This is a genomic window from Pseudoalteromonas denitrificans DSM 6059 (assembly GCF_900112265.1).
GTDB lineage: Bacteria > Pseudomonadota > Gammaproteobacteria > Enterobacterales > Alteromonadaceae > Pseudoalteromonas > Pseudoalteromonas denitrificans.
In genome coordinates this window covers 1-47,316 of record NZ_FOLO01000045.1, presented here as the reverse complement: position 1 = coordinate 47,316, position 47,316 = coordinate 1, and the positions used below count along the sequence as shown (strand labels likewise).

At 35.0% G+C, this 47,316-nt stretch carries 35 protein-coding genes and 1 pseudogene; 19 read left to right on the top strand and 17 right to left on the bottom strand.

Translation table 11 applies throughout. The annotated features are described in order from the left end of the window. Both BM088_RS20180 and BM088_RS20175 read left to right on the top strand, forming a co-directional pair. Positions 1–286: IS66 family transposase (locus BM088_RS20180; RefSeq protein ID WP_143085123.1), on the top strand; the 286-nt coding region annotated here is incomplete at its 5' end. Positions 287–310: 24 nt separating this feature from the next. Next, positions 311–544 (top strand): annotated as a pseudogene (locus BM088_RS20175) (choice-of-anchor I domain-containing protein); the annotation flags it as partial. Positions 545–741: 197 nt separating this feature from the next. On the opposite strand, the gene BM088_RS20170 reads toward BM088_RS20175, so the two are convergent. After that, positions 742–3,789 (bottom strand): CHASE domain-containing protein, encoded by a 3,048-nt coding sequence (locus tag BM088_RS20170; RefSeq protein WP_091988993.1) that lies wholly within the window; start codon positions 3,787–3,789, stop codon positions 742–744. A 464-nt stretch (positions 3,790–4,253) separates the two neighbouring features. Here BM088_RS20170 and BM088_RS27335 point away from each other — a divergent pair, with 464 nt between their 5' ends. The 3 genes from BM088_RS27335 to BM088_RS20160 all read left to right on the top strand — a co-directional run bounded on the left by BM088_RS27335 (position 4,254) and on the right by BM088_RS20160 (position 5,993). Next, positions 4,254–4,424: a hypothetical protein gene (locus BM088_RS27335; RefSeq protein ID WP_177208115.1), complete on the top strand. Its 171-nt coding sequence runs from the start codon at positions 4,254–4,256 to the stop codon at positions 4,422–4,424. A 352-nt stretch (positions 4,425–4,776) separates the two neighbouring features. Beyond that, the gene (locus tag BM088_RS20165) at positions 4,777–5,307 is read left to right on the top strand and encodes a P-loop nucleotide/nucleoside kinase family protein (protein ID WP_177208114.1); all 531 of its coding nucleotides are present in this window, start codon (positions 4,777–4,779) and stop codon (positions 5,305–5,307) included. A 68-nt stretch (positions 5,308–5,375) separates the two neighbouring features. Next, complete coding sequence (locus BM088_RS20160) at positions 5,376–5,993, top strand: hypothetical protein (RefSeq protein ID WP_091988987.1); 618 nt, start codon at positions 5,376–5,378, stop codon at positions 5,991–5,993. A gap of 103 nt (positions 5,994–6,096) precedes the next feature. On the opposite strand, the gene BM088_RS20155 is transcribed toward BM088_RS20160, so the two are convergent. Next, the gene (locus BM088_RS20155) at positions 6,097–7,056 is read right to left on the bottom strand and encodes a threonine dehydratase (RefSeq protein ID WP_091988984.1); all 960 of its coding nucleotides are present in this window, start codon (positions 7,054–7,056) and stop codon (positions 6,097–6,099) included. 87 nt (positions 7,057–7,143) lie between these two features. Between BM088_RS20155 and BM088_RS20150 the strand changes: the two genes are divergently transcribed. Then, positions 7,144–8,514 (top strand): aminotransferase-like domain-containing protein, encoded by a 1,371-nt coding sequence (locus BM088_RS20150; RefSeq protein ID WP_091988981.1) that lies wholly within the window; start codon positions 7,144–7,146, stop codon positions 8,512–8,514. Positions 8,515–8,961: 447 nt separating this feature from the next. Here the strand turns inward: BM088_RS20150 and BM088_RS20145 are convergent, their stop codons facing one another. Next, on the bottom strand, positions 8,962–10,455 hold the full coding sequence (locus tag BM088_RS20145) for a sigma 54-interacting transcriptional regulator (RefSeq protein WP_245763874.1): 1,494 nt from the start codon (positions 10,453–10,455) through the stop codon (positions 8,962–8,964). Between the two features lie 350 nt (positions 10,456–10,805). Between BM088_RS20145 and megL the strand changes: the two genes are divergently transcribed. Continuing rightward, positions 10,806–12,023: a methionine gamma-lyase gene (megL, locus tag BM088_RS20140; protein ID WP_091988975.1), complete on the top strand. Its 1,218-nt coding sequence runs from the start codon at positions 10,806–10,808 to the stop codon at positions 12,021–12,023. Between the two features lie 121 nt (positions 12,024–12,144). Here the strand turns inward: megL and BM088_RS20135 are convergent, their stop codons facing one another. After that, positions 12,145–13,017 carry a LysR family transcriptional regulator gene (locus BM088_RS20135; RefSeq protein WP_091988972.1) on the bottom strand — a complete coding sequence of 291 codons (873 nt, stop codon included), beginning with the start codon at positions 13,015–13,017 and terminating at the stop codon, positions 12,145–12,147. Positions 13,018–13,141: 124 nt separating this feature from the next. Here BM088_RS20135 and BM088_RS20130 point away from each other — a divergent pair, with 124 nt between their 5' ends. After that, positions 13,142–13,834, top strand: a complete 693-nt coding sequence (locus tag BM088_RS20130; protein WP_091988969.1) for a hypothetical protein — start codon at positions 13,142–13,144, stop codon at positions 13,832–13,834. Positions 13,835–13,856: 22 nt separating this feature from the next. On the opposite strand, the gene BM088_RS20125 is transcribed toward BM088_RS20130, so the two are convergent. Beyond that, the gene (locus BM088_RS20125) at positions 13,857–14,750 is read right to left on the bottom strand and encodes a LysR family transcriptional regulator (RefSeq protein WP_091988966.1); all 894 of its coding nucleotides are present in this window, start codon (positions 14,748–14,750) and stop codon (positions 13,857–13,859) included. A 107-nt stretch (positions 14,751–14,857) separates the two neighbouring features. Here BM088_RS20125 and BM088_RS20120 point away from each other — a divergent pair, with 107 nt between their 5' ends. Together BM088_RS20120 and BM088_RS20115 are read left to right on the top strand one after the other, a co-directional pair. Next, on the top strand, positions 14,858–15,721 hold the full coding sequence (locus tag BM088_RS20120) for a DMT family transporter (RefSeq protein WP_091988963.1): 864 nt from the start codon (positions 14,858–14,860) through the stop codon (positions 15,719–15,721). A gap of 203 nt (positions 15,722–15,924) precedes the next feature. Continuing rightward, positions 15,925–16,137: a hypothetical protein gene (locus BM088_RS20115; protein ID WP_091988960.1), complete on the top strand. Its 213-nt coding sequence runs from the start codon at positions 15,925–15,927 to the stop codon at positions 16,135–16,137. A gap of 80 nt (positions 16,138–16,217) precedes the next feature. On the opposite strand, the gene BM088_RS20110 is transcribed toward BM088_RS20115, so the two are convergent. Next, entirely contained in the window at positions 16,218–16,637 is a 420-nt protein-coding gene (locus BM088_RS20110; RefSeq protein ID WP_245763873.1) for a nucleotide triphosphate diphosphatase NUDT15, read from the bottom strand. A 128-nt stretch (positions 16,638–16,765) separates the two neighbouring features. Next, positions 16,766–17,098, bottom strand: coding sequence for an EF-hand domain-containing protein (locus tag BM088_RS20105; protein WP_091988954.1), 333 nt, complete (start codon positions 17,096–17,098; stop codon positions 16,766–16,768). Between the two features lie 322 nt (positions 17,099–17,420). Between BM088_RS20105 and BM088_RS20100 the strand changes: the two genes are divergently transcribed. The 9 genes from BM088_RS20100 to BM088_RS20065 all read left to right on the top strand — a co-directional run bounded on the left by BM088_RS20100 (position 17,421) and on the right by BM088_RS20065 (position 26,586). After that, on the top strand, positions 17,421–18,878 hold the full coding sequence (locus BM088_RS20100; RefSeq protein WP_177208113.1) for a YHYH protein: 1,458 nt from the start codon (positions 17,421–17,423) through the stop codon (positions 18,876–18,878). A gap of 124 nt (positions 18,879–19,002) precedes the next feature. Next, positions 19,003–20,544 carry an ATP-binding protein gene (locus tag BM088_RS20095; RefSeq protein WP_091988950.1) on the top strand — a complete coding sequence of 514 codons (1,542 nt, stop codon included), beginning with the start codon at positions 19,003–19,005 and terminating at the stop codon, positions 20,542–20,544. A gap of 7 nt (positions 20,545–20,551) precedes the next feature. Continuing rightward, positions 20,552–21,229 (top strand): response regulator, encoded by a 678-nt coding sequence (locus BM088_RS20090; protein ID WP_091988947.1) that lies wholly within the window; start codon positions 20,552–20,554, stop codon positions 21,227–21,229. A gap of 242 nt (positions 21,230–21,471) precedes the next feature. Further along, positions 21,472–22,101: a hypothetical protein gene (locus tag BM088_RS20085; RefSeq protein ID WP_091988944.1), complete on the top strand. Its 630-nt coding sequence runs from the start codon at positions 21,472–21,474 to the stop codon at positions 22,099–22,101. 10 nt (positions 22,102–22,111) lie between these two features. Continuing rightward, positions 22,112–22,735 (top strand): YbhB/YbcL family Raf kinase inhibitor-like protein, encoded by a 624-nt coding sequence (locus BM088_RS27780; RefSeq protein ID WP_091988941.1) that lies wholly within the window; start codon positions 22,112–22,114, stop codon positions 22,733–22,735. Then, complete coding sequence (locus BM088_RS20075) at positions 22,720–24,597, top strand: YHYH protein (protein ID WP_091988938.1); 1,878 nt, start codon at positions 22,720–22,722, stop codon at positions 24,595–24,597. Before BM088_RS27780 ends, BM088_RS20075 begins: the two co-directional genes overlap by 16 nt. Before the next feature lie 261 nt (positions 24,598–24,858). Next, a complete protein-coding gene (locus tag BM088_RS20070) occupies positions 24,859–25,038 on the top strand; it encodes a hypothetical protein (RefSeq protein ID WP_091988936.1) in 180 nt (59 codons plus the stop codon). A gap of 247 nt (positions 25,039–25,285) precedes the next feature. Beyond that, positions 25,286–25,462 (top strand): hypothetical protein, encoded by a 177-nt coding sequence (locus BM088_RS27330; protein WP_177208112.1) that lies wholly within the window; start codon positions 25,286–25,288, stop codon positions 25,460–25,462. Positions 25,463–25,728: 266 nt separating this feature from the next. Next, positions 25,729–26,586: a TIGR02285 family protein gene (locus tag BM088_RS20065; RefSeq protein WP_091988934.1), complete on the top strand. Its 858-nt coding sequence runs from the start codon at positions 25,729–25,731 to the stop codon at positions 26,584–26,586. A 149-nt stretch (positions 26,587–26,735) separates the two neighbouring features. Here the strand turns inward: BM088_RS20065 and BM088_RS20060 are convergent, their stop codons facing one another. The 10 genes from BM088_RS20060 to BM088_RS20015 all read right to left on the bottom strand — a co-directional run bounded on the left by BM088_RS20060 (position 26,736) and on the right by BM088_RS20015 (position 47,299). Beyond that, positions 26,736–27,629: a phosphatidylserine decarboxylase gene (locus BM088_RS20060; RefSeq protein WP_091988931.1), complete on the bottom strand. Its 894-nt coding sequence runs from the start codon at positions 27,627–27,629 to the stop codon at positions 26,736–26,738. 22 nt (positions 27,630–27,651) lie between these two features. Continuing rightward, positions 27,652–28,266, bottom strand: a complete 615-nt coding sequence (locus BM088_RS20055; RefSeq protein ID WP_177208111.1) for a CDP-alcohol phosphatidyltransferase family protein — start codon at positions 28,264–28,266, stop codon at positions 27,652–27,654. 17 nt (positions 28,267–28,283) lie between these two features. Further along, a complete protein-coding gene (locus BM088_RS20050) occupies positions 28,284–28,904 on the bottom strand; it encodes a CDP-archaeol synthase (RefSeq protein ID WP_091988926.1) in 621 nt (206 codons plus the stop codon). 26 nt (positions 28,905–28,930) lie between these two features. Then, positions 28,931–29,740, bottom strand: coding sequence for a UbiA family prenyltransferase (locus BM088_RS20045; RefSeq protein ID WP_091988923.1), 810 nt, complete (start codon positions 29,738–29,740; stop codon positions 28,931–28,933). Further along, positions 29,741–32,317, bottom strand: coding sequence for a PEP/pyruvate-binding domain-containing protein (locus BM088_RS20040; RefSeq protein ID WP_091988920.1), 2,577 nt, complete (start codon positions 32,315–32,317; stop codon positions 29,741–29,743). 2 nt (positions 32,318–32,319) lie between these two features. Continuing rightward, a complete protein-coding gene (locus tag BM088_RS20035; protein ID WP_177208110.1) occupies positions 32,320–35,067 on the bottom strand; it encodes a hypothetical protein in 2,748 nt (915 codons plus the stop codon). Between the two features lie 408 nt (positions 35,068–35,475). Beyond that, positions 35,476–36,348 carry a cupin-like domain-containing protein gene (locus BM088_RS20030; RefSeq protein WP_091988915.1) on the bottom strand — a complete coding sequence of 291 codons (873 nt, stop codon included), beginning with the start codon at positions 36,346–36,348 and terminating at the stop codon, positions 35,476–35,478. A 585-nt stretch (positions 36,349–36,933) separates the two neighbouring features. After that, complete coding sequence (locus tag BM088_RS20025; RefSeq protein WP_091988912.1) at positions 36,934–37,620, bottom strand: hypothetical protein; 687 nt, start codon at positions 37,618–37,620, stop codon at positions 36,934–36,936. Between the two features lie 105 nt (positions 37,621–37,725). Next, positions 37,726–39,792 (bottom strand): TonB-dependent receptor plug domain-containing protein, encoded by a 2,067-nt coding sequence (locus tag BM088_RS20020; RefSeq protein ID WP_091988907.1) that lies wholly within the window; start codon positions 39,790–39,792, stop codon positions 37,726–37,728. 253 nt (positions 39,793–40,045) lie between these two features. After that, positions 40,046–47,299: a non-ribosomal peptide synthetase gene (locus BM088_RS20015; protein WP_245763875.1), complete on the bottom strand. Its 7,254-nt coding sequence runs from the start codon at positions 47,297–47,299 to the stop codon at positions 40,046–40,048. Positions 47,300–47,316: the final 17 nt, after the last annotated feature.

Sequence of the window (47,316 nt, the reverse complement as noted above, 5' to 3'; positions counted from 1 at the left end):
GAATCAATGGGAAAAACTGATCCGCTATGTTGAAAACGGTCACCTGGATATTGATAACAATCGTGCCGAACGTGCGGTTAAACCATTTGTTATCGGGAGAAAGAATTGGATGTTCAGTAATACACGCAATGGTGCACAAGCCAGTGCGGTACTTTACAGCATAGTCCAAACAGCCAAAGCAAACGGATTGGTGCCATATGACTACATCAGTCATTGCCTTGAGCATCTTATCCATGCTCCTGAAAACTTGGATGCCATTCTGCCCTGGAATGTAAAACTGGGCTAGGTGTATTTGCCCAGTCGTTTACGCTTAGAACGCATGAGCGCAATCATGGTTTATAACGTCACAAACCCACACACAGTAACATTCATGAATTACTTTTATAATCGCGGTTTAGTTGAAGGTGAAAATATAACAGGCGATTTAGCTCCTGAAGGAATGAAATTTATCGCAGCACAAGACAGCCCAACAGATAAGGCTTTATTGCTTGTTGGTAATGAAATTTCAGGCTCAGTATCAGTTTGGCAAATTGAAGAAGATTAACTACTTGAACTTTAAATAAGAAACGTTAATAAAGAATAATCACCTTACTTTGATCAGATAGTTTCCTCTGCTTAAAGTAAGGTCTTAAAATATAATATTAAGTAACTTTCCTACCTATCACTGATAAATATTACAACTCTAAAACCCGGTATTCACTCTATATTTAATGGAGTTCCGAGTATCTCTTTGGGCTGACATTAATCTTCCAAAAACGCCTTCATCGTTGTTTTGAGTAATGTAAAGCTACATTCTAAAGGCTCTAATAATTGGCGAAGTGTTTTCAAGTCTTCAACCTGTGCCGCTTTTTCCATTTTAAAAGCCAGTGTACTGAGCGCCAAACCACCAACGTTAGCCGAAGCGCCTTTTATTTGATGTGACTGGGATTCTGCCGTTGAAAAGTCTTCATTCATCACTGAAGTTTTTAATCGTTCGATGTAGCTCAACATATTAACCAAAAATATCTCGGCGACATTATGAATTAGTTTTTTGTCATTCATCAAACGATTGCTCAAAGCAACAGAATCAAATATGAGTTCTTGAGAGTCTGGTATATTATCTCTTTGGAGCACCTTCTCTTCAATTTCATGTTTTGGCAACCAATCTTCTAGTAGCTTAAACAGTTTATCTGGGTCTATCGGCTTAGTGATAAAGTCATTCATTCCTGACTCGATGCACTTTTCACGATCCCCTTGCATAGCATTCGCAGTAAGAGCAATGATAATGATAGATCTATTTAATACCTTTGATTTGGGGTCACGAATGCGTCGACTCGCCTCATAACCATTCATCACAGGCATTTGACAATCCATGAATATTAAATCGTAATCTATATTTTCGGCTGCTTTCAACGCTTCTTCACCATTAACAGCAAGTTCAACTTGTATACCAAATTTACTTAACATGCCCTCAATCACCATCTGATTGATAATATTATCTTCGACCACTAAGACACGTGCTTTAAATTGAGGTAAGTTATCTTTTTCGTAATCAGTAATGAGTGGTTGTGTGTTTTTTTCACTCTCTGTTAATTGCTGTAATGTATTGTAAAGAACAGATTGATCGACTGGCTTGTTAAGATAACCATCAAATTCCACCTGCTTGAGTGGCTCTTTATTTCCTTGTTGATTTTGAGAAGTTAGCATTACCAGCTGTATCCCACTTAAGTTATTATCGTTTTTAATAATATTACCCAGCTGAAAGCCATTCATTTCAGGCATATCCGCGTCAATTATCACGATACTGTAGGGGTGGTTATTTTCAGCTGCTTCGCACAAGTATTTAAGCGCTGCTTTACCATCTTCAGCCAAACAGTGTTCCACTTGCCAGTTATTTAACAACTTACCAATAAAGTTACGATTGGTTAGATTGTCATCCACAACTAGAACTTTATGCTCAAGCAAGTCACACTCAAACTGTTTTTCATTCTCAGTCTTCGCATTAGAAAGTTCAAGTGTGAACCAAAATGTTGAGCCTTTACCAATGTCACTTATAACACCAATCTCACCTCCCATTAATTCTACTAACTGTTTGCTAATCGCCAATCCAAGGCCTGTTCCACCAAACTTTCGAGTACTTGAGTTATCGGCCTGACTAAAACGTTCAAAAAGGGTTGTTTGCTGTTTTTCACTCAGCCCTATTCCCGTATCGACAACCTCAATACGCATCTGAGTGTATGACTCGGTTTGTTTCTGAACAAAGTAGTGTACAGCGACTTCCCCTTGCTCAGTAAATTTTATTGCATTGCCCACTAAATTATTAAGAATTTGACGTATACGTATTGCATCCGCATGAAACCTTAATTGCCGCATAGGCTCAGCTGGGCAGATCAGCTCAAGCCCTTTTTCTTGAGTACGAAAAGCCATTTCAAAAGCAAGCTCTTGCATTATTATGCCCATATCAAACTCAGTGGGCTCTAATTCCAACATTCCGGCTTCTACTTTGGAAAAATCGAGTATGTCATTGATGATAGCAAGCAATGACTCGGCACTCTTTTTAACCGTCTTTGTATAACTATACTGAGTTGGGTTTAAAGAGGAGTTTAATAATAGGTTAGTCATGCCAATGACCCCATTCATTGGAGTACGAATTTCATGGCTCATATTGGCAAGAAACTCCCCTTTAATTTGGCTGGCCTGTTCTGCTGCATCTTTTGCAATAACTAACTCTTTAGTGCTTAATTTCAGATCTTTTGTAATTATTTCTGCATAAGATAAAGCTTTTCTATTCGCTTTTGTTAAGAAAACAAAAAGAATCACTAGCAACGAATCAATGATAATACCGCCAATGAGAAGTAAATATGGTTGATTATTTGAAGTCGCTTTTCTAAAGTCTAAGTTTGAAACTATCTCAAATTTCCAGTGTCGACCGTAAAAATCAATGTTCACTTCTTTACTAAAAAGCGGATTAACATCACGGTTATTTTCAGTTATATCATACAGCGGCTCCCCTTCATCTGTTATTTTGATGCCCACATGCCTATTTTGACTTGCGAGTGTTCCCTGCATTAGTTTTTCCATAATAAAAGGCGCATAGGTCACTCCAATAATATTGTTTCTACGTGCCTCAATCGTTTTTGGTTTTATGCCTTTTTTATAAAAAGGGGTATAAAAAAGGAACCCAGGGGTTTGTTTTGAATCTTGTACCAATACAATTGGCCCAGTTAATTGAGCGGAGGCAGAATCACGCGACTTTTTAATGCCAGTATATCGATTTGTTTCAAAAGCCATATCAAGTCCAACGGCTTTTTTATTGGGTTTAAAAGGCTCTATATACGTAATGGGCCAATATTCAGCCTCGTTATGTTGTGGATGTAATTGGTAGTCAGGACGTTGCTCTTTTTCTTTAGCAAGATAGCTTTTTAGTTGGCTCGGTTTAATATTATAAATCACACCAATACCATTAATCCCAGGGTAAACCGTATCAAGATTTAAACTATTCGCATATGACAACCACTGCTTATAAGATGTATACCCACCATTAGCATCTATAAATGCTGCACCGGCCCAAAGGGCATTTTCGTATAACTCCATCCTCTCTTTAACCAATTCGATTACTTGGTCTGCTTCTCGTGAAAATTGGTCTTCAATTTTTTGATTGAGTTGTTCCGTGCTAAAATACCAAGCTGCAACAGTCAGTAGTATAGAGAGCACAATCACTAACCAATGTACTGAATTAAATCGACTAGCTTTAATAAGTTCTTTTCTTTCTTTGGAACCAGGATCTGATGTTTTGCTTATTTGCTGCATTCTCTCTCCCTTTTTAACATACAAAAGATCCTTTGAATTAACCTAATCTTTAATGATTATCAGAGATTGTTATAAAAGTCAGTGTAGTCTAAATTAGATTAAATCTAAAAAAGTCTATGCTATTTTTCGAAGTAAGATCTCATGTGTGATTGAAACGCCTCATTAATTTTTATAAGACATGAGCCTTGCGCTCAGGCAGAACATGCGTATTTCCGTTGTAAATAAAAACCAAGTAGTTGGTAAAGGAGTTATTTTACAGGCTTGACTTAATAACTCAGATATATGGCTCTTCTCTGTTATCCATAAATACTTTTAATGTCTGAAATTCACTTAAAGTTTAAATAAGCTATTTTTCTATACAACTTTATAGTGAACCTAAAACAGGTAAAAAACGTGTTTGTCTTTTACCTTAATTGTGTAAATATCAAGTTTCCATTAAAACAACAAACTCAAAGGAAAGAAGAATGAAATTAAAACTAAATAAAAAGAAACTTAAAAACTTATCAGATGACAATAAGTCTCTACCTGTAAAAATGACACCACAAATTGGGGGAGCTGCACCTCCTCCATCACACTTCTGTAATACAAAAGATACATGTGATACCTATACTTTTGTCACTTTCTATTGTTATTAAAAGTTATTGCTTCACCTGTTATTTTTTAAATTATAACAGGTGATTAAAGCGTTTAATCTACTGGTAAAACAAGCTTGCAAACTGACCATTTTTTAACTGAATATAAAGTCTGTTTCCCCCCAACTTTTCAAACGCCTTCCTCTTGCCTTTAGCGCATCATTAGCGTTTAATAACACCTCTTTATTGCGCTATTTATTATGACTTATTGAACACTTCTCTTTATTTATAAGCTTTTCATAAATAAAAAATATCAATGCAAGATAGTGAATAAACATGGGTTCTTGGCAAGGGTGCATTGCTCGTAAATTCAAGCCAAGCTTTATCAAAAAATTTATGCAGTATGAGTTATATTATGAAATTGATAATTCTACACGGCCCACCAGGGTGCGGAAAACTAACCATAGCAAAGGCACTTTCTCAAGAACTGGGTTATAGCGTAATGCACAATCATTTAAGTGTTGATTTAGCACTGTCTGTTTATCCTGAATTTGGTCATGGTGATTTTTTTGACTTTGTTGATAGTTTGCGACTTATGAGTATTAAAAAAGCATGCGAAAATGCTCAAAAAGGCCTCATAGTGACTCAGTGCTTTGACGTAGAACTTGATATAGCGCCATTTAACCAATGGCTAAACGTTTTATCTGAATTTGGTGGAGACGTTGCGCCAATTTATCTTGATGTTTCAGTGCCTGAGCTAAAAAAGCGTGTTACAAATGAGTCTCGGCTAGGAACTAATAAAGTACAGTGTCCCCTAATGTTAGATGAAGTAATCAATAAATATAAATTTGGTCCGATACCTCACCCTGATACTTTTATTATTAAATCCGAAAATTTAACAGTCAGTGAAACAACGCAACAAATAAAGCATGCGATTTGCTGGTAATAAACTTAATTAACCCTATCAATGTTTATATTTCTAAAAAAATAACAACATAAAACAGGTCTTTATCTATGATGTATTTATTAATCACCTTAAGTCTGACATTTTTAGGCTTACTTACTTTTTTGCCGAAGTTTCAAGGTGTATTGCACCGCTTTAACTCAGGCATCAACTTTTTCCTGACATTAATTGCCACTTTAGTTGGCGTACTTTTAGCGATTATGATCACTGACTATGAAGCTGAACAAAAAGAAAAGCAGGATCTAGTAAAGCTATTGCGCTCTGCTACAGCCGTAGTGGAAACGAGTTATGAGTATAGTGAAGAACTTGTCGAATACTACGATACATTAGAAGATAAAGACCCGATTAAAGAGACTTTTTATGCTAAAAATTCCCCGCCATATCCTGATTATCTAGACAGTTTATTAACTCAAAACTTAGCCAGTAAGAATTTATCTCAAGCTGTGCTAACAGACTTAAATGAGCAAGTGATCAATCTAAAAAAAACCAGACACTATCGTGCCCCCTTATATCTTATTGTTTTAAATCAAACACGCGACATATTAAAGCTTGAAATTCAGTATCAACAAGGTGAAATTGACTCCGTAAAATTGCAGTCAGAATTAGACAAAATTAAAAATCAACTTGATATAACAACCGCAAATAATCAAATTAAAAAAGGCCTCTGATCTCAATTAACTGAGTAGAAATTTGCACTCAATAAACGCATAGCATATAGCCTAAACGCAATGTTATTTTTTATATCAAGTTTAGGGTATATGCAAACAAGGCTTACACAACGTCAGCGACATGCTGGACAAAGCGAGCGAAATCTATATTGCCGCCAGTTAAAATCAAGCCTACTTTTTTTCCTTTCATCTGTTCCTTTTCTTTATTTAGTCCAGCTAATGGTACAGCCCCTGCCCCCTCAGCTAAATTGTGAGTATCACAAAAATACTGATACATAGCAGCTGCAATTTCTTGATCTGATACGGTAATAATGCGATCTGCACCTTGCTTAATCATCTCAAATGCTTCCTCTATCGGTGAGCTAGTTGCAACGCCATCTGCAATTGTATTTGCATCATCTGTTGCAATGACTTTACCCGCATTGAATGAGAGGTAAAAAGTTGGTGCACCTTCAGATACTACACCCACAATTTTTGTTTTTAATCCCAATAAGTCCCGTGTTTTTATTAAAGCACAAATGCCACTCCCCATACCAACAGGCACATACACAGTATCTAAGTCTTTTACAGCTGAAAAAAATTCAAAAGCATAAGTGGCAACACCCAGTACTAAGTTTTTTTCAAAAGGCGCTACCGCATCAAAGCCATATTTTTTCTGTAGGACTAAACTATGGGCTCTGGCAGCTTCAAAATCTTTACCATGAATCACCAACTGAGCGCCAAAACCTTTAATCGCCTTATTTTGATCTTCACTATTACATTCTGGCACAACGATAGTCACAGGGAGTCCAGCCCGACTAGCTGAAAATGATAAACTTTGACCGTGATTACCACGCGTGGCAGAAATAAGACCTTCAGGGCGTGAAGACTGCTGCATCATTTGGTGTAATAAATATATACCGCCTCGTACTTTAAATGCGGTAGTAGGTGTGTGGTTTTCATGTTTTACCCATACATCACAACCGGTATTTTTACATAATAAAGGCCAATTATGCTGTGCAGTTGGTTGGATAACACTATGCAAAATATCTGTCGCTTTGCTTAAATCATTCAGTGAAAACATTTTTATCTCCCAATTCATAACTTGACTTTTATACTATCTTTGATGATTGTATGGTTCAATTAATACATTGTATGGCAGACAATAAAAATGTGGTCACCAGATTTAACGCTTGGCGAAGGCCCTTTATATATCAGACTTGTTGAAGCTATGACAACAGCCATTAAAACCGGCGAGCTTAAGGTAGGAGACAAATTACCAGCACAGCGCCAGCTTGCTTGGCACCTTGAAATTAATTTAAGCACAGTGACCAAAGCTTTTACAGAGGCGACTAAACGCCACCTGATTTGTGGTGAAGTGGGTAGAGGAACTTACATTCTGGCACAAAGTACTGAAGCAGCGCTGTTTAATTTAAAGCAAAATACACAAAACCAAATTATTGATTTAAGTACTCACGTTCCTGCAACCAGACCAGACGATACGCATTTATCAGATACACTGTCGACTTTACTAAGTGAAGAACACGCTTTAGAGCACTATCTAAATTACCTAAGCCCACAACTCATACAAAGAATGCGCGTTGCATCTGCACTTTGGTTAAATAGCTTAGGCTTTTCAGTTACTCCTCAAAATTGCATCAATACTTCTTGTGCCCAAAGTGCTCTGCAGCTTGTATTGCTAGAATGCTGTAACAGTGATGATACGATATTAGTTGATGAACTTACTTTTCCGGGCATAAAGGCGGCTGCAAAACAGTTAAACTTGAAGCTCCATGGAGTAAAAATGGATGAACAAGGGATCACACCAGATGCCCTAGATTTGGCTATCAGATCAACCAATGCAAAAGTATTGGTCAGTGATCCAAATTTACAAAATCCAACTGGGCGCACATTAAGTAAGCAAAGGCAAAAAGATCTCATTACAATCATTAAGCAGCACAAAATATTATTTATTGAAGAATATGTTATTGGTGCACTATCCGAGCAACCACCTATTTCTAATGAAATAAAGTCCCAGTCAATATTGATCACAAGCTTTGCAAAAGCAGTTGCACCAGGAGTACGTTTTGCAATTGTGGCAAGCGAACATTCACTTATTAATAAACTTGCAAATGAGCCTCATGCCACGACTTGGCAATTAAGTCCATTAATAGCTGAAATTGCCTGTCGCTGGATTTTTGATGGTACCGTTAAAAAACGTACTCTGTGGCAACAGGCAGAAATTCATCGCAGGTTTAGATTATTTAAAACACTATTTGCTAACAATTTATATGCACAAAATATTAAAGTTTGCTCTCATGTGTGGCTCGCTGTGAATAAAAACGCCGACCTAGTTGCCAAAGAATTAAGTGACTTAGGGGTTGAGGTGGTACCCGCTTCATTATTTGCTGTTGGTCGTTTTTGCCCTAATAATATCAGAATAAGCTTAACCGCAGCAGCATCACTGCAAACATTAAAAATAGGATTAGAGATTATTCTACATTCAGGTTTTATGACTGAATGTAGTCCTAGTAATGAATAAAAAACAAATACCGAAAGATTAATTTAAATGCATTTAATGTCAGGTATTATTAATGACTCTTTTGCTTTTGCATCAAAAAAACATGCTTTTGAATAATATTGACTGAGTACATCTAATATATTGTTAACAATATTTTCATTTGTATATAAAAACGATTCAAAAATTTTGTCCTGCCTTAACTAAATGCATTTGGCCATCACAGTGACAATCGCATCTGTAATTGTTAAATGAAACTTGTCTTTCGCACCTAAACTGATTGCATAAGCTTTAATACCTGAGCATATTAAAGCCTTAACTTCTTCAAAAGGTGTTCTATTTAAGTACAGCCATGCTATGCGCAAGTGACCAATATGATTAAAATAAATTGGGTCGAGTGTTTGGCGCTCAAATTGTGTGGTATAAAGCGGTAGTCAGGTCAATACGCTCAAGCATTTAATACTCAATATATTAGTCTGGGCTAAGTTTGATACCATATTTATTTAACTTTCTGGAAATAGTTGCATTAGAAACATTTAAACGTTGTGCCAGTTTTCGCGTTGAAGGAAAGTTTATATATAATGCTTGTAATAACTTTTTTTCGTAACTTTCTAATGCTGACTCTAAGCAAGTGATCTCAGTTGATTTATAAACAGAATTTTCCTTTTCCTCTTTTATTGACGTAAAAGATATATCATTATGATCAATAATACTTTTATCTACCAAAGCTAACGTTCTAAAAATGACATTTTGTAATTCTCTAATATTGCCAGGCCAGCTTGATTTTTGTAACAAGGCAATAGCAGAGCTTGAAAATTCTGGACAATTAATATTAATTTGCTCAGATGCATTTAAAGTGAAACGCTTGATCAAGGCTGGAATATCTTCAACTCTTTCTCTGAGCGCAGGTAAATGTAAACTTAATACATTTAAGCGATAAAATAAATCATCCCTAAAATTACCTTCAACCATCATTTTATCTAAATCTTTATGTGTTGCACACACTATACGAATGTTTACTTTTATTTCTTGAGTCCCCCCTATTCGCCTGAAAGTAAACTCTTGTAAAAACCGTAATAGCTTAGCTTGTAAATAAACTGACATTTCTGCAATTTCATCTAAAAATACAGTACCGTTTTCTGCAAGTTCAAATAGGCCAGGTTTACCGCCTTGTTTTGCACCAGTAAATGCCCCTGGCGCATAACCAAATAATTCACTTTCGAGTAAGTTTTCTGCCAAAGTAGCACAATTTATTGCTAAGAAAGGCGCTTTTGCACGGGGCCCTGATTCATGTAAAGCTCTGGCTAGCAACTCCTTACCAGTCCCTGTCTCACCAACAACCAATACAGGTAAATCTAGTTTTGCAAAACGACGGGTTTGTTGTTGGATCAACTTCATTTTATGGCATTGACCTACCATAGATTCTATATTTTCACCTTTTTTTGGATCAATTGATGAAATTTGTTGCCCTAACCTTTGTGGACTTCGTAAAACAATCACAGCACCTGTGGTTTTATTTTGTGAATAAACAGGTGTGATATCCATTAAATATTGTTTGTTAGCACACGATACTTCAAATGACGTTTCTTCAGAAGGCAATATTTTGTTGATAGAAACCCCAATTAACTCTGCAATTTCACGACCAATCAGAGTCGATTTCTCGATACCAAATGCAATCTCCGCAGCCGTGTTAGCAACTAAAATTCTCCCCTCAAAATCAATATCGACCAATGGGTCGGGTAATTTAGAAAGTAAAGCATCCAAATGTTTACGCTTTTGTTCAGATGGCAATAAATCAACTTCTATAACATCTGTAACGCCACTAATTTTTTTTAATGCCGTATTTATATTTTCAAAGCTACTCCTACCTTGTTCAAAGTGAACAAATATTTTTTCACTGCTCATTTCCATGGCTGTTAAATTCCAACCGTTTTGAACAATCGTACTGAGAATTTCCTGTGTCATACCTAATCGATCTTCACATAATATTTTTAGCTTCAACTTAAAATAATCTCAAATATGTAACGCGTTACATAAAAGTAACACACTGATAAAGCTATGCAAATAAAGACTTCTACCCCAAGTGAGCAAATCCAGTACTCACAGCGTTACATTAATGTAACAAAAATGAAATTTAAATCACATAAAAACACACTAAACCGTTGATATTTAACAAATTATATTTTTGGCTTAAATCATGCTGCTAAAATTATCATTGAAAACAAAAAATATTAACAAGAATAACAATAGATATTTCTTGAAAATTTACATTAATTTTAGGTCTGCAATTATTTAAGGCCCAAAAGGACAACAAAATGACTTACAAGATTGAAACTAAAGCGGTACACGCAGGTAGAATTAATGACGAACAATTTGGGTCTTTAGCAACACCCCTTTACCAAACATCTACATTTGTATTTGACAATGCCAAACAAGGCGGCGCACGTTTTGCTGGTGAAGAAGAAGGTTATATTTATACGCGTCTAGGTAATCCAACAACACGTCAATTTGAAATGAAACTAGCAGCACTTGAAGGTATGGAAGATGCAGCTGCAACAGCAACTGGCATGGCGGCAGTATCAGCTTCTGTCATGGCGAATGTTCAAGCAGGGGATCATATTATTGCTTCAAAAGCACTTTATGGTTGTAGCTTTGCATTATTTAGTCATATGCTGACTAAGTTTGCCGTTGAGGTCACATTTGTTGATATGACACAACCAGAAGAGTTAGAAGCTGCACTGCAAGAAAATACTAAAATTGTATTCATCGAAACCCCCATCAATCCCAATATGGTTGTGATCGATTTAGCTATGGTAGGTAATTTTGCTAAAAAACATAACCTTATTTCTATTTGTGATAATACTTTTTTGACACCTATTTTACAGCGCCCTGTTGAGTTTGGTTTTGATATTGTTATTCATAGCGCCACTAAATACTTAAATGGCCACGGCGATGTTGTTGCTGGGATCATTTGTGGCACTAACGAGATGATCGAACATATTAAATTAACCGCCTTAAAAGACATTGGCGGTACAATTAGCCCACATGATGCATGGTTAATTTTACGCGGTTTAAAAACACTTCATATTAGAATGAAAGCACATTGTGAAAATGCACAAAAAGTAGCTGAGTTTTTAGAACAACATAAAATGATAGGCAATGTTTATTATCCGGGTCTTAAAAGTCATCAAGGTAATAAATATATCGGCAATCAAATGAAAGCTGCCGGTGGCGTAATTGCATTTGAAATCATTGGTGACATTGAAGACGGTGAAAGATTCATTGATTCTACGAGTTTATTTAGTATTGCCGTGAGCTTAGGTGATGCAGAATCTTTAATTCAGCACCCAGCTTCTATGACACATAGCCCCTATTCCCCTGAAGAGCGTGCAGCAGCAGGCATAAGTGATGGTTTAATTCGAATTTCAGTTGGTTTAGAAAATTCAGATGATTTAATTGAAGATTTAAATATGGCATTACTACAGGTAATGAGTCATAAAAAAACGACCAACGAATCAGTAACGGAAGCTTAATTTTAACGCGATTAAATAGATTACACTGTTTTATTTCATTGTCGGTGTAATCGTCTAAAATGAGGCCCCCCTCTAACAGTCCTCATTTTTTCATAAGATTAAGCAACCCTAAAACATTGCTTTAAGGCTTAAATAAATCAATTAAGTCAGATTGATAACTCACCAATAACAGTTTCTCTTGATATACATAATCAAAATTTTTAATCTGAAGTTGTATCAGTTCCAGCTCTCTTACCCAATAATCAGGTAAATAAGCGAGCGCTTGTCCGCTTCTGACTAACTGCCCTAATACGCTGTAATCATTCACCTCTATTTTTAATTGTCGTGGAAATAAATCATTACGCCAGCCATCACAGCCTATGCCTCTTGCTTGACCACAATATGGAGAAATACTGGGACTGACAAATGGATGCACTAATAATTGTTCTGCAGATACTTCAACAAAACCTGATGCTCCCCCATTAACTAAAGGGTGGTTTTTACCCGCTGCTACTTGCATGTTGAGTACACCTAGGGCAACACTGTGCATGTCTTCAGGAATTTGGTTCGCAAGGTTTGATGTGATAACAGCTATATCTGCTAAACCATGAATTAACTGCTCCAAAGCTTGGCCTTCAAAGTGCGTATTAAAAATGACTTTAGAGTGTGCATTATGGTTTTGTAAAGATTTAGATAATACACTGGCCCAACGAAACAATAAAATTGAAGGCGCTGCAATTGTATAATCATGTGCTCCTCCTATACCTGAACATTCCGCAAAGGTTTGTTTTGCTTGTGCCACTATTTTTGCTGCATTAATGCGCAACTTTAAACCTGCAGCATTTAACTTAATACTTTTACCAATACGGTCAAACAGTTTCACTTCTAAAGACACTTCCAGTCGTTTAAGTGATTTAGAGAGCATACTAGGAGTTTTATTACAAATTATAGATGCCTGCTGCATGTTTTCTGTAGAGGCCAGTACTAAAAATATTTCTAAGTCTTTAATATTCAAAACTTATCTCTTTTAATTAAATAGATTAATTCCATTATGGAAATAGAAATATCAACTTTGGGTTTGATTTAGAATTAATGCTAATAGACAATTTAGAGAATGTCACTAAAAAGAAATCAAGAATATGTATAAACTAATCGCACTATTTTTATTAACGTACAGCATAATTTTAAGTGCAAACCAACATGTATCACAATCACATAAATTGCATCAAGAAAAATCAGCATGGGGTACTCATGGTATGACAGTATTTATGGTTCAAGACAAAGTGTATGCTTCACATATGCCATTAGCCAATTCAATGCACGCCCATCAAGTTATTATTTCTATTTCACTTAGCTCAGAAAATACAGAAAATTTAAAAGCACTCACTAAGCAATATGATTTACTAACTTTAGAGCCTGAACCATTTGATTTATCACAATTAATGAAAGGTACACTCACACATTTTGCAGCCAACATTTACGCAAATCATTTTGAGCGAGGTGGTAGCATTAAGCTAAAAGATATTACGATAAACATAGAAGATATTTTATTATCACAACCATTAACACATGATCAAAATGGTGATTATTATTTACTCCCTGTTTCAAATAGCACAGGTTTACTCGTTCACAAAATCGCAAAACAACCCAGTTTTGATCAAATTCTAAGTATTGATTTTGTGAAGAATAAAAACGTTAATTTTATGCCAAATATGCATTCAATGGTTAAAACTTCGTTAGAAACCCCCCTTATTATTGATACCTATAAAAATCGGGAAACGCGCTTTGTGATCACTCGTCAAATATATTTGGAACAAGCAGACTTTCGTTGATATTGTCTGTAATAAATGAGTCTTACTCAAGGCATTGTTGTTTTAACCAACGCCCTAGTTTTACAATATCAGTTTGTTTAGCCCGTGATTTTTTATAAACAAAATAAAAATTATCCCCCGTTAATACCTCGTGCATAGGGATGCGAACAAAATTATGCTGCCTGTCTTGATCTGACATTAAATAATGATTTATCAAAGTAATGCCTTGATCATATCGTGCAGCTTCTGCCGCCAATAACATATGGCTAAAATGATTTATTTTTGTATTTGCAGGTAATTCAAACCCACCTTGCTCAGACCATTGACGCCAATCTTCACCAGGTTTGTCACCTGGAAAGAGGTTTTGCACCGAAAGTAAAGGCTGTTTCCATAATGCCTCAGGGAGTAGTTTGTCCTTAATTTGTTGCCATAACTTATGACCACACACAGGATAAAGCCGCTCTGCATATAAAAACTCAACAACAAAATTTGTTTTAGGCGGCTCGACTGTAATGAAACAATCAGCGACCTGATCGCTACATTTTGGCTCATCGGCCATCATATTCAGAGATAACTCTATTTCTGGGTATTGTTGTCTTAAGTCTTCTAAACGGGGAATAAGCCATTTTACAGCGACAGAACTATATAAAGCTAAACGAATTTTCCCCGATTGCCCTTCTCTAATTAACTGACTAGCATTAGATAAATCACTCAAAGAATGACTTACTTCTTCAAAATAACGCTCTCCTACTTCAGTTAAAGCGAATGAACGGCCATATCGGCTAAACATAGCCTCACCCAGATACTCTTCCAATAGCTTCACTTGGTGACTCACAGCACTTTGTGTGACATTAAGTTGATCGGCCGCCTTTGAAAAACTATTAAGCCTAGCGACAGCTTCGAAACATTGTAATGCACGTAAAGGAGGTAATTTCATTATTAGTTAAGCTCATACAAAAAGTATTTTAATCATTATACATAATCCATGCTTTTGCAATAAGCTTCTCTTATTCGCTTATTACTCATAATTAAAAGGAGGATTTCATGCCAAAAATGTCAGTCGGTCTCGCCATGACTTTACTTGTGATAGGTAACTTAATTGCTGTGTTTTCCGATGCCTTAATCAAAACGCTTTCACCAGACAGCGCAGTTTATCAATTTGTATTATTTCGCCAAATCACAGCTGCGCTTATTTTATTACCTTTATGTTTTTTGGGACATAAAACATCGTTTTCATTAGGTCTTAAATGGCATATTTTACGAGGCCATATTTGGTTAATTGGTGCTATTTTCATGGTCATTGCTATTAGCTCTATGCCATTGGCAACTGCAAATGCGATTTTTTATGCGGCCCCTTTATTAATGCTTCCTCTAGCGATGATGTTTTTTAAAGAAAAACTATCAAGTAAAGCTGTTGCCGTTGCTATTTTAGGTTTTATAGGGGTACTTATTGTGATTAGACCCACTCAGATAGATTGGGCTGCAATAGCAGCTTTAATTGTAGCATTAACTATGGCTATCAATAATTTACTTATTCGCAAGCTACCAAAGAAGCAAAATGTATTTCAAACACTTTTTCTAACAAATTTGGTAGGCATACCTGTCGCATTGTCATTGGCATTATGGGAAGGTAAACCTTGGGATTTTGCACCTATGCTCACAGCTGCGGGTTCAAGTAGTTTTATTTTAATTTACGCTGGAATTTGCATCGTAGCTTACCGAAGTGGTGAAGCAAGCAAGATTGCCAGCGCAGAATATAGTGGCCTTTTATGCGCCGTGGCTGTAGGACTCGTATGGTTTGATGAAGTGCCTGATTTAGCCATGGCCATAGGCACTGTATTTATAATTGCTCCCTTACTTTGGTTAGCAAAAGTAGAAGCTAAAAATACAAAAAAAATGACCTCTTAAATTAAACCAGCATTTCTTGCTGGTTCTAGGTACACATTTTTAACATAATGCAGTAAAAGTGTTTAAGATCTAACCTAGGATTGGCACTTTCTTTTTTATAATGATATTTCACATTAGAAACAATGCACCTTAGGACCTAATTAAGGTAGAGGAAATAATTTAAATATGTCAATGTTAAGTTTCATTTAAAAAGGATAAAAATAATGAAACTTAAATTGAATAAAAAGAAAATTAAAAACCTATCTCGTGATATGAAAACTTTGCCAGAAAACCTAACACCTCAGATAGGTGGCGCTATGGAAAACCCTTCAGATCAATGCTCCATTAACTGCTCAATAAATAATTGTTGGACAGATACTTGCTGGACTAATACATGCCAAATAACACAATATTGCAATAAAACTGATTTATGTTGATATAAAAATAATTTAATTTGTCTTACTATAATAAGCTGTATTAAAAACAGCTTATTCCCTATCAGTAAATCACTTAACTTTTAAAAAACGCCATTAAACTCTGGATTTTCTTTCAATAGATTAATTAAAGGCAAAAATAATGGTTGAGGTAACGCATTAAAATTAAACCACTGCCATTGTTTGCATTTATTTGGTTCTCGTACCTGTGCCTCTCCTTCTTGACTTGAAGAAATGACAAAAAGAGTGACATAATGCTTATCTTCCGCTTCAAATATGTCATTGGTAAATCCAAGTTTTTTAACTGAATCTAAACTTAAACCTGTTTCCTCTAAAACCTCACGTTTTGCACACGCTTCTATGCATTCGCCCATTTCTAAATGTCCACCTGGAGTTGCCCAGGTATTTGCACCATGTGAGCCGATTCTCTCACCTAATAAGATTTGATTATTTCTCACAATAATCACCCCGACACCAACCCGTACATCTTTATTGTTTTTCAACACAACTTCCTTAATAAGGCTCATACTCTCGGGAGTGAGTATAAACGCATACCAAGTAACATAGTTACGGTTATATTTAATAACTTATTAAATGCATTAATAAAGTTTCTATCTGGCAAAAATTAAGGCTAATTTGTTCCTGCTCTTTTTTGTCTTCTGGGTGGATGTGATTTTCTGTCATTAAATTCATGCTCTGATATTTTGCCATCATTATCAGTGTCAAAATGAGAAAAAACAGTTTCATGATTGCCACGAGGAATTTTATGCTTAGAGAACTCATCGAATGTAATTGCACCATCCCCATTAATATCTAACTTAGTAAATGGAGGCGGACCTCGCCTACCATCACAGTCGCCTTTTTTATCTATATTATCATCAGCAAAAACATTCACTGAACATAAAATAAATGCTGAAGACATACCTGTTTTAAAAACTTGATTTATTAATTTATTTCTCATCATTATTCACCTATTCATACTCAACCTGTTTAAGCCAATTAACTATAAATTTGCAGCCATTGCCTTGATTTAATCAAAGTCTAGCTGCTAAATGTGTAAAAAATATGCAAACAATGAGAAATAAAATATGCTTTGTATCAAACAACATGTTTAATTAAAAAGGCAATACACATTTTGCACACAATTAAAGGTAAAAGCTAAAAAAACAAATTAAATACATTAAATATCAACAAATTAAAAACATTTAACATCTTCATTTTCACACCATTTTACCGTTTTATACTTTCTATCATAAAAATTTAATTTTAAGATAGGAAAGATTACGATGAAAGATCACAAAAAATTTATTTTCTATGTAAGTACATTAATATCAATAATTGCGTGTGGTTCTGACAATGCGTCTACACAAGATATAATTGGCTCTGAAACAGATGCTGAAACGAACAATTTAGTATTGAGCAGTAATATCATGGTAAATAATGGCTCTCTTCCAAGTACTTATACCTGTGATGGTGAAGGTATTTCACCAAACCTATCTTGGTCAAATCCCCCCACAGATACTAAAAGTTTTGCTGTAATGATGCATCATGATGTAGCACCTGGTGACAGTCACTGGTATTGGGTCATGTATGATATTCCTTCATCTACAACTGCTATCAATGACAACGAAACGATAGGTCAAATGGGGAGTAACAGTGTGAATGACTTAAATGAATATGCCCCGCCTTGTTCACAGGGTTCAGGAGATAAATTGTATACATTTAGTCTTTATGCTTTATCAGACTCACCTGATTTGACCAATGTAAATAATGTTGGCAGAAATGAGCTATTGAGTGCCATTTCAAATATTACCTTAGATACTGTCACTTTATCTGTGAGTTACCAGCGTAATAACAGTACAAGCTCAACTGCCTGTGAAAAAGTTCAGTTATCGGTCAGCCAAGCAGGATTTAATGATGTAAATGTGACGTGTGATACTGAATTTGCGTATATTACTTCCGATACTTATCCGTCACATGACTTAATGAATGGGATCACTGGCACAAACGAACAAATACCTGTTCCCGCAGTTAATTATTCTGCTCCTATAAAATTATCACCTGTAATTGCTTCATCAAAAACAACAATAGATGCAGCATTAGGTGTCGCAATTAATGGCGTGCCAATTTATGATTATTCATCTCAAGGAGAGTTAGATATTTATAATTATGATGCAAATAGTGATACGGTAAAGTTAGGCCAGTTAGATAACTGTGGTGGTCATGCAGGACGAGGTGATGATTATCATTATCATGCATCTCCTGATTGTATGTTAGATGCTATGACAAACAAAAGCGCTGACGCCATAATAGGCTGGGCTTATGATGGATATCCTTTGTATGGCCATACGAACCCTGACGGTAGTCAAATAAACCTGGGTGACCTTGATGTATGTAATGGTCAAAATGACAATGACTTCGGCTATAGATATCATACATCTGAGCAAGCGCCTTATATATTTCAATGTTTGGTAGGGGAAGTTGATACAAATATATTACCCAGAGTTTCACCTTTATCAGGTAATAACTCAAATGTAAGGGCTGATTTGACGCCACCTCAGGATGGCGTTGAAAATTTAAAACACGTCATTAGTGATAGTGGAACAAGGACCATGACATATACTTATCAAGGCCAAGAGTATTACGTTTCTTATCAAGTAAGTAATCAAACAAACTGTTATGATTTTGAGCAAAAGACAGTAAGTCATGGCGGCATTATCGAAACGGGAACTTTTTGTCGATAAATTATATACCAAAAAGAATTTAATTTTATGGGGTCAGTTCCCCCATATTGTCTAGTTCATAACATAGTTAAAATACGATAATAAAAAGCACATTATTGGATCGTGCGTTATATAGGGGCATTTTTTGAAGTTATTTCACAAATTTTTTCTTGCATTTTTTGTGACAAATCTTGCAATAGTCATATTATTACTGGTCTCTATTGGAGTCAGTTTATCCTCTGACTTTAATGACTTTATTAATGAAGCCGAAGATCAGCATGTTAAAAACTCTATTGCGCAATTAACCAAAACTTATCAGATAAATAATAGCTGGCAGCCTATCATTAACGATGTACAAATATGGCGAGATATTGTGGATCCTAGAAAAGATCCCCCGCCTCCCAGACAAGAGCAAAACAAACATCCACCGAGAAAGAATCAAAGTGTGGAAGGTTTTGAATCAAACTTCAGAAATCAAAGACCACCTCCAAACGCAGATAAACGTATAAGGGGGCACAAACCAGCTCAAGGTTCCAGGCCAAAACCTAGGCCTGCACCACCAGCAAAAAAACGAGAAGACCCTGCCGATTTTTTAAAAACGGGAAGGCGAATGAGCTTATACGATATGAATGAAAGTGTAATTGTTGGCCGTGAATTCTTGAATGATCACCCACGTATAGAACCTATTATCTCTAACGGAGAAACCATAGGCTGGATTGGACTCGTCCCTTCTAATGCAATCAAAGACAGCCCCGCAAGTGACTTTTTGCGCCAGCAATATAAAACCTACTATATTATTGCCTGTGCAGTGCTTATTCTGTCTGTTTTTATGGCTATTTTATTAGCAAAGCATTTAATAGCTCCCATAAAACTGCTCATAAATGGCACAGGTAAACTCAGAAATGGTGATTATGCGGCTAGAGTCAACAAAGTGTCCAAAGATGAAATAGGTTTACTATCTGATAACTTTAATGATTTAGCGAATACTTTAGAAAAAAACCAAACTAATCGTCATCAGTGGATATCTGATACCTCACATGAGCTGAGAACACCTTTAACGGTTATAAAGTCACAATTGATTGCCATACAAGACGGTATTTTCGAAGCGACAAGTGATAGGGTCGATTTGTTTATTGATGAAATAAACAAACTAGGCAGGATTGTGGATGACTTATATCAATTATCAAGCTCAGATGTAGGAGGTCTAACCTACAAAAAAAGTAATATAGATCCCATGCAATTATTACTTCATACTTTAAACAATTATCAGAGTAAGTTTTTGCAACAGAAATTAAAAGTAACACACAATATTACCGATACTAGCCGCTGCACCATAGTGGCGGACAAAACAAGATTATTACAGCTATTCTCTAATTTAATTGAAAATTCATGCCGCTATACAGATTCTGGTGGCAAAATTAATATTATTACCACACTCAAAAAAAATGAATTAAGTATACAAATAAATGACTCATTTCCTGGTGTGAGTAAAGAAAATCAAGCTAAAATTTTTGAACGATTTTATCGTGTTGAGCAATCGCGTAGTCGTATTTATGGCGGTTCAGGTTTAGGGCTCGCTTTATGTTCACAAATAGTGATTGCACATCAAGGTACTATCAATACTCAAGACTCAGCTTTAGGTGGCTTAAGCATTAACATAAACTTGCCTCTTAACTTAGGAGCTTAAAAAATTAATGATAAAATATCATATTCTTATTGTTGAAGACGAACCCGCTATCGCCGAAGTTTTATGTGCTTACTGCACCAATGCAGGTTATACAGTGAAACATTTAGATTCAGGGCGAGATGTTATCAATTATTTAAAAAATAATAACGTTGATTTAATTTTATTAGATCTTATGTTGCCTGATGTTGATGGCATTACCTTATGTAAAAGTACCCGGTTATTTTCTGAGATACCTATAATTATGATCACTGCTAAAAATGAAGAAATTGACCGCTTAATTGGCTTAGAAATAGGTGCTGATGATTATATTTGCAAACCTTTTAGTCCCAGAGAAGTGATCGCAAGAATCAAAGTTATTTTAAAACGTGCTGGCAACTTAAGTAAAAATCTTATCCGGCAATCTGGTTTTGAACTTGATATAGAACAATATAGTGCAACCTTAAATAATCAAAATCTTGACCTTACACCGATTGAATTCAAATTATTAGAGCGCTTCATAAAAAACATTAACAAAGTTTTCAGCCGCCAAGAAATCATGGATAGTGTTTATACTGGATTTGATGACGTCAGTGATCGTAATATAGATACTCACGTGAAAAACATCCGTAAAAAAATAAATAAAATTTCCCCAGAATTAAACCCTATTGCTTCAGTTTATGGCGTTGGCTATAAAATAACATTTTAATTGAAACCTTTTTGCACTATCAATTTAAAGCGCACAACTTATGTGCGCTTTTTTATATTCACAATTTGCACACATTTAATAAAACCACAATAACAAAAAATAAATTGAACATTTAAATCATAGACTTAATTAAATATGAATTCTTCATTTTTAACCCATACTGCTCGCCCATAATCATAATTGTAAATTAATCCTTGTATCAATTTAAAATATAAAAGTTTTAACTTTAGGAGAGTTGGATCATGAAATTACACTTCAAAGCCCCATTCATTTTTGTCAGCATAATACTGTTCATAACAAGCATACAAAGTTATGCCCATGCTTTAAAAGAAACAACTGCAAGAGTGATTTTAAGAGATGGACAAATCGAAATACATTTACAAGCAGATATTCAGCAATGGCAAAAACGTTTACAAGACCATCAAGCTTGGTTAATGGGTGATATCAAAACCGTTATGCCAGCAAACCTAAATCGTAAACAAACAACACATTACTTTATACAACAACTAATTGAAAAAACTAAACTAAAAGTTAATAACCAAGATATTTCGGTTAAAGTAACTGCATTTGAACAAAAAAACTCATCTGGACACCATTTTAGCAATATCGTTTTAATGGCCAAACATACACAGTCATCTGTTGAACAACTCAGTATCGGTTTTCCTAAGACATTAGGAGACATTCACGCCAACTTTGTTCAACCAAAATACCGTGTGATCAAATCAGGAAAAATCAGAACCTTGGCATTTAAACATGCACATAAGTCTGAAATTAACATTAAAAAGTTAAATTCGCACCATAACAATACGCCAACAAACACGTTATCTCATCACATATCAGCGCACACCCCTGACCAAATACATACGCATTAGGAGCATTATCATGAAAAAAGTGACTTATTTATTAATCGCTATGCACAGTCCCTTATGGTTCAATATCGGTATTAATCAAGCAACTGCACAACCTGGCAGTAAACCACCACCAGAAGCGATTAATGCATGCCAAAACAAACCGGTTAATGCGCAATGTGATTTTTTTGGTCCAAAAGGACAAGAATTTGGTTTTTGTGAAAATACCCCTGACCAAGCTTTTTTTGCCTGCCGTCCAGATAAAAATGCAGATGTCAATATTCCCGTTAATTTTACACTCACAAGCTCAACAATGTCTGATGAGCATTTATTACCAGAAACTTATACTTGTGATGGTGAAAGTATTTCCCCGCCCCTTTCTTGGAAAAATGCCCCTGCAGGTACAGCTGACTATGCAGTTATCATGCACCATGAAGTTGCAGTAAATGATAATCACTGGTATTGGATTATGTATGATATTGGGCAAAACCACACTGCAATCGCAGAAAATCAGGTAATAGGTCACTTAGGCACAAATAGTGTTAACAATCTCAATGAATATGCCCCCCCTGCTCTCAAGGTCCTGGGCTTAAAAAATATACATTTACCTTATATGCATTATCTGCAAAACCTGCATTTAAAATGGACGAAAATGTAGACAGAAATACGCTATTAAATGCGATGGCTAATATAACATTAAACTCTGTGACTTTAGATGTTAATTATGAGCGCAGTACTTCTACAGAGCCAGATCCAATAAACACTGGAGGATCTTGTACAGCGATAAAAAACTCAATAAACGTGGCTGGTTTTAATGATGTAAGCGTAATCTGTGATGATGAGTATGCTTATGTTATTTCGGATACTTACCCAAATCATGATTTAATGAATGGTATTACAGGAACTAATGAACAAATACCAGTGCCTGCCATTAATTATGCTGCGCCTATAAAACTATCACCTCAAAAAGCAACCAGCTTAACAACCATAGATGCCGCAGTTGGCGTTGCTGTTAATGGTGTGCCTATATATGATTATTCATCTCAAGGTGAATTAGATATCTATAACTATGATGTTAATTCAGATACTTTTGCACTGGGCCAATTAGATAATTGTGGTGGACATGCAGGTCGTGGTGACGATTATCATTATCATGTTTCACCAAATTGCATGATAGATAGCATGGAAAATAAAACAGATAATACCATCATAGGCTGGGCATATGACGGCTACCCTTTATATGGAGATAAAAATCCAGATGGCAGCGTAATAAATGATGCTGAACTTGATGTTTGTAATGGTCAATCAGATGAAAGCTTTGGTTACCGGTACCATACATCAACTCATGCCCCCTATATCATTCAATGCCTAGTAGGTGAAGTAGATACAAGTATACTTCCAAGAGTTTCACCGCTTAGTGGAAATACTGCAAGCGCACGCGCAAATTTAACGCCCCCTAGAGATGGCGTGGAAAACCTGCAACATACCATAAACAATACTGGCGAACGTAAAATGACTTACAACTACAAAGGTCAGTCTTATTATGTAATTTACAGTCCATCAGTAACCAAAGAAAATTGTTTCAACTTCGAACAAAAAACCGTTTCAAATGGTGGCATAATTGAAACAGGTACTTTTTGCAGAGAAGATAACCCCCTACCACAAGGAAACCAGCAAACCAAAATACTCGATTTTAGTCAATACGAAACCTTTTCTAATGCACTAAGCGAACAAGTAAACCGAGGCGATGGTAATAATATTGATAATTATTTTCGTAATAGCGGCGTATTAATTGATGAGAAACAAAATGCCTATTATGGTGTTAATGGCGTTCACCCTATCAATCAGGGTGATTACACTAGCTATTATCCAAAATCTGTTGTTAAAGCTTCAATGAACGATGATACTATCATTAAGTCTTATTCATTTGATTCTATCTATGGTCATAATATTGATATGGAGGCACTGAGTTTTGGTAAAAATCCTGACGCCATTTATATCGGCGACGAATATAACTACATATATGAATTAGATTTAAACTTAGGTACTATAATCAATCAATGGGATTTAGCCGATATTGGACTCTCTACCAATATTGATAAAGGCATTGAAGCTATGAGTTATGCCAGCAGTACAGATAATTTTTATGTCGGTATTCAAGGCTTGGAAAAAATTATATCCGTTAAACTCAATGACAATAATACACTTACTAAAATCAATGAATTTTCACTTCCCTCAGGTTGGGCACCCAGCGGTTTATTTGCACACAAAAATGGCAGTCTTTATGTTGTATCAATGAAAGGAAGTGGTACAGCTGGTAATCAAACAATATTTCAATATCACACTGATGGTAGCTTAATGTGCGAAGTCACAATACCAAATGAACTTGGCATCATACGCACAGATGGTATTTTCATAGATTCAACTGATAGCTTTATTTATCTTGCAGACTCACAAGGACCAATTTATGGTGGCAATTCACTTTATAAAATAGCTTGGACAAAACCATGTGATCAATAAGTATTTACGTTTATGCCCATCTCACCTTGAGTATGGGTATTGATACTTGTTGTTTTAATTCTTTCATTTCAGGTTTTTATACTTAATTAAATATACTTCCTCAGTCTTTAACACTTATAAAAATACGATATTCAAGTAACAATATTAAGCTTAGCACGACATAAAAAAATTGACTTTATAGGTACAAAATGTAACATGAGAATATACGACTTATATCGTATTGTATAAATTTGAAGAATGTACTCTTAATAAGGATATAAAATGAAATTATCATTAAACAAAAAAAAACTTAAAAACCTATCAAAAGATAATAAAGCATTACCATCAGATATGACGCCACAAGTAGGCGGCGGTAGACCTCCAATTTCAGATGGCGAACCACTGAGCTTATGCTTTGCACGCACATGTGGTTGGGGATCTACCTGTAGAGATGTTTACTAAACACTTTCTTATCATGGTCAATTCATATTGACCATTTTTATTTTCAAAGCGTCACACTACAATATTTACATCCTCCTTTCAATTTTTAAAAAACCTAAAAAACGATAATAAATTTTTTTTATCTTCCTCATAAAAAAGTTTTGACATTAAAAGGTACAAGTAGTAACTTAATTAGGTACCTGCATTTATATGCGGTTGTATTATATCTATTTTTAAAAATATAATTTATAAAACATAAGGATGTAAAATGAAATTATCATTAAACAAAAAGAAAATTAAAAACCTTTCAAAAGATACTAAATCATTACCAGCAGATATGACTCCTCAAGTTGGTGGTGGTCGTTTTTCTGATGGTGAAAGACTAAGCATGTGTTATGCGTACACTTGTGGTAGCGGTGGTCGTACTTGTAAAGACGTTTACTAAACGCTTTATATTATTGTGGTCAAATAATTTTTGACCACTTTAAAAATCTCTTTTCATATCATTTCTTAAATCACAGTCATTTTCGACATTTAATTTATACCCAGATAGATTGTAAAATTTAGTGTTATTATAATGATGTCAGATGCAAAATATTTCCGCCTTAAGCTAAATCAAACCCATCACAATAAGTTCCTTAGTTTTTATAGACTATAATTTAAAAATTCTTTGTTATTTCTATTTTCATATTAACGATATAGGAAAGTTAAATGGGTTTAAAAGTAAGCTTATGGTTAACAATTCTTATTTTCAGTTCACCAATACATGCTAAAGAAACAATCCAGTGGATGTATTCAGACTTCCCTCCGGCATTTATTGTTAAAGGTGAAAACACAGGAAAAGGGTACGTCGACCTAACTCAAAAGTTGCTTATTAACGCATTACCTGAATACCGCCATATCAAAATAAAGGCAAATTATGCTAGAAGTAATTTGGAATTATCACAAAAAGATAATATATGTCACGCCGCTTTGCTGAAAACAGCTGAACGTGAAAAATTTACTGAATTTTCTATTGCTGCTTATATTGTTTTTGGTAATAAGTTAATTATCAATCAACATGATAACGCTATTTTAAAACCATATTTTATGAAAAATAAAACCATAGATCTGGCTTCATTGATGGCATCAGGAGACTTTAAATTAGGCATAGCTAAAGGCGCTAAATACGGAACACCTATAGATCAAATTTTAAAATCTCACTTTAATAAAGTTTCAATATTTGAACGCTCAGCAGAAGATCATTTTAGTGGCCTATCAAAAATGCTCAGTTTAAAAAATAGAGAAATAAATGCGACTTTAGGCTTTGAGGTTGAAATAAGATACGCATTAACTCAATTAGGCGCTAATGACATAAACCTGAAAACTTACTCAATTGATGGCTCTGCTCAATATGAGTTAGGCTATATTGGTTGCTCTAAAACTAAAATAGGTAAAACAATCATTCAAAAAATAAATAAAATATTAATAAAAAATAGAGCAAATAAAATCAGTCGATTTTATGAAAAATGGCTCTCCAATTCAGAATCTATTGAGCATAAAAAGTGGTTGAAAATATTTTTATATTAAAAAAAGAAGGAAATTTGCGTCAATAAAAACCCAACTAAAGTTGAGAGCCTACTTTACGTTACATATTTATTATTCAAAAAATAATTAAAATACATTTTTTATCAATCCGTTATTTGATCCGAATTTACTCCTAAGACTTTTTACAACTTTTAATATATCTGCCCAACAACTTCTCCCATCTTCACTAATGTTTCGATATTTTCCAACGATTGCTCAGCAATGTCTTTATCAACTTTAATACATTCTTTTTTAAATAGCAGCACTATGGTTGAACCACCAAACTCAAAGTAACCCTTTTCTTCCCCTCTCATAAAGTCACCACCCGTTATTTTATGTTGTTTAATCTTACCCACAACCATAGCACCAACATCGATTTGTATAACATGACCAAAATTACGTGTTTTTAAAACAGAATATTGACGTACATTTTCACTAAAAACTCTTGTTATTTTTTTCTGGGCTATAGGACTTACAGAGTGCAAATAACCATTCACATTTACTAATTCTGATTCTTGACCGTCATCAAAATAAACAAATCTATGATAATCCATTGGTGCCAATCTATATACCAGACAAACACCTTCACTGTATTCTTTTGCACTCTTTTTACTAAGCAACAACTGTTCAACTGAATATAGGTTTTGTTTTATTTTGATATCTGAAGCATTACTAATGGGATATACCATTAACCGGGCATCACAAGGTGAAATGAGTTTTTTAGGTTCTGTATTAATAGATCTAATATTTGGCTTAAATTTCCGAATAAAAAAAGCATTAAAATTAGAATACTCTTCTAAGCTTTGGTCTAGTTCTGAAATATCGATTTTATATTTTTTAATAAATTCAGTAATTTTATGCTTCGAACGTTCTGATTTCTGAATTTTTCCATAGATCTTTGAAAACCAAATTCTCTTAAAAATTAACTTCTCTAATAAACTGCCAAAATAGGTATCATAAACAAATGTCATAAAGCTCACTTCAAAAATACATTCATTTTCAATTTTTTTTGTTTGTCGGTTATATAAAGGTATTTTTAGTTTCATAACTTACTCCTTAAATTATTTCCTAACGCGATAATAATAAATAACTGAATGTTAAAAAAATCGCGATAAATGGAAATATCAAATAAAATATACCTTTAGGTTTGGGAATAGGAATATTTAATATAAATAACATTGCAATAACAAAATAACTCCCTCTCAAAAGCCACTCCATTTGAATGCTATCCAAGAAATAACTAAATAAATATACTAATGGTAGTAATAGCGCAACAAACGTAACAGGTAAACCAGAATAATAAGCTTTCCCATTATGTTCTTCTAATCCAAATACATTAAAATAAGCTAAACGCATTGCAGCTGAACTCACAAAAAAGCTTAGAATAATGATATCAATTATCTGATTATTCATACCAAATTGTATTGCAAGAATTACAGGTACAATACCAAAACAAGCCATATCAACCATGCTATCTATTTGTACACCAAATAATTTTTCGTTATCACTCATTTTTACTTTACGAGCAATTAGCCCATCAAATAAATCACAAATACCTGCATATATAAAACAAATTATCGCCAGTGAAAATTCTTGCTGTAGCGCAAAATTTATTGAAAGTACCCCAAGCAGTAGCCCTAAAAAAGTCACTATTGTCGGTGGATTAATCAATCCTATAAACATATTTATTTCCTTGTGGTTTACCATGGGCTAGATTTAAGACGCAAGACATAGAGCAAGATATTCATCAAATAGTGTACCGCGGTAGCAACTATGAAAATACTGAACCATAATGCGAATGAAGGGGTATAAAAAATCAATAAAAATATGACACAACCAAGTGCAGAGTCAGCTTGATCTACAAAATTGAAAATAATACCACTGAGTTTTTTGCCTCCTTTTCCTGGTGCGATATTGATTCTTCTTTTAATAAAGCTATTAGGTAATTCAAACAAAACATAACCCAAGCCCCATAATGCACCAAACAAAACCAACTGACTATAGTTATATGATTCATAAGGAATAAGTGATAATTCTCGGGCTGTTAAGTTATTTTGTGCTATAAGACCAAAAACAAAAAAACATAGGGCACAAAAAAAAATCATGCCCCAAAATCCCTTCCAAGTTTTATTTGCACCAAATATAGGCTGTCCATCTGACAAACACTTTCCTGCATCCATAGGTACATGTATTCGTGAAAACAGGCGAGACTTTACAAAAAGCATATTTAACGTACCAGCTAAAATAATCGGCAAAATTAAATAAAGAATTAACCCTATTGAATTAGCGTTTTGTAATATACTACTGATCTCTACATTCATTTTTGCTAGTTCCTATAATAATTTTTTTAATAACTCATTAGTTTGTTTTCTATAAATAAAGCAGCTGCCGGTATTAGAAAGTATAAATAACCTGCAATGTAAAAAGCCTTAGCTGATTTTTCATTAGGCCACTTTATCAGTCGAATTAATAACAAACATATATAAGTAAAGCCCCCAGTTAGTATTCCTAAAAAAATAACTGATGACTCAATTTTAAAAGCCAAACTGATACCGATGCAAAAACTTATGAGATATACAAAAACTGCATGCCAATGAAGTTTAGTTTTAATTTTACTCTCTACACTGTGGGCAAAGTCATGTGCAATAGCTGATGACCAATAAAAAAAAGCCATACTAATGATAGAATAAATGGCGCTATCGTTTACATCACTTACAGCCAATACAGGAATAAAAAAGAAAACGACATTAATTAAATAGGCATCTAATAGAATATATTTAAGTGGTTTAATTATTAAAAAGTAAAAAAAATAGAAAATTAATAACCCAACTGTTAGCCAAAAAACATCTAGAAAAACGCCAATAAATACTACAAATAACACCAACCACAATAAGTTCAACTGAAGTAATTTTGGCGATATGCTTCCATTTACAAGTTTACGTTTGGGTTTCCTTTGCTTATCTTCCTCAATTGAGGTTATATCGTCGACTATTCTCAGTATCAGTAATACTAAAAATACCCAACCAGTCACAACAATAGCAACAAGTGCGTTAACACTCATAACACTTAACGGCCCCAGACTTAATAATAAAGCAAGTGGTATAGCCGCTTTTAATGTGTAACGTTCTTGTACAAATAACAGCAATGTACAAAGCATCTATTTAATACACTCTATCATGCCAGTATCACCATCAATGGCTATTTTTGTTCCATCTTTTAGTTTCTGAATTGCACCTTCAACAGCAACAATAGCAGGAATGCCAAACTCCCTAGAAACAATGGCACCATGTGATAACAAGCCTCCTTTTTCCAATACGATACCACCTGCAACCAGAAGTAATGGCGTCCAACCAGGATCTGTACTTCGAGTAACAAGTATATCCCCAGGCTCTAATCTGTTATCTGCTACCGGATCAAGTATTATTTTTACTGTTCCTGTCACTTTACCACCAGACACACCTAAACCTTTTAATTGAGAGCTATCTAAATTTGTTAAGTCATTATTAACAACTTTTAAATGCTCTCCTTTATCTAGAAAGAAAAATTCTGGCGGGTCTTGTTTTTCATATCGCTGATGTTGTTCTTTACGCATTTTAATTGTTTCCATGATCTGCTCTGGAAACTGACATTTACCATTAACAATATCTGCAACTTCTGCAGATGATAAATAAAATACATCTTCAGCGGATGTAAAATACTGCTTTTGCATCAATCTTTCACCAATCTGTAAAGTGATCAAACGTATTTCACCAAACATCAAACTTTGTATCATGCGAGCTTGTTCTCTTAATTTAATACCTCTTTGAGCCAGTTTTATGGCCATTTTATACAATGTTTTTTTAGCCTGTGGTAAATCTTTTATTAATTTATGAGTAAAGACCTCACGTTTAGCCACTTCTTTTTTGTGATTCTCAGCAATGCTTGCTTTAGTATTTTTTTGATATTTTTTTATCAATTGCCAAAATAAGTCATGACGCTCTTCAAAGGTTGGATGCACTAACATGCACTCTAAATAACACCGTCCGCCAAATCGATACATAAAGTCATCAAACAGTTTTTTTAAATTGATAGGTAAATATTCATAAATTTTGACGTAGTCATCATTATCTAAATAACTCTGCGCTTGCGTCACCATTATTTCAGTCGCCATGCGCTCAATCAAAATTGAAGGCTCCATAGATTTAAGTTCTAACCCAATTAACAAATCTTTCGTGATTTGTTCAGGTGATTCACTTTGAGTAGGAAACCAACTTTTAGTTAACTGATTTAATAAACCTGGAAAAAGTAAAACCGTGATATCTGCAATAGCCAATCGGTGAAGCTCTTTATAACCAAATTGTGTAAAAATATTTTCTAACTTTATTTGCAGTTCACTCAACGATTGCTGTTTATAAGGTGTACTGCGCCATTTGTCTCTATTATTATAAAAATGTGTTTCCAGTTTACTAACGTGTACCTTTCCTCTAATGAGTACAGCACTTAACCTTCCAAAAAAACCTATATTATTCAATGGGTTTTTCCACTTATCAGTAACCCAGCCAAAGTTTGAATCTGATTTAAATGTGAATGGGATATTTTGACCAATATAATTATTTAGATATTTTTGTAACGTACTACCAATGGGAAAAAAATTTAATACTTGATACCAGTTATTTAAGTTGTAATAAATACGTCCAGCTTGTATCCCACTCAGATTGCCTACAGCATTATCAGCGCGTTGTAATTCTTGTTCTTTCCAACCAAACATTCGCAATATATTACTCATATACAGGTTATAAAATCGCTCTGCAATAGACCAAGTGAAAGGTGTCAATGGGTTAGGAAAGTTTTCAGACATATTTACACTAGTCCACGCAATACCAGTACCAGTATTCAAAGCCGTTATAGGACGAATTTGAAGTAGCTTTAATCCTTCTGAATCTATACACCATTCAATATCAACTGGGTGACCATAGCTTTTCTCTGCTTTTAGTGACAAATCTACCAAGTCTGTTAACCCTGACGTTAGTTTAGACGCCAACTGAGCATCTAAAACTTTGGATACACGATTAACTTTAATTTGATTAGGTGTAACCTCTCCAGAAACTAACGCTTCACCCAAACCTTCCACCCACTCAATCACTATTTTATCGGTTGATTTGGTCAGTGGATCCAAACTAAATAAAACACCTGCGTAAATGGCATCAATTTGTTCTTGTATTACGACCCCCATTTGTAAGTTAATACTGAGCTTATTGCGTTGATAATAGGCTAAAACAGCTGGGTTAAACATACTAGCCCAACAATCTTTAATACGATCTGCAACGCTATTTTTATCTACTTCTAAATATGTATCAAACTGGCCAGCCATTGAGTGCTCATTACCATCTTCAGCAGCAGACGAAGAACGTACTGCAACCTGCTGATAAGGCAAACTACTTACTGCCTTAGTGATATCTTCCATGACTTGAGGACTAAAACCACCTGACTTTATTGCTTTTTGAATTCCCTCCCCACTATCTTCAACACCTTTAGAGTGAGTACTCACCAACTCAATATGATTGTAGTCGCAAAAATCATGGAAAGCTTGCGAAGAAATAACGACTCCTCTAGGGACTGGATACCCCTGTTTCAATAATTCATGCAATCGCATAGCTTTAGCACCAACATCTGAAAAAGTGAGTTCAAAGTCATCTGAAAGTGGGTATATCCAATGCGCTAAAGGAAATGTTTTTTCCGCTAAATTTTGATTCATGGCTATTTCCTTTTATTGCTATTTTGTTGTTCGTGCTCTACCAATATTAATGCTGACAAATTAGAGAATACTCGCTCAATAAATTCCAGTTTAAGAACATTATGCGCCATTAAATAAAGGTTAAAGCGGGTAATCGCCATATAAAGTCCGTTAGCCAAAAGAACACGATAGAACTGCACTCGGTCAAAGTCCTTTCCGGTATTTTCTTCTAGTTTTTCAATATAATAATTAACATAACACTGATAGCTTTCAGGTTCTGTGATAACAGGCAATGCATAAATTAAAAATTCAACCAAGTCTCGTTGCGGATTTTGATAACATGCCAATTCCCAGTCATAAGTTACCAATTGATAATCATGGCTATTGTCAGCTTTTTTAGAATTTTTTATACGCAGCGCAATATTTCTGGTATTAAAATCATTATGCGTCAGTGTCATTGGAAATTGAGCCATATCAGTTAAATAGTTTGACGATGGATTTAAAAAGTCATCAAGAATATCCATTAATTTTTTTGAAAATAAACCGTTAAAACGCTCATTATTATAACGTGTCATGTTATTTAGTAACTCACTGGCATCCAACACTCTTTGCTTATCAAAAGCAGAGCAAACATCCGGTAATGACGCTTTATTATCCAAATACGTTTTATGCATATCAGCCAACCCGTCCAATACGGCATAAATATGTTCAGGCTGCCACGCTGAGGGGGTATTAATTGTATTAATATGCGAACAATGGCTTAAGTCTTCCATCATTACTGTGAACATTTGCATTTTCTCATCTGCTTTCAAGCCATAAATTTTAGGGCAGTATTGAAGTATGCTGTTATCCATAGTGTTATAAAGATCAAGCTCTCGAATATGGCTACCTTCAAATCCAAAAATAGAAGATTGAGCTTCATATAAACCAGACAAAGTATCTTCACCAGACATGCGAGCAATTTTAGCGCCGGTTAGGATAATTTCTTCAGAGGGAGGCTTTACTTTTAGCACTACCGCTAATTTATTGATTGTATTTTCATGGTTTTGACTCAGTAAATAACGATGAATACCATATAAAGGATTTTCTTCAGACGTCAACGTATTTACGATACCTGAGTTACTATCTAGATCAAGTGACAATATATTGGATATTAAATTTTCTTTTTCAGACCTTATTTTATCGGACATTAAGTTGTTTAAAAATTTAAGATCAATATAATTTTTAGTTAACTTATCTGCAGGACGATTTCTTCCCAAGCGTTCATGAGCCTGTACAAATTCATTAGTGATAATGGCTGCAACTGTAGAAATATCAAGACTCAAACATGTTGCAGCAATAATTTCGGCAAAACGTTTTACTTTTCCACTGCCCGCACACCCCATTAAAGCAAGGCTCTCATTTTGTGAGGGTAAAGCAGTTCCTCCTCCTACCGTTCCTATCACCAATGAAGGCAAATATAATGACACTACCGCGCCTTTATTTTCTTTGCGAATTTTAAAGACACCAATAGCTGATTCATGTACACAAGCGATATCTTGACCAGTTGCAGTAAAAATACCTGCTATCACATTAGCAAAGTTCACATTTGATCCCAACATTCCTGCGGCTGAAGCACCTATCTCACCTTGATGCCAACCGTTGACCAATTCATCAGAATTTAAATGCAAAATTCGACGCAGTACTGTGTCAGGTATAAAACATCGCGCCGTTACACTAATGCCCCTCCCTTTAGTCAAACTTAATGCATTTGCTTTTTTATCTCCCGACATGTTTCCTTCAATTAAATACTTTAAATATTGAATATCAGGTCTTTTACTGATTTGTTTTTCCATCCACTCACAAGCAAACCAAGTTGCAGCAGAGGTCATATTTTGCCCAGCAGCATCACCCGTATGATAACAAAACCTTAAATGCAAGCTGTCGCCAAATATGAGCGGTTCAATCCTCACAAGCTTTGCCACAGAGGAAACACTTTCGGCTTTTTTTACTAATAGTGCATGATGTTCAACAACCCAAGCTTGTAAATTTACCGCTCCTTGCATCGTTTCACATAAAAATACTGGAGCACGAACCATGTTTTGTTCTGCAACATGAACCTCAATTCCTCCAGATAAATCACAGGCTTTTGCTCCCCTACAAATCGAACTAACTAAACACCCTTCCGTTGTTGCTATAGGTACTGGAATGTAACCATCAGCATATTTACCATTAACCCTGACAGGACCCGCTAAACCGATAGGGATTTGAACAGCACCAATATAATTTTCTATATTCCCAGCAAGTGATTGAGCATTAAAATGATTATCAGATATTTTATTAAAATTTGAGCCTGAAACACTTTTACACCAGTCTAATCGCGCTTTAATTGCTGTACTTTCATAATGCGCTGCCCCTGAAGATGCAGGGATTTTCCTTAAATTTTTTGTTTTAATGCTAGATTTTTCTTTAACCACATCATTGAGTATTTTGCGCATTCTACTTATGCTATCACCGCATGTTGTTTTAACTGATATTTCTGTCAATTTAGTAACAGGATGCACATTGCATTTTACAACTTTGAGTTTTTCTAAGCTAAAAGAAACATCTTTTTTATTCACGAAGAGCTGTTGTATTTCATCATTTTCAACTAAATCTATTTTTTCAGAAAATGATATTTGTAATTTCCCATCATTATAATCACTTAATATTCCTTCACAATTATTATCTTTATAAGTCATATGGATGATTGGGGAATGCATAAAACGAGACTCATCGTTAAATTTTGACATATTTTTCCTTGTAATTACATATCGCTCAAACATAAACGGGTTATGCCTCTGAAGCGTGAAAAGTGAATAGGGACAATTGAAATTTAAGCTATAGTGTTACAAATAGAATACTAAAAATTATGCCTCTTTTTTCGTTCCCTTAACAGTACACAAATAATTTATTTTACTCTATTTTTTATATGTAACATTTCTATTCAAGATATGACTGATGGAATTATATGTAAATTAAGCTTTATTACTTGATTTAAAAAAGGTTAAGACTCTTAAAAATGACAAAAATCATAATTAAAGGTTTATTACTGCCAAGATCTCACACGTGAGTAAAAAACATAATTTAATAGAATTAGACTAAACAATGCGCTTAACCTTATATTGAAGACACTATACAAGGTTAATCACCACAATTTTTTAAGATACATAGTTAAGGTAAGGTTTATATCTTGAAAATAATTTTTTTGCCGGAACTCCTAGTACAACCCCAAGAAAACAGATCATATTATAATAAACATTAATGCTTGGCATTCCTTTGGGGATGGCTGTGAATGCCCGTGTTAAACTATGAATATTATGAAAATCAATATTAAAAGAAATACAGTCATCAAGACTTCGAACATGGTGTAATGTACCTGATGGCATATAAAATAAATCTCCAGAGTTTATCTCAACCTGTTTAGGAGTCGCTTTAGAATAATCAGGATGTTTCATTAAATCTGGTGACTCTGGATCAATGTCATACCAACGCCATGATTTTCGGGAGCAATATTTACTGTCTGAAAAGTCCATTACTGTAAAACATTTTCTTCCCTGGATTTGAAAAAAAATATTATTTGTGAGTAAAGTATCAAAATGTAATGGTGTAACACTTCCTGCAGATGACATAAAAAACTGAACATATTGCCACCAATTTTTTCTATACCATTTAGGAATAACATTTATTGGAAACTGTCCAACATCTTTACGCAAATGTTCAGCTTGTAAAAAAATAGGGATATCATGGCAATATGGTCCAATTTCTGTAGAACCTTCATCCTGAGATTTTTTAAAGGATTTCATGCTTTCAACATAATGTGCCATGGTTGAGTTTTCAATTTTAACTCCATCAGACTCAAACCTTTTTGTTGCTATAGAAATATCGGGGCACATTTTTGAAAAATAGTCTGGGTTCCAATTTTTGATAGCTGGCCAGCTTTTAATTCCCCCCCGATAAACAACAACTTTACGATTAAGAAACTTTTCTCTGAATTCTTTTTCATCAAAATGTTCTCTTTCAATTACTTCCATAATAATGCCTTTTAGATCTAGGATATAACTTGCTGACCTCAGCTCAAATTTATAAAAATTATTATTGAGGCGGTTTTACTAACTTGTATATTAAATACTCTTATAATAGGTCAATTATTAATATGTGAAATTACTTTATATTCAGCTAAATATCCACTTGATAATAATTGCGTTACCACGTGTCAAATTGATAACGATTAGGTCATCTCATGACAATCAGTATTTTTTATAATTAGAATGGTAAAAAATTGTTATAAAACACATCTTTTATAACAAATTATCTCGTCTGATAAATAAACAAAATAAATTATAGTTGAACAATAACATGTCAATTTTATTCTCGCAATTAGCTGAGCATTTCTTTTTACTTTCGTTTATTCGAAACATGGTTTTTTAAACTCACTTAAAAAAAGAAAGCGCATTGATACCATATATAAATCCGCCTAAAAAACTCCTCACGACACCAAAGTGATTAATAAGTAAACCATCTTTAAGTTAGAGCCTGAGATCTTATAAAGCCCGTTATTAACGGGCTTTATAAGATCTATATACTGATACTCCTCAGTATATGATTAATTTAATAAATTATTCCTGTATAAGCACTCTTTTACCATTTGTATCAGCAACGACAAGATAAGATTTTCCCAAATCAAGTGTACATAAATCAATATAGTTACCGCTCACTTTCAGCCCTGTTTCACAATTATTAACTTCAAACCTTTGTGTTACTTTTCCAATTTCAGTGGTTTGAACTACCTGGTCAGAATCATTTATTTTGACACTCATTTGTGAGTTAGCAAAAACGCGAATACTGTAAACATCCGCTTTATCGGAAGCTTGTTTATCAAACACAGAAAGTTGATAATCAGTTCCTGATAACCAAGCCACAGCAAATACATTAGAATCAGCTGTTAACTCTTGGTTTAATGTATCTTTTTTTGTCTGGCTATTAGCATCTTGAACACCAAAAGTTGTATTATTTAAACTTTCTCCCCAAGCATGCTTGTATGGTGAACTTATTTCATTAACAGCAATATCAGACGCTTTATCTTCATCACTAAATACATCTCTATTCAAATCTCTAATTTGAACATAAAAACTAGCCATTTCATCTAATGCATTCACGAAAGTAATGTTTGCAGATTTATCCTTAGGTGTTAAATCATCCAAAAGTGTATCAACCTTATCACTTCCGCCACCGCAACCCGTAACAGTAAAAACAATTGATAAAGCTAAAGCACTATTTCTAAATTTTTTTGATATTAAAGTCATAAATTTCTTATCCTTAAATTAATTAACAATACTTAATTGTTAATTAATTGTTTTTTCTATAAAATATTATTTTGTAATTTACTTTTTAAAGTAATTTAACGCCTCTTAAAAAGAAACGTTAAAACCAATCGAAGGTAACATGCCAAAATCATCACTTTTCTCTTCAATGATCAAATCATCTGTTGATTTTACTTTTTTATAATCAAGATCAATATAAGAGACATTATCTGAATTATAAGCATTTCGTAATTCAAAAATCATCGTAGCATCTAAATCAAAAAAGTCAGTTTTACGTTCAAAGCGAATATCTAACCTATGGTAAACATCAAAACGCTCGGAAAAAGACTCTCCATAAGTTGGTAAGTAGTGATCTTCAAAGTCAGGATTTTCAACTACTCCAACGATTGGCGTATAAGCTTGACCACTTCTAGCAGTAAAGTTAAAACCCCCATTCCAACGTTCATTTATTTGATAGTTAAAAACTAAGTTCACAACTAATGGAGTATCAGCATAATAATCTTTTGTTGTATTTTTTCGCAAATCTGTTCGTTCACTTTTTGCATAACTTACTGCTAACCAACCATACCAATTATCAGTTTTATTTTTATTAATTAATAAATCTGTACCATACGACTTCCCTTCAACATCATTTGCATAATTGAGATGACTATCAATTTGAGTCTCATTAAGTGCTAAAGGTAAATCATCCATTGTTTTATAGTACCCTTCAATAGACCAGCTCCACTCATCATTTAAGTATTGAGAAAAACCCAAACTTGCATGATTAGACGATTGTGATTTTAACTCTGGATTACCAATTTTTGGCGTGATAGTGCTTATATCCTGCATTCGGTTATATTGACCATATTTAGCAGTAACAGTACTATCATCTGAAATGTAATAACTCAATGCTACTCTAGGGTGCACAAAATCTTCTTTATTATATTTATTGTGTTGCCATTGCAATCCTATATCGGACTGTAGAGACTCATTAATTTTCCACACATGATTAATACCAACAAATGCATTGTCAGTATCAAGTACAACACTATCTTGTATTCTATCACCTTTATTCAATGCACAATCTGGATCTATATCAGTACAGTTATATTGTAGAATATCATAATCTGTTTCTACTTCAGCATCAAAATAAGCTGCATCAATTACAAATTGATGCTCATTATTAAGTTTGTAATTCAACCTCGCTTTGTAAGATATCTGCTTATTGGTAGTATCATTATAGAACCCATCTGAAAGTGTCGCAGACTTGCCAAACTCAAGACGCTCAGTATGACTTAAGGAGCCGATACCCACTTTTATTTTAAAATTATCATTATAATGGTCCCATATTACACTTTGGCTATTAAAACCGCGTGTAAATTCCGCATCACCTTGATATTCAGGTGTTTTAAGTGCAAGCTCCGCACGTTGATTAAAATTTGCTGCGGCGCTATCTTCTGCTCCAGTAAAAGAAAAAGTAAGTACATTATTATTATTAACATCCCATACCCATTTCCCTTGGTAATCATGATCATCTGGTGGATCATTTATTACGATACCAGTTAGCTCACCATCCTCATCTTCTAACTCTTCACCTGTAGAAACAAAAAGAGGCAAAGTACTTTTACGTGCCGAAAAGTAAAATGCACTATTTTCAGTAATTTGACCTTCCGTAAAAATACCAGCATTAAACATGGACAAATCAAGCGTTGTTTTTATATCTTGATATTTAGGACTTCTAAGAGACACATCAAAAACCGCACCAGTGGCATTAGAATAACTCGTACCATAGGCCGCTGAAAATAATTGAAAGTCTTGAATAAGGTGACGATTAAAAATTGAAGTGCCAAAATCATGGAATATATATCCAGCAGGCATAAAATCCACTTCAAATAAATTATCGTTAGGTGCTGATCCTCTGACAGCAGGTTGACTCATTGAACCACCTGCAGCAACAACACCAGGCAAGGCATATATGGCTTGAAGCGGGTCTCCCATGGCGCCAGGCATGACTGTTAACTTTTCAGCATCTTCAGTAATTTGAGACATAATATCACTTCGTTTACCATGAACAACAATACGCTCTGTTGTTACTTCATTTGCTAATGAAGAACCACTAAGGAGTGCTGCAATAATAACTGCAAGTTTACTGTAATTTATAACCGGCTTCATATCTTTCCTTATAATGCTTAAAAATTCCACATTAATAAAGTATCACATTCCCCGAATTAGGCACGGGTAAATTTGTTAAAGTTTGTTAAAATCTGTAAGTTTGAGGTATGCCATACCTCAAACTATTGTCTAGAGTTACTCACCAAGTCTATTAATTTATCATTATTTAAAAAGAAATCGTGGGAAAGCTCCCCACAATTTACAATGTAAATGTCATGACATCAGTTTAATAGACAATTAAACGAGGTTGACACTACACAACCTTTTCATCTTCCGGTTCTAAACGGATAAATTGGTTGTTAAATTGCGATATGTCTAGAACAAGTTTGTCAATTATTTTCTCAATACAGTCTCCATGCATCATCTTACCGTGAATACCTGGAACAGTTATCACTTCATCGGAAGATAAAAGTGTTTTTTGCCAAGCCTCCAGGATATTTTTTTTCTCTTGCTCTGTGTTCCCTTCTGCAGCAAACAATACCGATTTTCCCGAAATATTCAAAGGCGCTACCGACCAGTTAGTTTTCATCAAATGTGTTCCAAACTTTAATCCTATTTTGATCTGCTCTGGCTCATAATCTACTTCCTTATCGCTTTGAAGGATTAATTCCGCAGCATTTATTATCTGCTCATCCAGACTCTTGTTTTCAAATTCTTTACCCAACTTATCCGTAAAGCAAATACCCGATAACGTATCTTCTTCACTATTGAGTTCATTTTTAAGTACTTGTCTCAAATTTTCAGAATCAGATAAGTCTGTATTCGGAAAAATCATCAGAGAATCCAAAATAGCGAGATAACTTATTTCATCTCCCTGGGCAAGCATCAACTCAGCAACTTTACCTGCAATATTGCCACCAGCTGACCAGCCACATAACTGATATGGACCTTCAGGCCTATGCTGCTTAATTGCCCTTTTATAAAACTCACCCAGCTCAGAAAAGTTATCAAAATTGAGTTCATGATTAAAATTGAAAGGTGCCTGAATACCAATGACAGGACAAATCCCTTCCAAAGAAAGTGCGATTTTTCGATAACCATCACAACGGCCACCAAATGGATGAAATACATAAAGTGGATTTCCATTTGTTGTCTTGTTCAATGCTATAATAGATCCTTGCTCAATAGGCAGGTGATTATGACCATAATTCATTGCAAATTCCTGAATGCAACTGCTTTCGTACAATGCTTTCAAATCACTATCTATACCCACTTTTTTCATCTGGTGTATCGCTTTGAGCATTAATAAAGAATGTGCCCCTAACTCAAAAATATTGGCAGTGATACTAATCTTATCGGAGTCCAGACCCAGTAATTGTGACCAAACCTGAACCAATGACTTTTCGATTTCAGTTTTTGGTGCAACATATACTTCATGTGAAACGACACGCTCTGGTACTGGTAACGCTTTTTTATTAACTTTCCCATTTGCAGTCAAAGGGAGTGCATCTAAAATCATAAAATAAGTCGGCACCATAAATTCAGGTAAAGATGCATAAGCATGATCTTGCATTTTGGTTATCAGCTCACCATCATCTTCTAAGTCTGTCGTTACATAGGCAGCTAAATGTTTAAGCCCAGGTTCATCCTCTCGCACCAAAACAACAGCCCGCTTAACAGCATCTATGGACAATAGTTGCTGTTCAATTTCACTGAGTTCAATACGATACCCTCTCATTTTAACTTGGTCATCAGTACGACCGATAAACTCTATATTTCCGTCAGGTAAATAACGTACTAGATCTCCTGTTTTATAGAGTTTGTCACTTGATTTTTGACTAAAAGGATCATCAATAAAACGCTCAGCGGTCAGTTCAGGTCGATTAATATAACCTTTCGCAACAGCCATGCCTCCAACCCAAAGTTCACCTAAAGTGCCCATAGGGGCTAACTGTAGGTACTTATCAAGTACATAACAACTCACGTTCTCAATTGGTTTACCAATAGATGGAAGATCACCAGCCTTAGGTGAATTAACCAAGCCTATCGTTGCAACATGCGTTTCTGTTGGTCCATAGTAGTTCCATAATTTGCAATGATGGTGTTGCTCTAAAAACGCAGCCAAATCAGAGGAAACCACTAAAGCTTCACCTGAAGTCGCTATTTCTTTAAGATTAATAAGATGTAGGTCACGCTCATTCACAGCCTCACTCAGCCAGTTTAAAACTGCTGGCGGGATAAATAATCGTTCAATTTTATTATCGTGCAAAATATCAGGTAATGTCACAAGGTTTTGCTTACTTTGCTCACTCATCAAAAATAATTCACTTCCAGTCAACCAACAAGTCGTCATTTCATGGATCGATGCATCAAAACTGATAGGTGCAAACTGTAATGTACGTAATGCTCCATGCATACCATCATCCAATATTTGACCTTGAGCCAAATTAACCATTGTTCTGTGCGTTTGCATGACTCCCTTAGGCCTACCTGTTGAGCCTGAAGTATAAATCACAAAAGCAAGATCATCAGGTGATAGTCCATTAGAGATCTGTAAATTTTCAGTTTTATGTGCTGACAACGCTTGCTTTATTTTATCATCATCTAGCTTGATTGCCTTTACAGGTTTACCTTCATATACAGCACTTAGATCGGAATGAGTGACTAATAGCTTTATTGCACTATTTTCCATCATATAATCTAGACGTTCTTGAGGGTAACTGGGATCAAGCGGTGCATATGCAGCGCCCGTTTTTAATATCGCCAGTAAACTTATCACCATCTCCATGGATCTCGCAATGCAAATACCCACAATACTGCCGCGTTTCACCCCTTGAGCAGATAAATATTGTGCTAGCTGATTGGATTGGTTATTGAGCTCTTCATAAGTGAGATTTTTGCCATTAAAAATTAATGCGATTTTATGAGGGCTTTTTTCAACTTGAGTTTCAAAAATTTGATGAATACATTGTTCAACTAAATAATTTTTAGAAGTATTGGCGAAACCTTTGATTAAGTAATTTTGTTCTTCATAGCTGAGCAACGGCAACTTCCAGACAGGCTGCTCAACTTGTTCAATCATAGCTTTTAATACTCTATGCATTTGGTCTAGCAAAATATTCATATCATCCGAATCAAACCGTGCCGTTTTATAAGAAATATCGAGCGTTAATAACTCCCGTAATGACCCTTTTACCATCAGACCAAAGTTAGTGTCATCGAAAGCTTCCATCGATGAAACTTGTAAGCCTGACAGATCAACTTTGTCTTCTAAGGCATCATCAACTGGGTAGTTTTCAAAAACTAACAAACTATCAAATAATTCTCCCTTACCCGATAAATTGGCTAATCGCTGCACTTCACTCAAAGATAAATAGCAATGTTCATCTCGAGTAACTTGAGAATGATGTAACTTAGTTAACCATTCACCTAGTTTGATATTACCTTCAATATCAATACGAACTGCAACCGTATTAATAAAAAGACCCACCATTTGCTCAACACCCAATAACTCAGGTGGACGCCCAGATACAGTTGTTCCAAAAACAACTGAATTTTCACCACTATAACGAGACAAAATAAATGCCCAAGCAGCCTGCACTAAAACATTCATTGTTAACTGGTTTTTTCTAGCAAACTGAGATAACAATTTCGTTTCCTCATCAGTAAACTCAGAAGAAACTGTTACTATTTCATTTAAACCTGAACACCCTTGTCCAATGTCTTTTTCTAATGGGAGTGCCGTCATAACATCAATGTCGCTCAAAGATGCTCGCCAAAATTCACGTGCCGCTTGCTCATCTTGCTCTGCTAACCATGCTATATAATTTCTATAAGGTATTACTGCTGGTAAAGTAATTCTCTCGTTTTCTTTAAGGTTTTGATAGACTTTAATAACTTCACCAAAGACTAGAGATAAACACCAACCATCATTTAAAGCATGATGATGGCTCCACAATAATTGATGCTGGTGATTGCCTAAAGACCACAGAGTAATTCGCATCAAAGGCGCTATTGTCAATTCAAAGCCTTTTCTTAAGTCATTTTGTCGATAAGCATGGATCAGCTGTTGTTGTACTTCAGGTATTGACTCAGTCATATCAAATTCAGACCAAGGAAGTGTTGCTTTAGTCAATACTAACTGCTGTATCTCTCCAGAGTCTTCACCTACAAAAATGGTTCTAAATATATCATGCCTTGCAACAACACTTTGCCAAGCTTCTCTAAATAGAGCTGTATTTAAATTACCTTCAAGTGTCATCATTATTTGCGTAACATACGCATTTTTATCCAGTAAACTGTGAAACAGCATGCCTTGTTGCATTGGTGTCGCTTTGTAAATATTTGCAATATCGTACTTAGCTTGCCATGTATCCAATTGAATTAAATTCATTTTCGCCAAAGGAAAGTCTGATATCGTTAAACGTCCAGCGTTAGGACTTAAACAATGTGATATAACATCTTTTAAAGCCTGCTCTAAAGACTGCGCCAGTGATTGCATACTCTTTTCACTAAAACGTGCTAAATCATAATTGAGATTAAAAGACAGAGTACCACCTGTAACAGCACCATTAAGCGTAATCCCATGGTCTATTTTTCGAGCATGACTAACCTCTAACCCGCGCGATTCTGTTGCGCTACCAAAATAACTATCTTGCGTGATCACTTGGTCAAATTGACCAAGATAGTTAAAAGCAATATCAATAGCTTGACTCTCAATAAGTGATTCATCTTTTGTCAAATAACGTAAAACACCGTAACCGATACCATGACATGGTACCGCTCGGTATTGCTCTTTAATGGAACAAATTACTTCCTGTATATTCATACTCTTTGAACTTAAAACCAAAGGATAAATACTTGTGAACCACCCCACGGTTTGACTTAAATCCAGTAAAGGCGTTAAATCTTCACGACCATGCCCTTCCAGCGCGATTCTAATACTTTTATTACCTGACCATTGATTAAATCCCATGAATACACTACAAAGCAGTAACTCATTTATTTGGGTACGATAAGTATGCCCTGCTTGTTGTAATAATTGAGTTGTTAAATTTTGATCTAAGCCAAAATTCTCTACACTAGTTCCAGTGAGTTTGGAAGGCACTTCAGGTAAATCGTTGACTGAAATATCATTCATTCGTGCCCAATAACCCTTCTCAGCAGCCAACTTATTACTGAAAGCATATTCTGTTAAGAAGTCACCCCATTGTTGAAAAGATGAAGTCTTAGCTGGTAGTACCGATGTCTTACCCATACGTATCGCCGCCATCCACCGTTCAGCATCTTCCAGTAAAATTCGCCATGAAACACCATCTATAACTAAGTGATGTACGATAAGTAATAAACGCCCTTCTTGACCTTGATTTGTTACATGTACCAAACGTAAAATCGGGCCTTCAGACAAATTTAAACTTCTCTGTATTTCATTTGCTTTATCTTCAAGACTACTAAAATCTGAATCATCAAGATAAAGGTGACTGATACTTTGCTCTACCATTTTCGGATCTAGCGGACAATGTAAAGCTTGCCATTTGCCTTCTTGCAATGCAAATCGTAAACGTAAAGCATCATGACGTTGGTATAATACTGTTACCAATTTATTCAAATGTAATGGTTCGAAACCCACTGGAGTTGTTAAAAGTACCGATTGATTAAAATGATGTAAGTCGGTTTCATCTTCAAAAAACACCTGCTGAATTGGCAATAAATTTAACGCTCCTTTAATCGGATTTTGAGGAGCCTCTACTGCCATCCCATAGGTTACTTTAGTCGCTAATTCAGCAATATTCTGATTGTCAAACAGTTGCTTAACGGTTAGCTGCATACCCAATTGATTTGCTTGAGATACTAACTGAATAGACAAAATAGAATCGCCACCCAATTCAAAAAAGTTAGCTGTCGTGCTGATTTTATCCGCTTCAAGATTCAGTAACCCTGACCAAATATTGACTAATGCTTTTTCCGTATCCGTTTGTGGCCCTACATACTCTCCTTGTAATAAACTGTCATCTGCTTGCGGTAATGATTTCCTATCTACTTTTCCATTTGCCGTTAATGGCCATTCTTCTATTTTTACAAATGCACTCGGCACCATATAATCTGGCATACGAGTAAGCAAACTCCCTTTTATTTCTGCCAACTGTGCTAACACTGCCTTTTCAACATCCGCTGTCTCATGCATGAGTGATAATTTAACATAGCCAATCAGCTGCTTGCCTCCTGAACTTGTCTCTTTTGCTACAACTAAAGCCGAATCAACCCGCTCATCTTGGTTTATCTGATATTCTATTTCACCCAGCTCAACCCTGAACCCTCTGATTTTTATTTGTGCATCAATACGCCCTATAAACTCTATATTGCTATCCTTAAGGTATCTTACTAAATCTCCTGTTTTATATAAGCGTCTACTACTATTTGGTTTACTCTCATCATAATATGGATTATCAATAAACCGCTCTGCCGTTAATTCTGGGCTATTTAAATACCCTCTTGCCAGCCCATCGCCACCAACACATAACTCGCCAGTCGCGCCCATTGGTAACAAATTACCCTCATCTGACATGATAACAACTTGGTCTCCTGATAACGGACGACCTATTGCGATTGGACTGTCTCCTTCTAAGACTTTTGGTATTTGATAACAACATGTAAACGTTGTATTTTCTGTTGGACCATAACCATTTATCAAAGTAACCTGTGGCAACATCTTTTGCACTCGCATCACAGCATCAGGATTCAGAACATCACCCCCTGCTAATACCCATTTTAATGTCGTCGCTTTATCGCTTACTCGGCTCCACTCACTAAATAATCCCGCCGTTAACCAAAGTGCATTTACCTGTTCACTTACAATAATCTCATTTAATCTATTAATATCGAGATATCTTTCTGGATAAAGGATACATTTACCGCCATTGAGTAACCCCCCCCAAATCTCAAGCGTTGCTGCATCAAAAGCAATATTCGCACTTTGTAAGAAGACCGTATCCTGATCCAATGGCATAAAGTTCGGATTAATTACCAATCTACTCACTGCAATATGAGGTGTTAATACACCTTTAGGGTTTCCTGTCGAGCCTGACGTGTAAATCACATACGCCAAATGACTTGAATTAAGCCCAAGCTCCCTCGTCTCTAGGTTATCTATCGCAAAATCATCAAATACGCTCTGTATGTGTGGCGCTTTTTGCCCTAAACCATCGAGACATAACGCGTGTGCATTTCCAAAAGACACTTCCTTTTGTACATGCGACAAAGTTAATACAACATTTAACCCTGCATCTTCCAACATATAATCTAAACGCGCTTTAGGATAATCAGGGTCCATTGGTACATAAGCACCCCCTGCTTTGAGTATCCCTAGCATACCTATCATCATTTCTATTGAGCGCGTAATGCACAAACCAATAAGCGTATCCGCTTTTACTTGATGATGTGCAACTAAATAATGTGCTAGTTGGTTTGCTTTTTCATTCAGCTCTTTATAGGTCAATTTTTTATCTTTAAAGACAACTGCAGTCGCATTAGGTGTATTTTTTGCCTGCTGCTCAAAAAGTTCATGAATACATTTATTTTTAGGGT

What these genes read in the sequence shown, in the direction of transcription:
- BM088_RS20170 (WP_091988993.1), bottom strand. Translation starts at nt 3,789, where the DNA reads ATGCAGCAAATAAGCAAAACATCAGATCCTGGTTCCAAAGAAAGAAAA.
- BM088_RS27335 (WP_177208115.1), top strand. Translation starts at nt 4,254, where the DNA reads ATGAAATTAAAACTAAATAAAAAGAAACTTAAAAACTTATCAGATGAC.
- BM088_RS20165 (WP_177208114.1), top strand. Translation starts at nt 4,777, where the DNA reads ATGAAATTGATAATTCTACACGGCCCACCAGGGTGCGGAAAACTAACC.
- BM088_RS20160 (WP_091988987.1), top strand. Translation starts at nt 5,376, where the DNA reads ATGATGTATTTATTAATCACCTTAAGTCTGACATTTTTAGGCTTACTT.
- BM088_RS20155 (WP_091988984.1), bottom strand. Translation starts at nt 7,056, where the DNA reads ATGTTTTCACTGAATGATTTAAGCAAAGCGACAGATATTTTGCATAGT.
- BM088_RS20150 (WP_091988981.1), top strand. Translation starts at nt 7,144, where the DNA reads ATGTGGTCACCAGATTTAACGCTTGGCGAAGGCCCTTTATATATCAGA.
- BM088_RS20145 (WP_245763874.1), bottom strand. Translation starts at nt 10,455, where the DNA reads ATGACACAGGAAATTCTCAGTACGATTGTTCAAAACGGTTGGAATTTA.
- megL (WP_091988975.1), top strand. Translation starts at nt 10,806, where the DNA reads ATGACTTACAAGATTGAAACTAAAGCGGTACACGCAGGTAGAATTAAT.
- BM088_RS20130 (WP_091988969.1), top strand. Translation starts at nt 13,142, where the DNA reads ATGTATAAACTAATCGCACTATTTTTATTAACGTACAGCATAATTTTA.
- BM088_RS20125 (WP_091988966.1), bottom strand. Translation starts at nt 14,750, where the DNA reads ATGAAATTACCTCCTTTACGTGCATTACAATGTTTCGAAGCTGTCGCT.
- BM088_RS20120 (WP_091988963.1), top strand. Translation starts at nt 14,858, where the DNA reads ATGCCAAAAATGTCAGTCGGTCTCGCCATGACTTTACTTGTGATAGGT.
- BM088_RS20115 (WP_091988960.1), top strand. Translation starts at nt 15,925, where the DNA reads ATGAAACTTAAATTGAATAAAAAGAAAATTAAAAACCTATCTCGTGAT.
- BM088_RS20105 (WP_091988954.1), bottom strand. Translation starts at nt 17,098, where the DNA reads ATGATGAGAAATAAATTAATAAATCAAGTTTTTAAAACAGGTATGTCT.
- BM088_RS20100 (WP_177208113.1), top strand. Translation starts at nt 17,421, where the DNA reads ATGAAAGATCACAAAAAATTTATTTTCTATGTAAGTACATTAATATCA.
- BM088_RS20090 (WP_091988947.1), top strand. Translation starts at nt 20,552, where the DNA reads ATGATAAAATATCATATTCTTATTGTTGAAGACGAACCCGCTATCGCC.
- BM088_RS20085 (WP_091988944.1), top strand. Translation starts at nt 21,472, where the DNA reads ATGAAATTACACTTCAAAGCCCCATTCATTTTTGTCAGCATAATACTG.
- BM088_RS27780 (WP_091988941.1), top strand. Translation starts at nt 22,112, where the DNA reads ATGAAAAAAGTGACTTATTTATTAATCGCTATGCACAGTCCCTTATGG.
- BM088_RS20075 (WP_091988938.1), top strand. Translation starts at nt 22,720, where the DNA reads ATGGACGAAAATGTAGACAGAAATACGCTATTAAATGCGATGGCTAAT.
- BM088_RS20070 (WP_091988936.1), top strand. Translation starts at nt 24,859, where the DNA reads ATGAAATTATCATTAAACAAAAAAAAACTTAAAAACCTATCAAAAGAT.
- BM088_RS27330 (WP_177208112.1), top strand. Translation starts at nt 25,286, where the DNA reads ATGAAATTATCATTAAACAAAAAGAAAATTAAAAACCTTTCAAAAGAT.
- BM088_RS20065 (WP_091988934.1), top strand. Translation starts at nt 25,729, where the DNA reads ATGGGTTTAAAAGTAAGCTTATGGTTAACAATTCTTATTTTCAGTTCA.
- BM088_RS20060 (WP_091988931.1), bottom strand. Translation starts at nt 27,629, where the DNA reads ATGAAACTAAAAATACCTTTATATAACCGACAAACAAAAAAAATTGAA.
- BM088_RS20055 (WP_177208111.1), bottom strand. Translation starts at nt 28,266, where the DNA reads ATGTTTATAGGATTGATTAATCCACCGACAATAGTGACTTTTTTAGGG.
- BM088_RS20050 (WP_091988926.1), bottom strand. Translation starts at nt 28,904, where the DNA reads ATGAATGTAGAGATCAGTAGTATATTACAAAACGCTAATTCAATAGGG.
- BM088_RS20045 (WP_091988923.1), bottom strand. Translation starts at nt 29,740, where the DNA reads ATGCTTTGTACATTGCTGTTATTTGTACAAGAACGTTACACATTAAAA.
- BM088_RS20040 (WP_091988920.1), bottom strand. Translation starts at nt 32,317, where the DNA reads ATGAATCAAAATTTAGCGGAAAAAACATTTCCTTTAGCGCATTGGATA.
- BM088_RS20035 (WP_177208110.1), bottom strand. Translation starts at nt 35,067, where the DNA reads ATGTCAAAATTTAACGATGAGTCTCGTTTTATGCATTCCCCAATCATC.
- BM088_RS20030 (WP_091988915.1), bottom strand. Translation starts at nt 36,348, where the DNA reads ATGGAAGTAATTGAAAGAGAACATTTTGATGAAAAAGAATTCAGAGAA.
- BM088_RS20025 (WP_091988912.1), bottom strand. Translation starts at nt 37,620, where the DNA reads ATGACTTTAATATCAAAAAAATTTAGAAATAGTGCTTTAGCTTTATCA.
- BM088_RS20020 (WP_091988907.1), bottom strand. Translation starts at nt 39,792, where the DNA reads ATGAAGCCGGTTATAAATTACAGTAAACTTGCAGTTATTATTGCAGCA.